Source organism: Streptomyces sp. NPDC005393, assembly GCF_040606675.1.
In the GTDB taxonomy this organism is placed as follows: domain Bacteria; phylum Actinomycetota; class Actinomycetes; order Streptomycetales; family Streptomycetaceae; genus Streptomyces.
This window is the reverse complement of sequence record NZ_JBEXFG010000036.1, coordinates 1-57671: the sequence shown is the minus strand read 5'-3', so window position 1 is coordinate 57671 and position 57671 is coordinate 1. Positions and strand designations below refer to the sequence as shown.

The 57671-nt window shown below is 71.3% G+C and carries 43 protein-coding genes, 1 tRNA gene, 1 pseudogene and 2 CRISPR repeat arrays (1 of these 47 running past the window's edge); of the genes and pseudogenes, 39 read left to right on the top strand and 6 right to left on the bottom strand.

Features of this window, described 5'->3' with window-relative positions; all coding sequences use genetic code 11:
* The 20 genes from eccD to ABZS71_RS25740 all read left to right on the top strand — a co-directional run.
* Positions 1 to 836, top strand: partial view of a type VII secretion integral membrane protein EccD gene (eccD, locus tag ABZS71_RS25835; protein ID WP_356213956.1) — the 3' portion only. Its footprint begins 499 nt before the window's first position; 836 of the gene's 1335 nt are visible here — the last part of the coding sequence; its start codon lies off the left edge, out of view; its stop codon occupies positions 834 to 836.
* 35 nt (positions 837 to 871) lie between these two features.
* Positions 872 to 2089 carry a type VII secretion protein gene (locus tag ABZS71_RS25830; protein ID WP_356213955.1) on the top strand — a complete coding sequence of 406 codons (1218 nt, stop codon included), beginning with the start codon at positions 872 to 874 and terminating at the stop codon, positions 2087 to 2089.
* Positions 2086 to 6111: a type VII secretion protein EccCa gene (gene eccCa / locus ABZS71_RS25825; protein ID WP_356213954.1), complete on the top strand. Its 4026-nt coding sequence runs from the start codon at positions 2086 to 2088 to the stop codon at positions 6109 to 6111. Before ABZS71_RS25830 ends, eccCa begins: the two co-directional genes overlap by 4 nt.
* Positions 6108 to 7532 (top strand): DUF6177 family protein, encoded by a 1425-nt coding sequence (locus tag ABZS71_RS25820; RefSeq protein ID WP_356213952.1) that lies wholly within the window; start codon positions 6108 to 6110, stop codon positions 7530 to 7532. The genes eccCa and ABZS71_RS25820 overlap by 4 nt, the downstream gene beginning before the upstream one ends.
* 164 nt (positions 7533 to 7696) lie before the next feature.
* On the top strand, positions 7697 to 8878 hold the full coding sequence (locus ABZS71_RS25815; RefSeq protein ID WP_356213950.1) for an ROK family transcriptional regulator: 1182 nt from the start codon (positions 7697 to 7699) through the stop codon (positions 8876 to 8878).
* A gap of 1028 nt (positions 8879 to 9906) precedes the next feature.
* Complete coding sequence (locus tag ABZS71_RS25810; protein WP_356213948.1) at positions 9907 to 11436, top strand: sugar ABC transporter ATP-binding protein; 1530 nt, start codon at positions 9907 to 9909, stop codon at positions 11434 to 11436.
* Between the two features lie 86 nt (positions 11437 to 11522).
* A complete protein-coding gene (locus tag ABZS71_RS25805) occupies positions 11523 to 12503 on the top strand; it encodes an ABC transporter permease (RefSeq protein WP_356213985.1) in 981 nt (326 codons plus the stop codon).
* An 8-nt stretch (positions 12504 to 12511) separates the two neighbouring features.
* Positions 12512 to 13543: a substrate-binding domain-containing protein gene (locus ABZS71_RS25800; RefSeq protein ID WP_356213945.1), complete on the top strand. Its 1032-nt coding sequence runs from the start codon at positions 12512 to 12514 to the stop codon at positions 13541 to 13543.
* A 55-nt stretch (positions 13544 to 13598) separates the two neighbouring features.
* Positions 13599 to 14786, top strand: coding sequence for a Gfo/Idh/MocA family oxidoreductase (locus ABZS71_RS25795; RefSeq protein WP_355842939.1), 1188 nt, complete (start codon positions 13599 to 13601; stop codon positions 14784 to 14786).
* An 11-nt stretch (positions 14787 to 14797) separates the two neighbouring features.
* Positions 14798 to 15805, top strand: a complete 1008-nt coding sequence (locus tag ABZS71_RS25790; protein ID WP_356213943.1) for a sugar phosphate isomerase/epimerase family protein — start codon at positions 14798 to 14800, stop codon at positions 15803 to 15805.
* Positions 15806 to 16080: 275 nt separating this feature from the next.
* Positions 16081 to 18540, top strand: a complete 2460-nt coding sequence (locus ABZS71_RS25785; RefSeq protein WP_356213941.1) for a PQQ-dependent sugar dehydrogenase — start codon at positions 16081 to 16083, stop codon at positions 18538 to 18540.
* Between the two features lie 61 nt (positions 18541 to 18601).
* Positions 18602 to 19969, top strand: a complete 1368-nt coding sequence (locus tag ABZS71_RS25780) for a ThuA domain-containing protein (RefSeq protein WP_356213939.1) — start codon at positions 18602 to 18604, stop codon at positions 19967 to 19969.
* A gap of 431 nt (positions 19970 to 20400) precedes the next feature.
* Positions 20401 to 21543, top strand: a complete 1143-nt coding sequence (locus tag ABZS71_RS25775) for an inositol-3-phosphate synthase (protein ID WP_355842928.1) — start codon at positions 20401 to 20403, stop codon at positions 21541 to 21543.
* Positions 21544 to 21764: 221 nt separating this feature from the next.
* On the top strand, positions 21765 to 23153 hold the full coding sequence (locus ABZS71_RS25770) for an SCO3242 family prenyltransferase (RefSeq protein ID WP_356213983.1): 1389 nt from the start codon (positions 21765 to 21767) through the stop codon (positions 23151 to 23153).
* Entirely contained in the window at positions 23150 to 24040 is an 891-nt protein-coding gene (locus ABZS71_RS25765) for a sugar phosphate isomerase/epimerase family protein (protein ID WP_356213937.1), read from the top strand. Before ABZS71_RS25770 ends, ABZS71_RS25765 begins: the two co-directional genes overlap by 4 nt.
* Complete coding sequence (locus tag ABZS71_RS25760; RefSeq protein ID WP_356213935.1) at positions 24034 to 24762, top strand: EboA domain-containing protein; 729 nt, start codon at positions 24034 to 24036, stop codon at positions 24760 to 24762. The genes ABZS71_RS25765 and ABZS71_RS25760 overlap by 7 nt, the downstream gene beginning before the upstream one ends.
* Positions 24762 to 25646: a TatD family hydrolase gene (locus tag ABZS71_RS25755; protein ID WP_355842916.1), complete on the top strand. Its 885-nt coding sequence runs from the start codon at positions 24762 to 24764 to the stop codon at positions 25644 to 25646. The genes ABZS71_RS25760 and ABZS71_RS25755 overlap by 1 nt, the downstream gene beginning before the upstream one ends.
* Before the next feature lie 3 nt (positions 25647 to 25649).
* Entirely contained in the window at positions 25650 to 26828 is a 1179-nt protein-coding gene (gene eboE / locus ABZS71_RS25750; RefSeq protein WP_355842913.1) for a metabolite traffic protein EboE, read from the top strand.
* A complete protein-coding gene (locus tag ABZS71_RS25745) occupies positions 26825 to 28219 on the top strand; it encodes a nucleotide pyrophosphatase/phosphodiesterase family protein (protein WP_356213933.1) in 1395 nt (464 codons plus the stop codon). Before eboE ends, ABZS71_RS25745 begins: the two co-directional genes overlap by 4 nt.
* 13 nt (positions 28220 to 28232) lie before the next feature.
* A complete protein-coding gene (locus ABZS71_RS25740; protein WP_356213931.1) occupies positions 28233 to 29255 on the top strand; it encodes a sugar phosphate isomerase/epimerase in 1023 nt (340 codons plus the stop codon).
* Between the two features lie 10 nt (positions 29256 to 29265).
* Here ABZS71_RS25740 and ABZS71_RS25735 read toward each other — a convergent pair whose 3' ends face one another.
* The 4 genes from ABZS71_RS25735 to ABZS71_RS25720 form a co-directional block, all read right to left on the bottom strand.
* Positions 29266 to 30657, bottom strand: a complete 1392-nt coding sequence (locus tag ABZS71_RS25735; protein ID WP_356213929.1) for an OFA family MFS transporter — start codon at positions 30655 to 30657, stop codon at positions 29266 to 29268.
* A 77-nt stretch (positions 30658 to 30734) separates the two neighbouring features.
* Positions 30735 to 32873, bottom strand: coding sequence for an acetate--CoA ligase family protein (locus ABZS71_RS25730; RefSeq protein WP_356213927.1), 2139 nt, complete (start codon positions 32871 to 32873; stop codon positions 30735 to 30737).
* A 2-nt stretch (positions 32874 to 32875) separates the two neighbouring features.
* A complete protein-coding gene (gene frc, locus ABZS71_RS25725) occupies positions 32876 to 34123 on the bottom strand; it encodes a formyl-CoA transferase (RefSeq protein WP_355842898.1) in 1248 nt (415 codons plus the stop codon).
* Positions 34124 to 34135: 12 nt separating this feature from the next.
* Entirely contained in the window at positions 34136 to 35821 is a 1686-nt protein-coding gene (locus ABZS71_RS25720; protein WP_356213925.1) for a thiamine pyrophosphate-binding protein, read from the bottom strand.
* A 177-nt stretch (positions 35822 to 35998) separates the two neighbouring features.
* Between ABZS71_RS25720 and sucC the strand changes: the two genes are divergently transcribed.
* The 4 genes from sucC to ABZS71_RS25700 all read left to right on the top strand — a co-directional run bounded on the left by sucC (position 35999) and on the right by ABZS71_RS25700 (position 39939).
* Positions 35999 to 37126, top strand: coding sequence for an ADP-forming succinate--CoA ligase subunit beta (sucC, locus tag ABZS71_RS25715; RefSeq protein WP_356213923.1), 1128 nt, complete (start codon positions 35999 to 36001; stop codon positions 37124 to 37126).
* 11 nt (positions 37127 to 37137) lie between these two features.
* Positions 37138 to 38034 (top strand): succinate--CoA ligase subunit alpha, encoded by an 897-nt coding sequence (gene sucD / locus ABZS71_RS25710; protein WP_356213921.1) that lies wholly within the window; start codon positions 37138 to 37140, stop codon positions 38032 to 38034.
* 131 nt (positions 38035 to 38165) lie between these two features.
* Complete coding sequence (locus ABZS71_RS25705; protein ID WP_356213919.1) at positions 38166 to 39710, top strand: aldehyde dehydrogenase family protein; 1545 nt, start codon at positions 38166 to 38168, stop codon at positions 39708 to 39710.
* Between the two features lie 144 nt (positions 39711 to 39854).
* A tRNA-Leu gene (locus tag ABZS71_RS25700) sits at positions 39855 to 39939 on the top strand.
* 45 nt (positions 39940 to 39984) lie between these two features.
* Here ABZS71_RS25700 and ABZS71_RS25695 read toward each other — a convergent pair.
* Positions 39985 to 40995: a recombinase family protein gene (locus ABZS71_RS25695; RefSeq protein WP_356213981.1), complete on the bottom strand. Its 1011-nt coding sequence runs from the start codon at positions 40993 to 40995 to the stop codon at positions 39985 to 39987.
* A 325-nt stretch (positions 40996 to 41320) separates the two neighbouring features.
* On the opposite strand from ABZS71_RS25695, the gene ABZS71_RS25690 reads away from it, so the two are divergent.
* From ABZS71_RS25690 to cas2, 14 genes and pseudogenes are all read left to right on the top strand, one after another.
* Positions 41321 to 41572, top strand: a complete 252-nt coding sequence (locus tag ABZS71_RS25690; protein WP_356213917.1) for a hypothetical protein — start codon at positions 41321 to 41323, stop codon at positions 41570 to 41572.
* 1124 nt (positions 41573 to 42696) lie between these two features.
* Positions 42697 to 42962: direct repeats of the CRISPR family, unit length 37 nt; unit sequence GTTTCTATGCCCTGCGGGCCTTTCGTTCCTGCGGAAC.
* Positions 42963 to 43767: 805 nt separating this feature from the next.
* Entirely contained in the window at positions 43768 to 45828 is a 2061-nt protein-coding gene (locus tag ABZS71_RS25685; RefSeq protein ID WP_356213915.1) for a hypothetical protein, read from the top strand.
* Positions 45825 to 47327 carry a hypothetical protein gene (locus tag ABZS71_RS25680; RefSeq protein ID WP_356213913.1) on the top strand — a complete coding sequence of 501 codons (1503 nt, stop codon included), beginning with the start codon at positions 45825 to 45827 and terminating at the stop codon, positions 47325 to 47327. Before ABZS71_RS25685 ends, ABZS71_RS25680 begins: the two co-directional genes overlap by 4 nt.
* Complete coding sequence (locus ABZS71_RS25675) at positions 47318 to 47884, top strand: RAMP superfamily CRISPR-associated protein (RefSeq protein ID WP_356213910.1); 567 nt, start codon at positions 47318 to 47320, stop codon at positions 47882 to 47884. Before ABZS71_RS25680 ends, ABZS71_RS25675 begins: the two co-directional genes overlap by 10 nt.
* The gene (locus ABZS71_RS25670) at positions 47874 to 49238 is read left to right on the top strand and encodes a type III-B CRISPR module-associated Cmr3 family protein (protein ID WP_356213908.1); all 1365 of its coding nucleotides are present in this window, start codon (positions 47874 to 47876) and stop codon (positions 49236 to 49238) included. The genes ABZS71_RS25675 and ABZS71_RS25670 overlap by 11 nt, the downstream gene beginning before the upstream one ends.
* A complete protein-coding gene (locus ABZS71_RS25665; protein ID WP_356213906.1) occupies positions 49235 to 50653 on the top strand; it encodes an RAMP superfamily CRISPR-associated protein in 1419 nt (472 codons plus the stop codon). Before ABZS71_RS25670 ends, ABZS71_RS25665 begins: the two co-directional genes overlap by 4 nt.
* Entirely contained in the window at positions 50650 to 51093 is a 444-nt protein-coding gene (locus ABZS71_RS25660; protein ID WP_356213904.1) for a hypothetical protein, read from the top strand. Before ABZS71_RS25665 ends, ABZS71_RS25660 begins: the two co-directional genes overlap by 4 nt.
* Positions 51094 to 51137: 44 nt before the next feature.
* Positions 51138 to 52301, top strand: a complete 1164-nt coding sequence (locus tag ABZS71_RS25655; RefSeq protein ID WP_356213902.1) for a hypothetical protein — start codon at positions 51138 to 51140, stop codon at positions 52299 to 52301.
* Positions 52302 to 52471: 170 nt separating this feature from the next.
* Positions 52472 to 52693, top strand: a complete 222-nt coding sequence (locus tag ABZS71_RS25650) for a hypothetical protein (RefSeq protein ID WP_356213900.1) — start codon at positions 52472 to 52474, stop codon at positions 52691 to 52693.
* Complete coding sequence (cas6, locus tag ABZS71_RS25645) at positions 52693 to 53544, top strand: CRISPR system precrRNA processing endoribonuclease RAMP protein Cas6 (RefSeq protein WP_356213898.1); 852 nt, start codon at positions 52693 to 52695, stop codon at positions 53542 to 53544. Before ABZS71_RS25650 ends, cas6 begins: the two co-directional genes overlap by 1 nt.
* Positions 53545 to 53634: 90 nt before the next feature.
* Positions 53635 to 54115: direct repeats of the CRISPR family, unit length 37 nt; unit sequence GTTCCGCAGGAACGAAAGGCCCGCAGGGCATAGAAAC.
* A 219-nt stretch (positions 54116 to 54334) separates the two neighbouring features.
* Positions 54335 to 54595, top strand: a pseudogene (locus ABZS71_RS25640) (reverse transcriptase domain-containing protein); the annotation flags it as partial.
* Entirely contained in the window at positions 54538 to 55155 is a 618-nt protein-coding gene (locus tag ABZS71_RS25635; protein ID WP_356213896.1) for a reverse transcriptase domain-containing protein, read from the top strand. The pseudogene ABZS71_RS25640 and the gene ABZS71_RS25635, both read left to right, overlap by 58 nt.
* A complete protein-coding gene (gene cas1, locus ABZS71_RS25630; RefSeq protein WP_356213894.1) occupies positions 55149 to 56012 on the top strand; it encodes a CRISPR-associated endonuclease Cas1 in 864 nt (287 codons plus the stop codon). The genes ABZS71_RS25635 and cas1 overlap by 7 nt, the downstream gene beginning before the upstream one ends.
* 4 nt (positions 56013 to 56016) lie before the next feature.
* On the top strand, positions 56017 to 56301 hold the full coding sequence (gene cas2, locus ABZS71_RS25625) for a CRISPR-associated endonuclease Cas2 (protein ID WP_356213892.1): 285 nt from the start codon (positions 56017 to 56019) through the stop codon (positions 56299 to 56301).
* Positions 56302 to 56508: 207 nt separating this feature from the next.
* On the opposite strand, the gene ABZS71_RS25620 is transcribed toward cas2, so the two are convergent.
* Positions 56509 to 56727: a hypothetical protein gene (locus tag ABZS71_RS25620; RefSeq protein ID WP_356213890.1), complete on the bottom strand. Its 219-nt coding sequence runs from the start codon at positions 56725 to 56727 to the stop codon at positions 56509 to 56511.
* A gap of 334 nt (positions 56728 to 57061) precedes the next feature.
* Here ABZS71_RS25620 and ABZS71_RS25615 point away from each other — a divergent pair, with 334 nt between their 5' ends.
* On the top strand, positions 57062 to 57457 hold the full coding sequence (locus ABZS71_RS25615) for a hypothetical protein (RefSeq protein WP_356213888.1): 396 nt from the start codon (positions 57062 to 57064) through the stop codon (positions 57455 to 57457).
* The last annotated feature ends 214 nt before the right edge of the window (positions 57458 to 57671 follow it).

Genomic DNA, 57671 nt, shown 5'->3' with positions numbered 1-57671 from the left:
TCGTGCTCACCGGCGGTGCGCTCGGGGTGCTCGCCGCCTGGGCGGCCGCGGACGCCCACGGGTGGGGCGGGGCGGCCCGGCTCGCCGGGGTGGCCGGGGCGGTCGCGGTGACACTGCTGCTGCTCGGAGTCTCCTCGGCGGTCGGGCGAGGCGGGCTCGTCGGAGCCGGGGCCGTCGTCGTCACCGGCGGGGTGTGGGAGCTCGTGGGCGCGTTGCAGGACGGTGCCCATACGGATGGCGGGCAGGCACGGTTGGGCGCGGTGCTCGCCGTGGTCTCCGTCGTCGCGCTCGGGCTGTTGCCCCGGATCGCGCTGACGGCCGCCGGGCTCACCGGGCTCGACGACCGGCGCTCCGGCGGCGCCTCGGTCAGCCGGCACGAGGTCGAGACCGCGCTCGCCGCGACCCATCGGGGGCTGGTGCTCGCCGCGGTCGTCACGGCCGTGTCCGCCACCGCCGCCGGGCTGCTCGCCGTCACCGACCCCTCCCCATGGACCGTGCCGCTCACTGTCGTCCTGGCCGTCGTGCTGCTGTCCCGGTCGCGGGCGTACCCGCTGGCGGCTGAGGTGGTGGCGCTGCTCGCCGCGGCCATGGTGCTGCTGGTCCGCCTGGTGGTCCTGTGGATCGACGCTGTCGACGGAAAGCCGTACGGGCCGCTGGCCGCGCTCGGCGTCGCCGCACTGCTCCCGCTCGGCGTGCTGACCGTACGGCCGCCCGAGCATGTCCGCATCCGGCTCCGCCGGGTCGTGGACCTGGTCGAGGCGGTCGGGGTCGTCGTGCTGTTCCCGCTGGTCGTCGGGGCGTTCGGCGTGTACGAGCGACTGCTCGACGCGTTCTGAGACCGTTGCCCGTTACGAGCCGAGGGAGAACCGCCATGGGTGGAGGTGATTGGCAGGGCGAGCTGCTCCGTCAGCTGCGGGACGCGCCCGCCCCCAAGGCCGGACCGGGAACCCGGGCCGCTCCGGGAGCCGAGGCCGTACCGGGGAACGGGAAGAGCGACGCCGGGATCCGGAGCGCCGCGGGCTCCGACGGCCCCCGGCCCGCCGACCCCCGGCGCTCCGACGCGCCCGGCACGCCCGGCACGCCCGCGAAGCCCACCACACCCCCGAGACCCACCCCCGCTGACCGGAGCCCCCAGCCGCGCCCCCGCCATCTCCCCGCCCCCACCCCGGTACCGCCCATCGACCCCCGCCTCGCCCTCGCCCAGGGCAAGCCCCGCAGCGGCGATCCGGTCAGCCGACGCGCCGGGCGCACCCTGCGCCGGCTCGTCGCCTCGTCCGCCTCCCGTGAGGTGGAGGAGGCCACCCAGGTCGCCCAGGCGTTGCAGCAACCGGTCACCACCGGGCGGCAGATCGCCGTCACCAGCATCCGGGGCGGCGCGGGCAAGACCACCGTCGCCGCCCTCCTCAACCTCACCTTCGCCCACTACCGTCAGGATCCGGTCCTCGTCTTCGAGGCGGACCCCGCGCTCGGCACCCTCCCCGTCCGGCTGGGCGCCGAGTCCGTCCGCTGGACGTGCGGGGACGTGGCCCAAGTCGTCACCCCGGCCATGCAGTTCGCGGAGATCAGCGGCTATCTGGTCCAACTGCCCGAGGGCGGCTGGCTGCTGCCCGGCAGCCAGGGGAAGATCGGCACCCCGCTGGACATCCCCGCCTACCGCAGCGTGACGATGGCGCTGCGCCGCTACTTCGGCATCACCGTGGTCGACTGCGAGACGCTCCCCGGCGAACTCGCCCGTACCGCCCTGGACACCGTCCAGGCCCGGGTGCTGGTGGCGCCCGCCACCGTGGAGGGCGTGGCGAGCACCCGCACGGTCCTGGACTGGATGGCGGCGGTGCCGCGCCCCATGCTGCCCGGGACGGTGGTCGCCCTGACCGAGTCCTCGCCCGACACCGCGATCGACATGGACATCGCCCGGCGACATCTCGGCGAGACCGGGGTACTGGTGATGACCGTCCCCTATGACCGCCACCTGGCGGCCGGCGGCGCGATCCGGACCGAACTGCTGGCCCAGTCCACCCGGCTGGCCGCCGGACGCCTCGCCGCCGAACTGCTGGACCGAGCCGTACGAGACAGGGGAGGACAGCGATGACGATCCGTCTCGTCCATCGGCCCGCCCGGACCACCCGCCCCCTGCCCGAGCCCGAGGCGCGCACCATCGAGGCGCCACCGAACCTCCCGGAGGGCAAGGCGGCCGGCGCTGCCATGTCGCTGCTGCCGATCGCCGGGGTGATGAGCTCGGTCGTCATGATGACCGTGCTGCGCAGCGGCCAGTTCGCGGCCATCGGTGCCCTGGTCCTCGTGGTCACGGTGATCGGGGCCGTCGGTCTGCTGTTCTCTCAGCGCGGACGGGCCCAGCGCACCCGCCGCCAGCAGCGCGAGCGCTATCTGGAGTATCTGGAGGAGCTGCGCGACGAGCTGACCGCCGAGGAGCGTGCCTGGCGCGGCACCGCGCGGGTGCTGGACCCGCCGCCGCAGGCGCTGTACGACATCGCGCGCGACCCGGCCCGGCTGTGGGAGCGGCGCCGCACCGACCCCGACTTCCTGCGGGCCCGGATCGGGACCGGCGAGATGCCGCTGCGCCCGCTGACCGTGAGCCGGCAGGCGGGCAGCGTGCTCACCCCGCCCGACCCGTTCATGCTGAACGAGGCCGGGGCCCTGGTCAGCCGCTACGGCATGGTCACCGATCTGCCGCTGACCGTGCCGCTGGACCGCGCGGGCAATGTCAGTGTCGTGGGGGAGCGGGCCGCGGTGCTGCGGGTCGTTCGCGCCCTGCTCGTCCAGACCGCCGTCGGCCACGCCCCGGACGATGTCGACCTCGCCCTCGCGGCCCCCGGCGACCGGCTGGAGGAGGACTGGGCCTGGCTCAAGTGGCTGCCGCACATCCTCGACCCCGAGGAGCGGGACGGCCCGGTCGCCGCCCGCCGTATCGCCCCCGACCTGGTCCAGCTCGCCCGGCTCCTCGGCCACGACCTGCGGCAGCGCGCCGCGTATGCCGCCGAGGTACGGCGCGGCCTGTCCGGCAAGGACGCCCTCGGGCTCACCGGCCGCCTGCTGGTCATCAGCGACGCGTACGGGGAGGAGGCCGGCGAACTGCCGCGCCCCGACGAGGCCGTGGCCGCCCACGACATGGGCGTCACCGTGCTGCACCTGGTCGCCGAGCGGGTGGCCGAGCCGGGCGAGGTGTCGGTCCGCATCACCGTCCACGACGACGAGGTGACCGTCGAGGATCTGCGGGGCGAGCGGCCCGTCACCGCCCACGGGACCATCGACGACGTCACCGCCGCCGGGGCCGAGGGCCTGGTGCGGATGCTGGCGCCGCTGCGCCTGTCGGCCGAATCCCTGGGGGACGCCCCGCTGTCCGGGCCGGTCGACTTCGCCGAGCTGCTGGGGATCGAGGACCCGGGCGCCATGGACCTGGCCCGCGCCTGGGCGCCGCGCGGCGAGCGCTCCTTCCTGCGGGTGCCGATCGGCATCAGCGACGGGCACGAGCCGGTGCTGCTGGACCTCAAGGAGTCCGCCGAGCTGGGCATGGGCCCGCACGGCCTGTGCGTCGGCGCCACCGGTTCGGGCAAGAGCGAGCTGCTGCGCACCCTCGTCCTCGCCCTGGTGGCCAGTCATCCGCCCGAGGACCTGGCGCTGGTGCTGGTCGACTACAAGGGCGGCGCGACCTTCGCTCCGTTCGACGGACTGCCGCATGTCGCCGGTGTCATCACCAACCTCGAGAACCAGGTCGGCCTCATCGAGCGCGTGCACGCGAGCCTCGCCGGCGAGGTCAAACGCCGTCAGCAGGTGCTCAAGGACGCGGGCAACGTCGCCGACATCTCGCAGTACGCCGCCGTACGCGACTCGTCCAGGCCCGATCTCGAACCGCTGCCGCATCTGTTCGTCGTCATCGACGAGTTCGGCGAACTCATCACCGCCAAGCCCGACTTCATCGACCTGTTCCTGTCCATCGGCCGCATCGGCCGCAGCATCGGCGTCCATCTGCTGCTCTCCAGCCAGCGGATCGAGGGCGGCAAGCTCAAGGGCCTGGACACCTATCTCTCCTACCGCCTGGGCCTGCGCACCTTCTCCGCCGACGAGAGCCGCACGGTCCTCGACACCACCGACGCCTTCTACCTGCCGCCGCTGCCCGGCTTCGGCTATCTCAAGGTCGACACCACCGCGTACGAGCGGTTCAAGGCGAGCTATGTCTCCGGCCCGTACCGGGGGCCCGCCCTGTGCAAGGCCGAGGACACCGGCCCCGCCGCGCTCCCGTACCCCGCCTACAACACCCTCGCCGAGCCGGACGACGCGCTCCCCGCCGGGGACGACACCCCCGGCGTGAGCAAGCGCAAGCGCGACCCCGGGCCGACCGTGATGTCGGTGATGGTTGATCAGCTCCGCGCCGCCGCCCACCCCGTCCGCCGGATCTGGCTGCCGCCGCTGCCCGCCGCGCTCGCGCTGGACAGCGCGGCCGGCCCGATCGAGGTCGACGCGGCCCGCGGCATGCAGCTCGCCCGGCGCCCCGGGATGATGAAGGTGCCGCTCGGCCTGCTCGACGATCCGGGGCGGCAGTGGCAGGGGGAGTGGGTCCTGGACCTGACCACCGCGGGCGGCCACGCCGCCGTCATCGGCGGGCCGCAGTCCGGCAAGACGACCCTGCTGCGTACCCTCGCGCTGTCCCTCGCCCTCACCCACACCCCGCGCGAGGTCGGCATCTACGGCCTCGACCTGGTCGGCGGCGGACTGCAGGCGCTCGCCGCGCTGCCACACGTCGGCGGCGTCGCCGGGCGGGCCGACCGGGAGCGCGCCACGCGCACGGTCGAGGAGGTGCGCGGCATGCTGGACGCCCGCGAGGAGATCTTCCGCGAGCACGGCATCGACTCCGTGGAGCGGCTTCGCGAGCTGCGCGCCACCGGAGCGCTGCCCCAGCTGGCCTCCACCGAGATTGTGCTGCTGATCGACGGATTCGGGGCGCTGCGCGACGACTTCGAGGCCCTCGACGACCCCGTGGGCGATCTGCTCAAGCGCGGCGGCGGCTACGGCATCCATGTCGTGGCCGGGATGCTGCGCTGGAACGACGTCCGCATCGGCCATCAGTCGACCTTCGGCACCCAGGTCGAGCTGCGGCTGAACGACGCGGGCGACAGCGGCATCGACCGCAAGCTCGCCGAGACCCTCACCCCCGACGACGCCGGCCGCGCGCTGACCGACCGCAAGCTCTTCGCACAGATCGCCCTGCCCCGGCTGGACGGCAGCGGCGCCACCGCCGATCTGGGCACGGCCGTCGATCAGGCCGCCAGGTCCATCAGCGCGGCGTGGGCCGGGGAGACGGCCCAGCGGGTGCGGGTGCTGCCCGCGCGGGTGCCCGCCGAGTCGCTGCCCTCGGTGGCCGCCCAGCCGCGCCGGGTGCCGATCGGCGTCGACCAGACGGCGTTGGCGCCGGTGCTGCTCGATCTGTTCGAGCGCGACCAGCATCTGCTGATCCTCGGCGACAACGAGTGCGGCAAGAGCAATCTGCTGCGGCTGATAGCCCAGGGGCTCGCCGAGCGCCACTCCGATGAGGACCTCGTCTTCGGGATCATGGATCCGCGGCGCGGTCTGCGTGAGGTGGTGCCCGAGTCCTACCAGGGCGGATACGCCTACAACTCCCGGATCTGCGAGGGTCTTGCCGCGGGCATCGCCAACGAGCTCGCCAAGCGGATGCCGGACGAGACCACCGGCCACCAGACGCCGGCATCGTCATCGGGCTCGGCATACAGCGGCCCCCGCATCGTCATCCTCGTCGACGACTACGACATCCTCTCCACCGCGGGGCAGCAGCCGCTCGCTCCCTTCCTCCCGTATGTGCCGCACGCCCCCGACATCGGGCTGCACTTCGTCCTCACGCGGCGAGTGGCCGGGACGTCCCGGGCCCTGTACGAGCCGTTCCTGATGAACCTGCGGGAAAGCGGCACCTCGGCGCTGGTGATGACCGGCGACCGGACGGAGGGCCAGCTGTTCCCCGGGGTGTACGCGTCCGCCCAGCCGCCGGGGCGCGGGCTGCTGGTCCGGCGGGGCGAGCCGAACCGCCTGATCCAGACGGCATTCGTACAGCAGGCACAGGAGCCGGAGGACAACGGTCGATGACGAAGGACGTGATCGCGCTCACCGAGCGGATGCCCGATGTGTGGAGCATCCTCGCCGGACTGCTCGCCGGAGGGCCGGACCTGGAGGTGCGCTCGGCCGGAGAGGGCGCGGTGATCCAGCTGTGCGACGAGGCCGGCCGCCCCCTGGTGTCCATCGAGGCACCGCTGCTGGTGCGGGTGGCGGGCGAGACGGCCCGGCTGCTCGGGTCCGAGGCCGCTTGCATCGGGACGCCCGTGTGGTGGACGGAGGCCAGGGCGGCCACGGGGGTGAAGCGCGCCGAGCTGCTGGCCGGATCCTTCGCACGGCGGCTGGCCCATCTGCTCGGCGGCTCGGTCTGGCCGCCGGACGCGGCGGCGCGAGCGGACGACCCGGAGACCGGCGCGGACGCCGCGGCCGTCACCCCCTCCGCGACACCGGCCGCTGCCCAGCCCGCCGTCGACGTCCTCACCCACCGGGCGGCCGTGGTCCTGCAGGACCGGCCGGTCGTGGCCATGACGGCCTGGCTGTCCGACGCCCTGCGGGCGGCCGCCGTCAGCGACCGCGGCCTGCAGATCGTGACCCCCGCGGCCTCCCGGCTGAGCCTCCCCACCCGACTCTCGCTGTCCGGGCTGCCGTCCCGGTGGGTGGTCCAGGACGAGGAGAGCGGCTACTACGACGGGCTGTCCGGCGCGCTGCTGCGCTGGCACGACGGGGCATTCGCCCCCGTCGAGGCGGACCCGGAGCAGACCCCGGTCGCCCGGGCCTTCACCACCGGCGTCGAGGACACCGGAGAGCGCCAGCTGGCCCTCTCCTTCCGCACCCTGCACCCCGCCGACGAGCGGCTGGTGCTCGGCGGAGCGCTGGAGGCCGCGTGGGAGGCGCTCACCGGCGGGCCCCCGGCCGGCTGGAGCACCGCCGAGCCCGTCAACCTGCCGTGGTCCCGGCGCGCGCTGACCGAGCTGGCCCGCGACCGTGCCCCCGAGTCCACCTGGCTGGTCGTGGCGGGCGGCCCCGACCGCCCCGCCGTCGCCACGCTGCGCGTCGACCGGACCGCCCAGGGCGTCGAACAGGATGTGACGCTCGCCGTCGGGTACGCCGCCGACGAGACCCCGCCGCTGGACCTCCTGCCCGAACTCGCCGGCACCCTGGTGGGCGAGCACCGGCTCCAGTCCCTGCTGGCCCAACTCCGCGCCGCCCGCCGGGATCTGAGCCTGCCCGCCCGCTTCGAACCGCCCGCCGTACCGGTCGGCTTCGCGCTCGGCGCGGACGAGGCCCAGGAGATCGGCCTGACCTTCGCCCGGCGTACGCCGCTGCCCGCCGCCCCCGTTCCGCTGGGCACGGCCACCCGCCCCGGATTCTTCTATCCGCTCGGCGACGGCAGCTCGGCCTCCGGCTGGGCGCTTTTCGAACAGCTCATGCGCCATCTGCGCCAGATGGACTGACGGGGGCCCGACTCCTCTTTGTCCTGCCGCAGGAGAAAGTCTGCACGGATTGCGGCGCAACTTCTTCCCACTCCCGACAAGCGCTGCTACGTTCCCCGTGAAAGCCGGTGCGAGAGCCCGACCACAGGGATGCCGATGACGGCGGGAGGGGCAGCGTGAGGCGCATGACGGCACGACCCGCGAACGCGCATCAGGCGCGACTGCTCCGCCTGCTGCGCGACGGCGGCCCCAACTCCCGTGCTCAGCTGGGCGATCAGATCGACCTCTCGCGCTCCAAGCTCGCCGTGGAGATCGACCGGCTGCTGGAAACCGGGCTGGTGATAGCCGACGGGCTCGCCGCCTCGCGGGGCGGCCGCCGCTCACACAACATCCGGCTCGCGCCCGCCCTGCGGCTCCTCGGCGTCGACATCGGCGCCACCTCGGTGGACGTGGCCGTAACCAACGCCGAGCTGGAGGTTCTCGGCCATCTCACCCAGCCGATGGATGTGCGCGAGGGACCGGTCGCGGTCTTCGAACAGGTGCTGGCCATGGCCGCGAAGCTACGCGCCTCCGGCGTGGCGGAGGGGTTCGACGGGGCGGGCATCGGGGTGCCGGGGCCCGTACGGTTCCCCGAGGGCGTCCCCGTCGCGCCGCCGATCATGCCGGGGTGGGACGGCTTCCCCGTACGGGAGGCGCTCAGCCAGGAGCTGGGCTGCCCGGTCATGGTCGACAACGATGTGAACCTCATGGCGATGGGCGAGCAGCACGCGGGCGTCGCCCGCTCCGTCAAGGACTTCCTCTGCGTGAAGATCGGCACCGGGATCGGCTGCGGGATCGTGGTCGGCGGTGAGGTCTACCGGGGTACGACCGGCAGCGCCGGCGACATCGGTCATATCCAGGCCGAACCCGGCGGCCGCCCCTGCGCCTGCGGCAACCACGGCTGTCTGGAGGCGTACTTCGGCGGAGCGGCGCTGGCCCGCGACGCCGAGGCAGCCGCCCGCGACGGCCGCTCCGCCGAGCTCGCCACCCGGCTGGAGGCGGCGGGCCGTCTCGCCGCCACGGATGTCGCGGCGGCGGCGTCGGCGGGCGACGCCGCCGCGCTCGATCTCATCAGGGAGGGCGGCATGCGAACGGGCCAGGTCATCGCCGGGCTCGTCAGCTTCTTCAATCCCGGCCTGGTGGTGATCGGCGGCGGCGTCACCGGGCTCGGCCACACCCTGCTCGCCGCCATCCGCACCCAGGTCTACCGCCAGTCCCTGCCCCTGGCCACCGGCAACCTCCCAATCGTGCTGGGCGAACTGGGCCCGGCCGCCGGGGTGACCGGCGCGGCCCGCCTGATCAGCGACCACCTCTTCTCCCCGGCCTGACCGGGCCCCGGCCCGGCGGCCGGCCTGACCGGGCCCCGACGGTCGGCCACACGCTGGGCCCGGCCCAGACCGCACCACCCGCACCGCCGCACGACAGCGCACTGTCAGCACACCGCACGAGACCACTCGGCCACGGCCGACGCCGCAGGTACGTATCCGCCGCAGGAACAGCGCAGACGAACAGCCAGAACGGCACCGGGACCCGCCGGTGTACGCCAAGTCGATGTACGAGCCGCACCGCGTCCCGCACCCGCAGCACCGAGCCGCACCAAGCAGCGACCCAAGCCACCGAGCCGCACCGCGTCCCGACCCGCAGCACCGAGCCGCACCAGGCAGCGACCCACGCCACCGAGCCGCAACACGTAGCGAACCGCAGCACCGAGCCGCACCGCGTCCCGATCGGCCGAGCCGCACCAAGCCGCGACCCAGCCACCGAGCCGCACCACGTACCGACCCGCAGCAACACCGAGCCGCACCGCGTCCCGACCCGCAGCACCGAGCCGCACCAGACAGCGACCTACGCCACCGAGCCGCAACACGTAGCGAACTGCAGCATCGAGCCGCACCGCGTCCCGATCGGCAGCACCGAGCCGCACCAAGCAGTGACCCACGCCACCGAGCCGCACCACGTACCGACCCGCAGCAATACCGAGCCGCACCGCGTCCCGACCCGCAGCACCGAGCCGCACCAGGCAGCGACCCACGCCACCGAGCCGCACCACGTACCGCACACACATCACCGAGCCGCACCAGGTACCGCACCCGCACCCGCGCCACGCCGCGCAGCGAACCGCACCGCGAAAGCAACACACCGCCAAAACAACCGGCACCGCGAAGGCAACCCGCACCGCGAAAGCAACCCGGGCCACAGCGCCGCAGCCCACCCGCGCCGCACCCCACCCGCACCGCGAAAGCAACCCGCACCGCGAAAGCAACCCGCACCGCGAAAGCAACCCGCACCGCGAAAGCAACCCGCACCGCGTAGCGAACCCGCACACCGCCTAAGCGAACGGCCGAGGAGGCTCGCCATGGCACCACCCGATCCGCGCCCGCTCCTCACCATGTCCGCGATCACCAAGTCCTTCCCCGGCGTACGCGCCCTCGACGGCGTCGATCTCGATGTCGAAGCGGGGGAGGTCCACTGTCTGCTCGGCCAGAACGGGGCGGGCAAGTCCACCCTGATCAAGGTGGTCGCCGGGGCTCATCAGCCCGACAGCGGCGAGATCGTCTGGCGGGGCGCACCGGTCACCCTCAAGTCGCCCGTCACCGCCATGCGCCTCGGCATCGCCACCATCTACCAGGAACTCGACCTGGTGGAGGGGCTGTCCGTCGCCGAGAACGTCTTCCTCGGCCATGAGCTCGCCACCGCCGGTGTCGTACGGGCCCGCGCGGCCCGCGCCGCGACGACCGCCCTCCTCTCCCGGCTGGGGCACCCCGAGATCGGCCCGGGCCGGCTGGTCGGCGAGCTCTCGGCCGCCGGGCAGCAGATCGTGTCGATGGCCCGTGCGCTCTCGCATGACGTACGGCTGATCGTCATGGACGAGCCGTCCGCCGCGCTCGACCCCGACGAGGTGGACAATCTCTTCCGCATCGTGGGCGATCTCACCGCCGCAGGCGTCGCCGTCGTCTATATCTCGCACCGGCTGGAGGAGATCCGCCGCATCGGCGACCGCGTCACCGTCCTCAAGGACGGCCGGGCCGCCGCCCGTGGCTTGCCTGCCCGCACCACCCCGACCCGCGACATCGTGGCCCTGATGACGGGCCGCGACGTCGAGTACGCGTTCCCCCGCCGCACCACCGCTCCGACACCCGCACCCGCGGCCGAGCAACCGGTGCTGCGCCTCGAAGGGCTCACCAGGGCGGGGGAGTTCGCGCCGGTCGACCTCGATCTCGCGCCCGGGGAGATCGTCGGGCTCGCCGGGCTCGTCGGCTCGGGCCGGTCCGAGATCCTGGAGACCGTCTACGGCGCCCGCCGCCCCACCGGGGGCCGCGTCCTGGTCGACGGCCGTCCGCTGCGCCCCGGCAGCGTGATCTCCGCCGTACGGGCGGGGCTCGGCCTCGCGCCCGAGGAGCGCAAGGCGCAGGCGCTGCTGATGCTGGAGTCCGTCACCCGTAATGTCTCCGTCTCTTCCCTGGCCCGCTTCTCGCGGGCCGGCTGGCTGGACCGCGGTGCGGAGCGGGCGGCCGCCCGCCGAAGCGTCCGCGATCTGTCGCTGCACCCCGATGACCCCGAGCGGCCGGTACGCACGCTGTCCGGCGGAAATCAGCAGAAGGCCGTGCTCGCCCGCTGGCTGCTGCGCGGCTGCCGGGTGCTGCTGCTGGACGAGCCGACGCGCGGCGTGGACGTCGGCGCCCGCGCCGAGCTGTACGCCGTGATCCGCCGGCTCGCCGACGACGGCATGGCCGTGCTGCTCGTCTCCAGTGAACTGCCCGAAGTCCTGGGCCTCGCCGACCGGGTGCTGGTGCTCCGTGAGGGCCGCGTCGTCCATACGGCGCCGGCGCGGGAGCTGGACGAGCACCGCGTCCTCGATCTCGTGATGGAAGGGAGCCCGTCGTGACCTCTCCCGGGAGCACCCCGGCGCCCCACAGTCCGGCCGACGTCGCCCCCGTACCCGGTGCGGGAGCCACACTGACCGCCGGGCCCGTGGACAAGCCACCGGCCACCCGTACCGATCCCCTCGGCCGGCTGCGAGGCCTCGCCGACCTGCGCAATCTGTCCCTCGTCGGCGTGCTCGCGGTGCTGGTCGCGGTCGGCGGCTTCACCAAGCCCGCTGAGTTCCTGACCACGGATAACCTCCAACTGGTGCTCACCCAGGCGTCCGTCATCGGCGTCGTCACGGTCGGCATGACCTTCGTCATCACCAGCGGCGGAATCGATCTTTCCGTCGGCGCGATGGTCGCCCTCGCCTCGGTGTGGGCCACCACCCTCGCCACCCAGGACTACGGGCTCGGCGGCATCCTGCTCTGCGCAGTGCTGGTCGGACTGGGCTGCGGGCTGGTCAACGGGGTGCTCATCGCGTACGGCGGCATGGTCCCGTTCATCGCCACCCTCGCCATGCTCGCCTCGGCCCGTGGCCTCGCCCTGCAGATCAGCGACGGCAGGACCCAGGTGGTCACCGTCAAGCCGGTGTTGGATCTGGGGCTCCGGGACGCCTATGTCCTCGGTGTCCCGCCGCTGGTGTTGATCTTCGCCGCCGTCACGGTCCTCGGCTGGCTGGTGCTGGGCCGTACGACCTTCGGCCGGCGCACCGTCGCCATCGGCGGCAACGCGGAGGCCGCCCGGCTCGCGGGCATCGACGTCCGGCGGCAGCGGCTGATGCTGTATCTGCTGTCCGGGCTGTGCTGCGGCATCGCCGCGTTCATGCTGATCGTGCTCACCGGCTCCGGCCAGAACACCAACGGCAATCTCTACGAGCTCGAGGCCATCGCCGCCGCGATCATCGGCGGCACGCTGCTCAGCGGAGGTCGCGGCACCATCACCGGCTCCGTCCTCGGCGTCCTCGTCTTCACCACCATTACCAATCTGTTCGCTCTGAACAACCTTCAGAGCGATGTCCAGCAGATCGCCAATGGCGCGATCATCGTCGCCGCCGTCCTGGTACAGAAGGGTCGTTCGACGCCATGAGGGATGCCATGACCAGTCGCAGAAACCTTCTTTTGGGCACCGCCGCGGCGGGCGCGCTCCTCGCGTCCGGCTGCACCAGCAACGAGAACAACGACAATAAGGACAACGGCAAACAGGCCGCGAACACCGCCGACGACAAGCCCGGCAAGAAGGTCACCGTCGGCTTCGCCGGGCCGCAGGCCGACCACGGCTGGCTCAACGCCATCAACGAGCAGGCCAAACGGCGCGCCAAGGAGTACGAGGACGTCACGCTGGAGACCACCGAGGGCTCCAATGACACCGCCCAGCAGATCGGCCAGATCGAGACCCTCATCAACAAGAAGGTCGACGTCCTGGTCATCCTGCCCGCCGACGGCAAGGCGCTGACCCAGGTCGGGCTCAAGGCCATGAAGGCGGGCATCCCCGTCGTCAACCTGGACCGGATCTTCGCCTCCCCGCAGGCGTACCGCTGCTGGATCGGCGGCGACAACTACGGCATGGGGCTCAACGCCGGCCGCTATATCGGCGAGCAGCTCAAGGGGAAGAAGAACGCCAAGGTCGTCGAGTTGGCCGGACTCGACAATCTGGAGCTGACCCGGCAGCGCACGGCGGGCTTCAACGACGCCCTGAAGAACTACCCCAACATCAAGAAGGTCGGCCGCCAGGCCGCCGAGTTCACCGTCGAATCGGGCCAGTCGAAGATGGCCCAGCTGCTCCAGGCCCACTCCGGCTTCGACGCCCTGTGGAACCACGACGACGACCAGGGTGTCGGCGCCGAGCGCGCCATCCAGCAGGCCGGGCGGGACGACTTCCTGATGGTCGGCGGCGCGGGCGCCAAGCACGCCATGGACGCCATCAAGGCCGACAACACGGTGCTCAAGGCCACCGTGCTCTACCCGCCGACCATGGCCGCCTCCGCGATCGACCTCGCCCGCGCGCTCGGCCAGGGCAAGGGCGTCGGCGGACTGGCCGAGCTGGAGATCCCCGCCTCCCTCACCCTCTACTCGGCCGTCGTCACCAAGGACAACGTCGACGACTACCTCCCCACGGGATTCAGCTAGGCCCCCCACAGGCCCCAGCTCCACCTCGCATCCATCGCGATCTGGAAGGAGTCCCATGGAAAGTCCTGAAGCACAGACCCTCGGCGTCGGCATGGTCGGCTACGCCTTCATGGGCGCCGCCCACTCCCAGGGCTGGCGCACCGCGGGCCGCGTCTTCGACCTCCCCTGCCGCCCCGTCATGTCCGCCGTGTGCGGCCGTGATCCGGACGCCGTACGGGCCGCCGCGGCCAAGCACGGCTGGGCCGCCGCCGAGACCGACTGGCGGGCGCTGATCGCCCGGGACGATGTGCGGCTCGTCGATGTGTGCACCCCCGGCGATAGCCACGCCGAGATCGCGATCGCCGCGCTGGAGGCGGGCAAGCATGTGCTGTGCGAGAAGCCGCTCGCCAACTCGCTCGCCGAGGCGGAGGCGATGGCGGACGCCGCGCGGCAGGCGCGGGAGCGCGGGCAGGTGGCGATGGTCGGCTTCAACTACCGCCGTACGCCCGCGATCGCGCACGCCCGCCGCATGGTGGCCGAGGGCCGGATCGGGGCGCTGCGGCATGTGCGGGTCACCTATCTCCAGGACTGGCTTGTCGACCCGGAGTTTCCGCTGGTGTGGCGGCTGCGGCGGGAGCTCGCGGGCTCCGGGGCGCTCGGCGACCTCGGGGCCCATATCGTCGACCTCGCGCAGTATCTGGCGGGGGAGCGGCTGATCGGCGTCTCGGCGCTGACCGAGACGTTCGTACGGGAGCGGCCACTGCCGGCGGGGGCGGTGGCCGGGCTCGGCGCCGGCCCGGTCTCCCAGGGACGCGGACCGGTGACCGTGGACGACGCCGCGCTCTTCACCGGGCGGCTGGAGTCCGGCGCGCTCGCCTCCTTCGAGGCCAGCCGCTTCGCCGCGGGCCGTAAGAACGCGCTCAGGATCGAGCTCAACGGGGCTCTCGGCTCGCTCGCCTTCGATCTGGAACGGCTCAATGAGCTGTCCTTCCACGATCACACCGAGCCCGCCGCCGACTCGGGCTTCCGCCGGATTCTGGTCACCGAACCCGACCACCCCTACCTCGAGGCGTGGTGGCCGCCCGGCCACGCCCTCGGATACGACCACACCTTCGTCCACCAGGCGCGGGACATGGTGCTCGCCATCGCCGCCGGGACCGACCCGGAGCCGTCCTTCGAGGACGGGCTGCAGGTGCAGCGGGTGCTCGCCGCGGTCGAGGACAGCGCGGAGAAGAACTGCGTTTACACCCCGGTGCCCGCTTAAAGGAGGCCCGCATGCCCAGACCCTTCACGCTCTTCACCGGCCAGTGGGCGGATCTGCCGCTGGAGGAGGTCTGCCGGCTCGCCCGCGACTTCGGCTACGACGGCCTTGAACTCGCCTGCTGGGGCGACCACTTCGAGGTCGACCGGGCCCTCGCCGAACCCGGCTACCTGGACGGACGGCGGCAGCTGCTGGAGAAGTACGGGCTCCAGTGCTGGGCGATCTCCAACCATCTGACGGGCCAGGCCGTCTGCGACGCGCCCATCGACGAACGGCACCGGGCCATCGTGCCCGCGCGGGTGTGGGGCGACGGCGACGCGGAGGGCGTACGGCAGCGGGCCGCCGCCGAGATGGCGGACACCGCCCGCGCGGCGGCCGCCTTCGGCGTCCGTACGGTCATCGGCTTCACCGGCTCGTCCATCTGGCATCTGGTCGCGATGTTCCCGCCGGTCCTGCCGGGCATGATCGAGCGCGGCTACGAGGACTTCGCCGAGCGCTGGAACCCGATCCTGGACGTCTTCGACGCGGAGGGCGTGCGGTTCGCCCATGAGGTCCACCCGAGCGAGATCGCCTACGACTACTGGACCACGCAGCGGGCCCTGGAGGCGGTCGGCCACCGCCCCGCCTTCGGGCTCAACTTCGACCCCAGCCACTTCGTCTGGCAGGACCTCGACCCCGTCGGCTTCCTGTGGGACTTCCGGGACCGGATCTACCACGTCGACTGCAAAGAGGCCCGCCGCCGCCTCGACGGCCGCAACGGCCGTCTCGGCTCGCATCTGCCCTGGGGCGACCCGCGCCGCGGCTGGGACTTCGTCTCGGCGGGCCACGGGGACGTTCCCTGGGAGGACGTCTTCCGGATGCTGCGCTCGATCGGCTACGCGGGCCCGGTGTCGGTGGAATGGGAAGACGCGGGCATGGACCGCCTTACGGGCGCCCCGGAGGCGCTGGCGCGGCTGAAGGCATACGACTTCGACCCGCCGACAGCCTCCTTCGACGCGGCCTTCGGAAGCGGCGGCGACTAGCGGTACCTCTTCCGCCGGACCGGGTGGGGGCGCGCACCGCGCCCCCACCCCGCCCCCGATCCGCTTTGTCCTGCCCGTGGATGAAGCGCAACCCGCTATATGTCAAAGGGGTTTCCGAACCAGACAAACAGAGTTACCGTCCTTGAGATGTACCGGTCACACAAGGGGCCCCTCTCCCCGGATCGGTCACCGAACGGCGCGACGGCGCGCGCCTGTGCCAGTCACGGCGGCCTCTGGCCCACCCGTACACCCCCTCTTTTCCCGGAGGATTCAGCGTGCACAGGAAAAGGTTTCGACTGCGCGGGCCCCTCGCGCTCCTCACGAGCGGACTGCTCGTCGGCGCGGGGCTCGCGTTCACCGCTCCGCCGGCCGGGGCCCATGAACCCGGCCCGACCCCGGCCGCCGAGGAGTTCCAGCAGGTCACCCTCGCCAAGGGCGCGGCGGAGACCGGCGAGCCCATGACGCTCGCCGTGCTCCCCGACCGCTCCGTGCTGCACACCTCGCGCGATGGCACCCTGCGGCTGACCGACGCCGACGGCGACACCATGGTGTCCGGAAAGCTCCCCGTCTACTCGCACGACGAGGAAGGGCTGCAGGGCGTCGGCATCGACCCCGGCTTCGCCGACAACCGGGCCATCTACCTCTACTACGCGCCCCCGCTCAACACCCCCGCCGGTGACGCCCCCACCGACGGCACCGCCGCCGACTTCGCCCCGTTCGACGGCGTCAACCGCCTCTCCCGCTTCACTCTCAAGACGGACGGAACGCTCGACACCGCCGGCGAGAAGAAGATCCTCGACGTCCCCGCCTCACGCGGCATCTGCTGCCATGTCGGCGGGGACATCGACTTCGACGCCGCCGGCAACCTCTATCTCTCGACGGGCGACGACTCCAACCCCTTCGCCTCCGACGGCTTCACCCCCATCGACGAGCGCGCGAACCGCAACCCCGCCTACGACGCCCAGCGCTCCGCCGGAAACACCAATGACCTGCGCGGCAAGATCCTCCGCATCAAGGTGGCCGCCGACGGCTCGTACACCGTCCCGGACGGTAACCTCTTCCCGCCCGGCACCGACAAGGCCCGGCCCGAGATCTACGCGATGGGCTTCCGCAACCCCTTCCGGATGAGCGTCGACAAGCCGACCGGCACGGTCTACGTCGGCGACTACGGTCCGGACGCGGGCGCCGCCGACCCCAAGCGCGGGCCGGGCGGCGCGGTGGAGTTCGCCCGTGTCACCAAGCCGGGCAACTACGGCTGGCCGTACTGCGTCGCCGACAACAAGCCGTACGTCGACTACGACTTCGCCACCGGCACCTCCGGTGCGGCCTTCGACTGCGCCGCGCCCAAGAACACCTCGCCGCACAACACCGGGCTGACCGATCTGCCGCCTGCGCAGCCCGCGTGGATCCCTTACGACAACGACTCCGTGCCCGAGTTCGGCTCCGGCTCCGAGTCGCCGATGGGCGGGCCCGTCTACCGCTACGACGCCTCGCTCGACTCCCCGGTCAAGTTCCCTTCAGGCTATGACGGGGACTTCTTCGCGGGGGAGTTCGGCCGGAAGTGGATCAAGCGGATCGAGCAGGGCCCCGACGGCACCGTAGAGAAGATCAACGACTTCCCGTGGACCGGCACCCAGGTGATGGACTCGGCCTTCGGCCCGGACGGCGCGCTCTACGTCCTCGACTACGGGCTCAGCTGGTTCGGCGGGGACGAGCACTCCGCGCTCTACCGGATCGAGAACGCCACCGACGGCCACTCGCCCATCGCCGAGGTGAGCGCCGACCGCACCTCCGGCAAGGCGCCCATGAGGGTCGCCTTCTCCTCGGCGGGGACCGCCGACGCCGACGGCGACACCCTCACCTACAGCTGGGACTTCGGCGACGGCGCCACCTCCACCGCCCCCCACCCCACCCATCGATACACTAAGAACGGCACCTACACCGCCACCGTCACCGCCAAGGACCCCTCGGGCCGCACCGGCAGCGCCAGCGTGCACCTTACGGTGGGCAACACCGCGCCCACGGTCACCCTGCAACTGCCCGGCGACGGCCAGCTGTTCACCTTCGGTGACGAGGTCCCGTTCAAGGTGAAGGTGACCGATCCCGAAGACGGCGCCGCCGGGACCATCGACTGCGCCAAGGTCAAGGTCACCCATATCCTTGGCCACGACAGCCACGGCCACCCCGTCACCTCGGCGAACGGCTGCTCCGGCACCATCAAGACCAGCGCCGACGGCGAGCACGACCCCAACGCCAATATCTTCGGAGTCTTCGACGCCGAGTACACGGACGGCGGCGGGGGCGGACAGCCGCCGCTGACCACCCATGACCAGCACGTCGCCCAGCCCAAGCACCGGCAGGCCGAGCACTACGGCGACAGCAAGGGCGTCGCCGTCATCGCCCACACCCCGGCGAACGGCGGCAAGACGGTCGGCGACATCGACAACGGCGACTGGATCTCCTTCACCCCCTATCTCCTCGCCAACGCCAAGCAGCTCACCGCGCGCGTCTCCTCGGCGGGCGCGGGCGGCACGCTGGAGATCCGCGCCGGATCCCCCACCGGCCGGCTGCTGGGCAGCGCCACCGTGCCGGTGACCGGGGGCTGGGAGACGTTCCAGGACGTCACGACCGCGCTACGGACGCCCCCGGCCCGTACCACCACGCTCTATCTCGCCTTCAAGGGCGGTGCGGGAGCGCTCTACGACCTGGACGACTTCACCATCAGCACCGGCTGACGACCGGGGCCGGGGGCGGTCCCGCGACCGCCCCCGGCCCGGAGGAAGGAGCACGACGGATATGCACCCGCACCCTTCTGCGCACTCCAGACCCAGGCGCGGAGCGCGCCTGGCCGCCGTGGCGGCCACGCTGCTGCTCGCCGCGGCAGCCCTGCCCGCCGCCGCCTCCGGCGCGCCCCGGTCCTCGGCGCCCGATGACCGCGTCCTCGTCTTCTCCAAGACGGCCGGCTTCCGCCATGACTCGATCCCCGACGGCATCGCCGCCATCGAGGAGCTCGGCGCGCGGGGCGGCTTCGCCGTCGACGCCACCGAGGACGCCGCGGCCTTCACCCCCGACAACCTCGCCCGCTACGACGCCGTCGTCTTCCTCTCCACGACCGGCGATGTCCTCGACGCCGGCCAGCAGTCCGCCTTCGAGGGCTATGTGGGCGCGGGCGGCGGCTACGTCGGCGTCCACGCGGCCGCCGACACCGAATACGACTGGCCCTTCTACGGCGGACTCGTCGGCGCCTACTTCCAGTCCCATCCCGCCATCCAGCCGGCCACGGTCGCCGTCGAGGACCGCGCCCATCCCGCGACCGCGCATCTGGGGCCGGTGTGGGAGCGGACGGACGAGTGGTACAACTACCGCACCAACCCGCGCGACCGGGCGCGCGTCCTCGCCACGCTCGACGAGTCCTCGTACCAGGGCGGCACGATGGGCGAGGACCACCCCATCGCCTGGTGCCAGACCTACCGCGGCGGCCGCGCCTTCTACACCGGCGGCGGCCACACCAAGGAGTCCTACGCCGACCCCGCCTTCCGGCAGCATCTGCTGGGCGGCATCCGCTACGCCACGGGCGCGGCCCAGGCCGACTGCCGCCCGGAGCGGGGCTACCGGCCGCTGTTCGACGGCACGTCGGTGAAGGGCTGGAAGCAGGCGGGCCCGGGTGGGTTCACGCTCGATCCGGCGTCCGGCACCCTCACCTCGACGGGCGGCATGGGCATGCTCTGGTACGGGGCGCGCGAGCTGCGCTCGTACTCGCTCAAGCTCGACTGGAGGGTCAGCGGTGACGACAACTCCGGCGTCTTCGTCGGCTTCCCCGCCTCCGACGACCCCTGGTCGGCGGTCGACCACGGCTACGAGATCCAGATCGACGCGACGGACACCCCCGATCGCACCACCGGGGCGGTGTACGGCTTCCAATCCGCCGACCTCGCCCAGCGGGACGCCGCGCTGAACCCGCCGGGGGAGTGGAACACCTACGAGATCCGGGTCCAGGGCGAGCGGCTCCGGGTCTGGCTCAACGGCGTGCGGATCAACGACTTCACCAACCGGGACCCGGCGCGAAGCCTGCGGAGGGGCTACGTCGGCATCCAGAACCACGGGGAGGGGGACGAGGTCTCCTTCCGCGACATCCGCCTCAAAGACCTCCCGCCGAGGGGCTAGTCCGGTCGGCCGCCCCAACGGCCCGAGGGGAGCCGTTGGGGCGGCGCGGGCGGCGGGGAGGAGTACGCCGCCTCCTCCCCGCCGCCGTTCCCTCGGGCGCGGCCCGGTCCCGGGGCCTCCGGCCCCTGACCCCGGGCACGGGACCCGACCAGCCGCCAACCCCACACCACCGCCAGGCCCGCACCACCGCTAAGCCCGCGCCACCGCCGGCCCCACACCACCGCCAACCCCGCGCCACCTCCGGCCCCGCGCCACCTCCGGCCCCGCGCCACCTCCGGCCCCGCGCCACCTCCGGCCCCGCGCCACCGCCAGCCCGCGCCACCGCCAAGCCGCACGACCCCCGTCACCACGCACCCCCATCGCCGCGCTCCGCCACCGCGTATCGGCGCTCCGCCACCGCGTAACGGCCCCACCCCACCGGGAGGCAGCCCGTGACCACCCGCCCCGACGACATCACTCACCCCCGCGTCGCACCCCGTACGGGAGTCTGGCTCATCGGTGCCCGCGGTTCCGTTGCCACCACCGCCGTCGTCGGCTGTGCCGCCGTCGCGGCGGGGTTGCGTCCGGCGACCGGCATGGTGACCGAGACCGCGCCGTTCGCGGGCAGTGGCCTTCCCGCCCTCGCCGACCTCGTTTTCGGCGGGCATGACACCGCCACCACCCCGCTCCCCAAGCGAGCCGAGGCGCTGGCCGCCGACGGGGTGGTCCCGCATGGGCTGCCCGACGCCGTACGTGCCGAACTCGCCGCCGCCGACGCCGCGATCCGCCCCGGTGGGCCGCAACCCGGGGACAATCGGCGCGAGGAGGAGCTGATCGCGGCCTTCGCCGCCGACCTCGCCGACTTCATCCGCACGCACCGCCTTGCCCGCGCCGTCGTCGTCAACGTCGCCTCCACCGAACCGGCTCCGCCGGACCCGGACGCCCTGCAGCCCAGCTCCCTCTACGCCGCGGCCGCGCTCCGCGCCGGCTGCCCGTACGTCAACTTCACCCCCTCCACCGGCCTCCACCACCCCCGCCTGCGCGAGGCCGCCGCTCGCTCCGGACTGCCGTACGCCGGCCGCGACGGCAAGACCGGACAGACCCTCCTGCGGTCCGTTCTCGCGCCGATGTTCGCGCAGCGGGCGCTGGCCGTACGGGCCTGGTCCGGTACGAACCTGCTGGGCGGCGGCGACGGCGCCGCGCTCGCCGACCCGGGCGCCGCGGCCGCGAAGAACGCCGGCAAGGCGCGCGTCCTCGCCGACACCCTCGGCGAACTCCCCGACGGCGAGCTGCACATCGACAACGTGCCCGCGCTCGGCGACTGGAAGACCGCCTGGGACCACGTCGCCTTCGACGGCTTCCTCGGCTCCCGGATGGTCCTGCAGACCATCTGGCAGGGCTGTGACTCGGCCCTCGCCGCGCCCCTCGTCCTCGACCTGGCCCGGCTCACGGCCCGCGCCCACGAGGTCGGCCTCGCGGGGCCGATCGGGGAGCTCGGCTTCTACTTCAAGGACCCGGACGGGGGCCCGTCCGCGCTGGCCGACCAGTACACGGCGCTGGCCGGCTTCGCCGCCCGCCTGCGGGGCCGGGGATGACGGCGGGGCGCGGGCGGGATGGTGCCCCTGGCCGCACGGCGGGGCCGCGCCCCGGCACGAACGCCGGCTTCGGCGCGGGTCATGGCTTCGCCCCCGGCTCGGGCCCGGACGGTGGCGCGCGCCTCCACTCCGGCACCGGCACCCACCGCTCGGCCGGTACGGACCCACACCCCCGTCCCGGCGCGGTCGGCGTCGGCCGCCGCGCGGCGCCGTGGGCCGAACTGCTGCGGGTCTCGGCCCTGTTCACCGTGCCGGGTGACGCCTTCGCGGGCGCGGCGGCGGCGCGGTGCGGGCCCAACCGGGGGACGGCGCTCGCCGCCTGCGCGTCGCTGTGCCTGTACGAGGCGGGGATGGCGCTCAACGACTGGGCGGACCGCGACATCGACGCCGTCGAGCGGCCCGGACGCCCGCTCCCGTCGGGCCGTATCGCCCCGGCCGCCGCCCTTGCCGCCGCGACGGGGCTGACGGCCGCCGGGCTGCTCTGCGCGGCGGCGGCCGGCCGCCCGGCCCTCACCACGGCGACGGTGCTCGCGGGCACGGTGTGGGCGTACGACCTCGCGCTGAAGAACACCCCGGCGGGCCCGCCCGCCATGGCCGCGGCCCGCGCCCTGGACCTCCTCCTCGGCGCCACGGCCTCCGCCGTGGCCTCCGGCGGGAGCGTACGCTGCGCCCTCCCCTCGGCCGCCCTGCTCGGCGCCCACACGCTCGCCGTGACCACGGTCTCCCGCCGGGAGGCGGTGGGGGGTTCCTCGGCGGCGCCACTGGCGGCGCTCGCCACCGGTGCGGCGATCGCGTGGTCCCTCGCGAGGCGCCCCACCTCGCCCCCGTCCCCACAGAACCCGCCGGGCGGTCGGGGGGCCGCCCGGCGTCCGGCCCCATGGCCGGTCACGGGCGGGGCGCGCGCCGGGGCGGCGGCCACCGCCGTAGCCGCCGCCGCGCCGCCGGCTCGCGGCTTCGGGATCATCCGACGGCCCACGACCGGCCATGGACCCATGGCACTCCCCACCGCCGTGGGCGGAGGCCGTCGCCAAGCCGCTCCGGCCCGCACCTCACCGGCCCGTGGCCTGCGTGTGGGTCGAGGTGCCGTGATCGCGGCAGCCGTAGCGGCCGTCCGCCCGGCCGCGGGGGACCGGGCCGTGGCCGGGCCGGGCCGTACGCTTGCCGTCGGACGAGGTGTCGCGACCGCCGTGACCACCGCCGCGAGGGACCGGGCCGCACCAACCCGCACCTCACCGGCCCGTGGCCTGCGTGTGGGTCGAGGTGCCGTGATCGCGGCAGCCGTAGCGGCCGTCCGCCCGGCCGCGGGGGGCCGGGCCGCACCAACCCGCACCCCACCGGCCCGCCACCTCGCCGTCGTCCGACGCACGGCCGCGGCGGCCACCGGCGCCCTCGCCGCCGCCTATATGGCGACCGCCGCCCGCCCCCTGGCTCATGCCGCGCTCAACCCCTCCCCGTACCTCCTCCAGCGCGCCGTCGGCGGGGGCATTCGCGCCATGATCCCGCTTCAGGCCGCGCTGGCCTCGCGCGCGGGCGCGCAGCGGACCGCGCTGTCGTTGCTCGCGCTCGTACCCGTCGCTCGCCGACTGTCCCGAAAGGTCAGCCCGACATGACCACCAAGACACCGGCCTCGGCCCCCCTCCGGTTCGCCTACGGCACCAACGGTCTGACCGACCTGCGTCTGACCGATGCCCTCGCCCTCCTCGCCGACCTCGGCTACGACGGCGTCTCGCTCACCCTCGACCACATGCATCTCGACCCCCTCGCCCCGGACCTCGCCGCCCGTACCCGCCTGGTCGCGCGGCGCCTGGAGGGGCTCGGCCTCGCCGTCGCCGTCGAGACCGGCGCCCGGTACGTCCTGGACGCGCGGCGCAAGCACCACCCCACGCTCCTGGACCCCGACCCACAGGCCCGGCACGCCCGGGTCGACCTGTTGCTGCGCGCCGTGCGGGTGGCCGCCGAGCTCGGGGCGGGGGCCGTGCACTGCTTCAGCGGTACGGCACCACCCGGCGAGTCCGAGGAGACCGCGTGGCGCCGGCTGGCCGATGCCATCGGGCCCGTACTCGTCGCCGCCGCGTCGGCGGGCGTGGCCCTGGCGATCGAGCCGGAGCCGGGGCACCTCCTCGCCGACCTCGCCGGATTCCACCGGCTCCGCACGGCGCTCGGTGATCCGTCGGCCCTCGGACTCACCCTCGACATCGGCCACTGCCAGTGCCTCGAACCGGCCCCGCCCGCCGAGTGTGTGCGGGCGGCGGCGCGGTGGGTGCGGCATGTGCAGATCGAGGACATGCGGCGCGGGATGCATGAGCATCTGCCCTTCGGCGAGGGCGAGATCGACTTCCCGCCGGTGCTGGAGGCGCTGCGCGCGACGGATTACCGGGGGCTGGTCGGGGTGGAGCTGCCGCGCCACTCGCACGCCGGCCCCGAACTGGCCCGTACGTCCCTCCGCTTCCTCCAGGACGCCGAGCGCGCCGCGATCGAGGGAGCAGTCCGGTGCTGACCCCGACCGCCCTGCGTGCGGCTCTGTACGAGCGACTGGACGAGGCCACGCGAGCGTGGCTGGACAAGGCCCTGGCCGAGGCGGCCCAGAGGGAACCGGGTGGTTCCGGCCCGGCTCGATGGGAGCTGGCCTTCGCCTCCGCCGGCCGCCACTGCCGCCGCGCCACACCCCCTTACCCGGCGCCGGGCACCGGCCAAAGCCACGCCACCGGCCAAAGCCACGCCACCGGCCAAAGCCACGCCACCGACCACCCCGCCGACGCCGGCCAAACCCCCGCCCCCCACCACCCCGCCGACGCCGCCCGCATGCTGCTTCTTCACGCCGCCAAAACGGACGCCCGCACAGCCGCGAGGCTGTACGCGCAGGGGGCGGGCGCCGAGCGGCGCGCCGTGTTGCTCGCGCTGCCGTATCTCCGCCTCGGCGCGGACGCCGTGCCGCTGGTCGAGGACGCTCTGCGGACCAACGACACCCGGTTGGTGGCCGCCGCCGTCGGCCCGTACGCGGCCCGTCACCTGGCGCCCCACAGCTGGCGGCAGGCCGTGCTGAAGTGCCTGTTCACCGGGGTTCCCGTGGCCGCCGTCGCCGAGTGGGAACGCCGGGCGCGGGGCGACGGCGAGCTGGCCCGCATGCTCACCGACTACGCCCACGAGCGCACCGCCGCCGGCCGATCCGTGCCGGCTGATCTCGTCCGCGTACTGGCCCTGACCCGCGAGGAGTCCTGATGCGCATCTTCGACCCCCACATCCATATGACCTCGCGCACCACCGATGACTACGAGGCCATGTACGCCGCGGGCGTGCGCGCCGTCGTGGAGCCCTCCTTCTGGCTCGGGCAGCCCCGCACGTCGCCCGCGAGCTTCTACGACTACTTCGACTCCCTCCTCGGCTGGGAGCCCTTCCGCGCCGCCCAGCACGGCATCGCCCACCACTGCACGCTCGCCCTCAACCCCAAGGAGGCCAACGACCCGCGCTGTGTGCCCGTCCTGGACGAGCTGCCGCGCTATCTCGTCAAGGACGGCGTCGTCGCCGTCGGGGAGATCGGCTACGACTCGATGACCCCCGCCGAGGACGCGGCCCTCGCCGCCCAGCTGCGACTGGCCGCCGACCACGGTCTGCCCGCCCTCGTGCACACCCCGCACCGGGACAAGGCCGCGGGCCTGGCCCGTACGCTCGACGTCGTCCGCGAATCCGACCTCCCCACCCGCCACGTCCTGCTCGACCATCTCAACGAGACCACGGTACGAGTGGCCGCCGACAGCGGCTGCTGGCTCGGGTTCTCGATCTATCCCGACACCAAGATGGACGAGACGCGCATGGTGCGGGTGTTGCGCGAGTACGGGGCCGAGCGGGACCGGATCCTGGTGAACTCCGCGGCCGACTGGGGGCGCAGCGATCCGCTGAAGACGCGGCGGGTCGGCGAGGCGATGCTGCACGCCGGTTTCAGCGAGGAGGACGTGGAGCAGGTGCTGTGGCGCAACCCGGTCGCGTTCTACGGGCTGAGCGGGCGCCTCGACCTCGGCCTCCCGGAGACGGGGCCCACCGCCACGCACGAGGGCAACTCCATCCTCCGCGGCGCCCCCGTCACCCGGAACACCGGGAGGCGGTGACCCGTGCGCTTCCGCCACCCCGACGGCTCCACCGTCCACCTCGCCTACTGCACCAACGTCCACCCCGCCGAAGACCTCGACGGCGTGGTCGACCAACTGCGGCTGTACTGCGAACCGGTGCGCCGCCGCCTCGGCCGCGACCGGCTCGGCATCGGCCTGTGGCTGGCCCGCGACGCCGCCCGTACCCTGATCGCCGACCCGGCCGAGCTGCGCCGCCTCCGCACGGCCCTGGACACCCGCGGTCTGGAGGTCGTGACGCTCAACGGCTTTCCGTACGAGGGGTTCGGCGCCCAAGAGGTCAAGTACCGCGTCTACAAGCCGGACTGGACCGACCCCGAGCGGCTCGACCACACCACCCACCTGGCCCGGCTGCTGGCCGCCCTGCTCCCCGACGACATCACCGACGGATCCATCTCCACGCTGCCCCTGGCCTGGCGGACCCCCTTCGACGCCGACCACGCCCAGGCCGCCCGCCGCCACCTCAACGTCCTCTCCCAGCGGCTCGACGCCATCCAGGAGCTCACCGGCCGCTCGATCCGCATCGGCCTGGAACCGGAGCCCGGCTGCACCGTCGAGACGACGGCGCAGGCCGTCGAGGCGCTCACCGCGCCCGGCGGCCCGCCCCTGGAGCGCATCGGGGTATGCGTCGACACCTGCCATCTCGCGACGCAGTTCGAGGAGCCGGACGCCGCCGTGGACGCGCTCACCGCCGCCGGTGTGCCCGTCGTCAAGGCCCAGCTGTCCGCCGCGCTGCACGCCGAGGATCCGCGGCTGCCCGCCGTACGCACAGCCCTCGCGGCCTTCGCCGAGCCGCGCTTCCTCCACCAGACCCGCACCCGCGCCCCGGAGGGGGACGTCCACGGCACGGACGACCTCGACGCGGCGCTCGCGGGCGGGCTCGGTGACACCGCGCCCTGGCGGTCGCACTTCCACGTACCGCTGCACGCCCCGCCCGAGCCCCCGCTCACCTCCACGCTCCCCGTGCTCACCGACACCCTCACCCGGCTCGTGGGCGGCGCCGCGCCGCTGACCCGCCATCTCGAAGTCGAGACCTACACCTGGCAGGCGCTCCCGCCCGAGCTGCGCCCCCGCAGCCGCGACCGGCTGGCCGACGGGATCGCCGCCGAACTGGCCCTCGCCCGCGATCTGCTGACCGACCTCGGACTCAAGGAGCTGCCATGAGCCCCGGGACCGGCCCGACGCCTCTCCTCGTCCTCGACGTCGTCGGCCTCACCCCGCGCCTGCTCGATCACATGCCGCGGCTGCGCGCCCTGGGCCGCTCCGGCTCGTACGCCCCGCTGGGCACCGTGCTGCCCGCCGTCACCTGCGCCGCCCAGTCGACGTTCCTCACCGGCACCACCCCCGCCGAGCACGGGATCGTCGGCAACGGCTGGTACTTCCGCGAGCTGGGCGAGGTGCTGCTGTGGCGGCAGCACAACGGGCTGGTCGGCGGCGACAAGCTGTGGGACGCGGCCCGCCGCGCCCACCCCGGCTACACCGTCGCCAACATCTGCTGGTGGTACGCGATGGGCTCGGACACCGACATCACGGTCACCCCGCGCCCCGTCTACTACGCCGACGGCCGTAAGGAGCCGGACTGCTACACCCGGCCCACCGCCCTCCACGACGAGCTCACCGCGGAATTCGGCACCTTCCCGCTCTTCCACTTCTGGGGGCCCGGCGCCGACCTGGTCTCCTCCCAGTGGATCATCGACGCCACCCGCCACATCCTCCGCACCCGCCCCACCGATCTCGTCCTCGCCTACCTCCCGCATCTGGACTACGACCTCCAGCGCTACGGCCCCGACGACCCCCGCGCCCACGCCGCCGCGGCCGGGCTCGACGCCGCCCTCGGCCCGCTGCTGGACGACGCGACGGCCCGGGGCCGCACCGTCGTCGCGCTGTCCGAGTACGGCATCACCCGGGTCTCCCGGCCCGTGGACATCAACCGGGCGCTGCGCCGCGCCGGGCTGCTGGAGGTGCACACCCAGGACGGCATGGAGTATCTGGACCCCGGCGCCTCCCGTGCGTTCGCCGTCGCCGATCACCAGCTCGCCCATGTCTACGTACGCCGCGCCGAGGATCTGGACGCCACGCGCGCCGCGCTGGCCGGCCTGCCGGGCATCGCCGAGCTGCTGGACGACGAGGGGAAGAAGGCGCACGGCCTGGACCATCCCCGCTCCGGGGAGCTGGTCGCGGTCGCCGCGCCGGACGCCTGGTTCACGTACTACTACTGGCTCGACGACGCCCGCGCCCCCGACTTCGCCCAGCTGGTCGAGATCCACCGCAAGCCCGGCTACGACCCGGCCGAGCTGTTTCTGGACCCCGTCGATCCATATGTGCGGGTGCGGGCCGCGACGGCGCTCGCCCGGAAGAAGCTCGGGATGCGCTACCGCATGGCCGTCGTCCCGCTCGACCCGTCCCCCGTGCGCGGCAGCCACGGCCGCCTCCCCGACCGCGACGAGGACGGGCCCGTCCTCATCTGCTCCCAGCCGGACGCCGTACGTGGCCGTGTGGCCGCCACCGACGTCAAGTCCCTGCTCCTCCGCCTCGCCGGCCTGCACCACAACTGACAGGAGACGCACCGTGAAGAGCGCCCGCAGCGCCCACCCCGAACTCGCCGAGACCCTCCGCCGCCGCAGATTCCTCGGCGTCGCCGCGGGGGCCACGGCGGCCACCCTGCTCGGCACCACCACCGCCACTGCGGCCGGCACGGGCAAGGGCGGCCCCCTGGTGCCGCGCGGCCACCTCGGCATCCAGCTCTACACCCTCCGCGACCAGGTCCAGTCCATCGGCTTCGCCCGGGTCTTCGAGGAGCTGGCCCGCTACGGCTACGACCAGGTCGAGTTCGCCGGATACACCCAAGGTTCGGCGGGCGCCATCACCCTCGCGCAGCTCAAGCGGCTGCTGCGGGACAACGGGCTGCGCGGCATCGGCAGCCACGTCGGCTACTACTCCGACGACCCGAACGCGTACACCTTCGCCACCAACCTCACCAAGGTGCTCGACGACGCCGAGGCCCTGGGGCTGCCGCATGTGGGCACCGCCTCGGGACCCTGGCGCTACGGCACCACGGTCGACGGCTGGAAGCGCTGCGCCGAGGACTTCAACACCTACGGCGCGGCGGCGAAGAAGCGCGGGCTGAAGTTCTACCAGCACAACCACGCCGAGGAGTTCTCCTTCGCCACCGACCGGCCGGACGTGCGCCTCTACGACGTCCTGCTCGCCGAGACCGACCCGGATCTGGTCCATCTGGAGATGGACATCTACTGGGCGTATGTGGCCCAGTACCGCTTCGGCAAGAGGGCCGACGGCACCCCCGCCCCCTTCGAACCGCTCGACTACGTCCTGGCCGCCCCGCACCGCTATCCGCTCTTCCATGTCAAGGACGGCGAACACGACGAGACCGCCACCGACGGCTACCGCATGGTGGACGTCGGGGACGGTGACATCGACTACCGGCGCTTCCTGAGCGCCGTCGGCAGGACCCAGGGCGGCCGCCGTGACCACCACTGGCTGGTGGAGCACGACAACCCGGCCGACTCGCTCACCACCGCCCGCCGCTCCGCCCGCTATCTGCGGTCACTGCGGTGCGGCGGACGGCGCTGAGCGAGAGTCCCTACACCGCCTCGCGGCTGATCGGCTGCGGGTTCGGGGTGATGTCCCGGATCCGTGGCCGGCCCGGTTGGCGCAGCAGCAGGGCGACCCCGGCGGCCACCATGGAGATGCCTCCCGCGAGTGCGTACGCCCCGTCGTAGCCCCAGTCGTCGACCACCATCGATCCAAGGCCCCCGCCGAACAGCCCGCTGACGAGCTTTCCGCTGTAGACCAGGCCGTAGTTGGTGGCGTTGTAGTTCTCCCCGAAATAGTCCGGGGTCAGGGCCGCGAACATCGGGTAGAAGGCGCCGCCGCCGAATCCGGAGAGGAAGGCGAAGAACAGGAACAGCACCTCGTTGTGGATATTGCCCGCCCAGATCACCCCGAACTGCGCGAGACCCAGCACCACGATGACGAACACCAGGGTGTTCTTGCGTCCCCAGGAGTCCGAAAGCCAGCCGACGACACCGCGTCCGACGCCGTTGATGACGGACATGACGCCCATGGACGAGGCGGCGACCAGCGGGCCGAAGCCCACCTCCTTGGCGTAGTCGACCTGGAAGGAGATTCCGAAGATCGACACCCCGGCGGTCAGCACCAGCGAGAGCCACATCAGTGGCAGCACGCCGGTCCTGATGGCCTCCTTGGGGGTGTACTGCCGCACCGCGGGCGGGTTCTTGGACAGACTCGCCGCGCTCTTGGCGTTACCGCTGTAGCCGATCGGATCGATATCGGCCGGCCACCAGTTCTTGGGCGGGTCCTTGAAGAACCAGGCGCACACCGCCACGACGATCAGGACATAGACGCCGATCAGGTCGAGCACCTCGTCGTAGTTCCCGGTGTCGAACCAGTAGTTGAAGATGAAGATGAACGGCAGTGCGCCATAAGCGAAGCCGCCGTTGACGAACCCCGTCCTCGCGCCGCGCCGCTCCGGGAACCACTTGCCCACCATGTTGATGCAGGTGGCGTAGACGAGCCCGGAGCCGAGCCCGCCGACGACGCCGAAGCCGCAGATCGCCGCCAGGACATTGTCCAGATGCGACAGCGCGAGAAAGCCGACCAGACACAGCGCCGACCCCAGCAACATGGCCTTACGGGCGGTCAGGATCCCCTTCTCCCGCAGCCAGCCGGCCGGGAAGGCGATTCCCGCCTGGAAGAAGACCCATACGCTGAGAATCCAGAAGGTGTTGCTCTGGGTCCAGCCGTGGGCCTCGGAGAGCGTGTCCTCCGCCGAGCCGTACGCGTACTCGGACACGCTGATGGCCATCATCGCGATCCACGGCAGATAGACCATCAGTTTCCGGCTGTGGCCGAGGATGTCCCGGTCCGTCTCGCCGACTCGATAGATACGTCCCTTGCCGTCCTGCACTTCCCGGAATGGGACTGCCCCACCCGGTCGTTCTTCTGTGCTCATGTCGTCCCCTTGGCTTCGAAGGAACCCGGCCAGCGCCCCCTGTCCAAACTCTTCGTGCTCCGGGAAACGGAGGTGTTCTAGGTGGTGAGCAGCCCCGCGGACCGGGCCCAGCGATATTTCGCGCCCAGGACGGCCACCGGCTTCTCGGTGGTGTACGGATAGGCCACGACGCCGTGCTCGAAGAGGTACTGGCACGCCTCCTCGACCTCGGTGTCACCCGCGAGCGAGGCCACCACCGGTTTGGCGATGCCGCGCGCCCGGAATTCCGCCACCACCCGCGCGGTCAGCTCGGCGAAGACCATCGGCGGAGTGACGATGGTGTGCCAGTAGCCGAGGACGAGCGCGTGGATCCGCGGATCCTCCAGGCCCAGCCGGATGGTCGCCTCGTAGGTGGACGGCGGCTCGCCACCCGTGATGTCCACCGGATTCCCGGCCGCTCCGAACGGCGGGATGAACCGGCGGAAGGCGGCGTCCAGATCCGGCGGGATCTCCATCAGTGAGAGTCCGTTGTCGACGATCGCGTCCGACAGCAGCACCCCCGAGCCCCCGGCGCCGGTGATGACGACGACGTTGTCGCCCTGCGGGGTGGGCAGCACGGGCAGCGCCCGCGCGTACTCCAGCATCTCGTTCAGCCCCGGGGCCCTGATCACCCCGGCCTGCCGCAGGATGTCGTCGTACACGGCGTCGTCCCCGGCCAGCGCGCCCGTATGCGAGCCGGCGGCCTTCGCGCCCGCTGCCGTACGGCCCGCCTTCAGCACCACGACCGGCTTACGGGGCACGGTCGCCCGCGCCGCCTCGACAAAGGCGCGGCCGTCCTTGAGGTCCTCCAGATGCATCGCGATGCACTGGGTGTTGGGGTCCTCGGCGAACCAGGTGAGCAGATCGTCCTCGTCCACGTCCGACTTGTTACCCAGGCCGACGATCGCCGAGACACCGGTCTTCGTCGTCCGCGCGAAGCCGAGGATCGCCATGCCGATGCCCCCGGACTGCGAGGTGAGCGCCACCGGGCCCTTCACGTCGTAGGGGGTGCAGAACGTGGCGCACAGGTTCTGCCAGGTGGAGTAGTAGCCGTAGATGTTGGGCCCCAGCAGCCGGATGCCGTGCTCCTCGGCGATGGCCACGATCCGGTCCTGCAGCTCGTGCTCACCGGTCTCGGCGAAGCCGGACGGGATCAGCACGGCGTTCGGAATGCCCTTGCGGCCGACCTCCTCCAGCGCGGCGGGGACGAATTTCGCGGGGATCGCGAAGACCGCCACATCCACCTCGCCCGGCACATCCGTCACCGACGTATAGGCCTTGCGGCCCAGGATGTCGTCGGCCTTCGGATTCACCGGATGGATCTCGCCGGGGAAGCCGCCGTCGATGAGATTGCGCATCACCGAATTGCCGATCTTCCCCTGCTCATTGGAGGCGCCCACCACCGCGACCGAGCCCGGCTGCATCAGCCGGCGCATCGCGCCCAGGATCTCCTCGCGGGAGTAGCGGCGGCGCGGCGGCGGGGGAGCGGCGCCGATCAGCAGCCGCACATCGGCGGCGAGCACCCCGCTCGCGGTAGCGAACACCGGGTTGAGATCCACCTCGGCGATCTCCGGGAAGTCCGCGACCAGCCGCGAGACCCGGACGATCAGATCGGCGAGCGCCTCCCGGTCGACCGGCTTTCCGCCCCGTACGCCGCGCAGTACCTCGGCGGCGCGGATGGAGTCCAGCATCGACAGCGCGTCGTCCCCGCTCGCCGGGGCCAGCCGGAAGGTGATGTCCTTCAACACCTCCACCAGCACCCCGCCGAGCCCAAAAGCCACGACCTTCCCGAAGGTCGGGTCGGTGACCGCGCCGATGATGACCTCCTGCCCGCCGGCCGGGATCATCTGCTGCACCTGGACGCCCAGGATCCTGGCCGCCGGGTCGTACGAGCGCGCGTTGCCGACGATCGCCGTGAACGCGCCCCGCACCTCGGCGCACGACGCCAGCCCCACCCGGACCCCGCCCGCGTCCGTCTTGTGCAGGATGTCCGGGGAGACGATCTTGAGAACGACCGGAAAGCCGATCCGGTCGGCGAGCGCCACCGCGTCATCGGCGGACTCGGCGAGCCCCTCGGCGGGGGTCGGGATGCCGTACGCGTCGGTGACGCGCTTGCCCTCGGGCGCGGTCAGGGCGGTGCGGCCCTCGGCGCGGGCGGCCTCCAGCACCGCGCGTACGGCGTCCTTGTCGTACGTCACCGTCAGATCACTCCGTCCGTCTTGAGCAGCCGCACTTCCTCGTCGCCGAGCCCGAGCTCCCCGACGTACACCTCTTCGTTGTGCTCGCCCAGCAGCGGGGAGCGGTCGACCCGGACCGGGGAGTCGGAGAGCTTGAGCGGTGAGCCGACCGTGGTGAAGGTGCCGCGCTCGGGGTGGTCGACCCGGACGACCATCTCGTTGGCCGCCAGCGAGGCGTCCTCGACGATCTCCTTGGTCGACAGGATCGGCCCGCAGGGGATGTTGTGGGCGTTCAGCGCCTCCAGCACCTCCCACTTCGGCAGCGTGCTGGACCACTCCTCGATCAGCTGGAACATCTTCGCCAGCTTCGGCAGCCGCGCCTCGGGCGTCGCCCACTCCGGGTCCTCGGCCAGCTCGGGGCGGCCGATGAGCTGAGTGAGCGGCTCCCAGCCGACGGGCTGGACGATCACATAGACGTAGTCATTCGGCCCGCCGGGCGCGCACTTGACCGCCCAGCCGGGCTGGCCGCCGCCGCTCGCGTTCCCCGAGCGCGGCACCTCGTCGCCGAAGTCCTCATTGGGGTATTCGGCGAGCGGGCCGTGCGCCAGCCGCTGCTGATCGCGCAGCTTGACCCGGCACAGGTTCAGCACCGCGTGCTGCATCGCCACATTGACCCGCTGGCCGCGCCCGGTGCGGGTGCGCTGGTAGAGCGCGGCGAGGATGCCCGCCACGCAGTGCACCCCGGTGCCCGAGTCGCCGATCTGGGCGCCGGTCGCCAGCGGCGGTCCGTCCTCGAAGCCGGTCGTGGACATCGATCCGCCCATGGCCTGCGCGACCACCTCGTAGGCCTTGAACTTGGTGTACGGGCCGTCGCCGAACCCCTTGATCGAGGCGTAGACGATCCGCGGGTTGATCTCCTGGATGCGCTCCCAGGTGAAGCCCATCCGGTCCACCGCGCCCGGACCGAAGTTCTCCACGAGGACATCGCTGCGCCGGATCAGCTCGGTCAGGAGCTCCTTGCCGCGCTCGCTCTTGGTGTTGAGGGTGATGCTCCGCTTGTTGCAGTTGAGCATCGTGAAGTAGAGCGAGTCGACGCCCGGGATGTCCCGCAGCTGCTTGCGCGTGATGTCGCCGGTGGTGTTCTCCAGCTTGATGACGTCCGCGCCGAGCCAGGCGAGCAGCTGGGTGGCGGAGGGACCGGACTGTACGTGGGTCATATCGAGGACGCGGCAGCCCGTCAGAGCTTGATTGGCCTCAAGAGCCTTGGACATGGCGGTGGCTCCCTACTTGTACATCGTCTGGTTCATCGTTCCGGGGGCGTACGCGTCCGGGTCCACCCAGACGTTGATCAGCGACGGCTTCCCGGACTCGCGGGCCCGCCGCAGCGCCGGGCCGATGTCCGCCGGGTCGCGGACCTCCTCGCCGTAGCCGCCGAGCATCCGGGCGAACTGGTCGTAGGGCACATCGCCGAGGGTGTTGCCGACCCGCTCGCGCTCATCGCCGTACTTGGCCTTCTGGCCGTAACGGATCTGGTTCATCGAGGAGTTGTTGCCGACGATGCCGACGAACGGCAGGTCGAAGCGGACCAGCGTCTCGAAGTCCCAGCCGGTCAGGGAGAACGCGCCGTCTCCGAAGAGCGCCACCACCTCCTTGTCGGGGCGGGCCTTCTTGGCGGCCATCACGAACGGAACGCCGACACCGAGCGTCCCCAGCGGGCCCGGGTCCATCCAGTGGCCGGGGGACTTGGGCTGGACGACCTGGCCGGAGAAGGTGACGATGTCGCCGCCGTCGCCGATGTAGATCGAGTCCTCGGTGAGGAAGTCGTTGATCTCGCTGACCAGCCGGTACGGATGGATGGGGGAGGCGTCGGACCTGAGGCTGGGCAGCCGCTTCTCGATGGCCGTCTGTTCGGCGGCGCGCAGCTCGTCCAGCCACTCCTTGCGCTTGCCCGCGCCTCCATTGATGCGGCCTGACGCCGCTTGGGTGACGGCTGACAGAATCTGATGACTGTCACCGACTATCCCGAGATCGATATCGCGATTCCTGCCGACCGTGCGGTAGTCGAGGTCGATCTGAACCACCGTCGCGTCGGGGGAGAGCCGCTTGCCGTAGCCCATCCGGAAGTCGAAGGGCGTGCCGACGATGACGATGAGATCGGCCTTGGAGAAGGCGTAGCGGCGCGAGAGCTGGAAGTGGTGCGGATCGCCGGGCGGCAGGGTGCCGCGCCCCGCGCCGTTCATGTACGCGGGCACATTGAGCGTCCGTACCAGCTCGGTGGCGGCGTCGGTCGCCCGGCAGGTCCACACCTGACTGCCCAGCAGAATCGCCGGCCTCTCGGCCTGGACCAGCAGATCGGCCAGCTTCTGGACGGCCTCGGGGTCCCCGGCGCTACGGGTGGAGGCCCGGTACTGCCCGGCCTTGGGGACGCGCGCCTTGTCCACGGGGACCTTGGCGTCCAGCACATCGCGCGGGATCTCCAGGAAGGAGGGGCCCGGCGCGCCGTGGTAGCACTCGCGGAAGGCCATGGAGACCATGTCGGCCGCGCGGGCGGTGTCCGGGACGGTGGCGGCGAACTTGGTAATCGGCGTCATCATGTCGACGTGCGGGAGGTCCTGGAGGGATCCCATCTTGTGCTGGCTGTGGGCGCCCTGACCCCCGATGAGCAGCATGGGCGACTCGGCGCGGAAGGCGTTGGCGACGCCGGTGACCGCGTCGGTGGTGCCGGGGCCGGCCGTGACGACGGCGCAGCCGGGCTTGCCGGTGATCCGGGCATGGCCGTCGGCGGCGTGGGCGGCGACCTGTTCATGGCGTACATCGATGACGTCGATGCCCTCGTCGACGCAGCCGTCGTAGATGTCGATGATGTGGCCGCCGCAGAGGGTGTAGATGACGTCGACGCCTTCTGCTTTGAGTGCTTTGGCGACCAGGTGCCCGCCGGAGATGAGGTCCTGGTGGCTGTCGTCGGGCATGGCGAATCGCGTCCCTTCGTAGGGGTCGGAGCTGCCTCGCGGTAGATTGCATACAGTCGACGAATACTGTATGAACCTTGTTATCCCGCATCGGCCGATCGATGTCCAGGGGGCGCGCGCCACTCGTTCGACCAAGCGCTCGACGCAGCGCTGTTGACCGGAACCCAAGGAGCGGGCATGGACCTGTTCGAACATCAGGCACGGGAACTCTTCCAAGAACACGGCGTACTGGTGCCGCGAGCGGAGGTCGTGGACTCGCCGCGGGCCGCACGCGCCGCGGCCGAGCGGCTCGGTGGCCGCGTCGTCGTCAAGGCCCAGGTGAAGACCGGCGGCCGGGGCAAAGCGGGCGGCGTGAAGCTCGCGGCGGACCCGGCCGCAACGGAACTGACGGCCCGGCAGCTCCTCGGCATGGACATCAAGGGCCACACCGTCCACCGGGTGATGGTCGCCGAACCGGTCGCGGTGGAGCACGAGTTCTACGTCGGCTACGTACTGGACCGGGCCGCCGGGCGCTTTATGGCCATCGTCTCCGCCGAGGGCGGTATGGACATCGAGGACGTCGCGGCGCGCCGCCCCGAGGCGGTCGCCCGGATCGCGGTGGACCCGGCGGAGGGAGTGACGGAGGCCAAGGCCGCCGAGATCGCCGCGGCGGGTGGGCTGCCGCCCGAGACCGCGGCGACGATCCATCGGCTGTGGACCGTGCTCGTCGCCGAGGACGCCCTGCTCGTCGAGGTCAATCCGCTGGTGCTGACGAGCGACGGCGCGATCGTCGCCCTCGACGGAAAGGTGACCCTCGACGACAACGCCCGCTTCCGGCAGCCCGCGCGGGGCGACGCCGACGACGACGTGGCCCGCGACCCGTTGGAGGCGCGGGCGGCGGCCGCCGGGCTGAACTACGTCAAGCTGGACGGCCACGTCGGCGTCATCGGCAACGGCGCGGGCCTGGTCATGTCCACCCTGGACGTCGTCGCGGGCTGCGGTGCCCGCCCCGCCGACTTCCTCGACATCGGCGGCGGCGCCTCGGCGCAGGTGATGGCCGACGGCCTGTCCGTCGTCCTCGGCGACCCGGACGTCCGCTCCGTCCTGGTCAATGTCTTCGGCGGCATCACCGCCTGCGACGCGGTGGCCGACGGCATCGTCCGCGCCCTGGACACCGTCACCCTCACCAAACCGCTGGTCGTCCGGCTCGACGGCAACAGCGCCGCACGCGGCCGGGCGATCCTCGCCGAGCTCGCCCATCCGCTCGTCCACCAGGCCGACACCATGGACGGCGCCGCCGCGCGGGCCGCCGAACTCGCCGCTTGAAGGGGCCCATCATGGCGATCTTCCTCACCAAGGACAGCAAGGTCCTCGTCCAGGGCATGACCGGAGCGGAGGGCATGAAGCACACCCGCCGGATGCTCGCCGCCGGCACCGATGTCGTCGGCGGCGTCAATCCGCGCAAGGCCGGGGCCGAGGCCGGCTTCGACGGCCGTACGGTGCCCGTCTTCGGCTCCGTACGCACGGCCATGGATGCCACCGGCGCCGATGTGACCGTCCTCTTCGTACCGCCGCCCTTCGCTCGGGCCGCGGTCATCGAGGCGGCCGACGCCGGGATCCCGCTCGCCGTCGTCATCACCGAGGGCATCCCGGTGCACGACGCGGTGGCCTTCCAGGCGTACGCGCGACAGCGCGGCACCCGCGTCATCGGCCCCAACTGCCCGGGGCTGATCTCCCCGGGCCAGTCCAACGCGGGCATCATCCCCGCCGACATCACCAAGCCCGGCCGGATCGGACTGGTCTCCAAGTCCGGCACCCTCACCTACCAGTTGATGTACGAACTGCGCGACATCGGCTTCTCGACCTGCGTCGGCATAGGCGGCGACCCGGTCATCGGCACCACCCACATCGACGCGCTCGCCGCCTTCGAGGCCGACCCCGACACCGATGTGATCGTGATGATCGGCGAGATCGGCGGCGACGCCGAGGAACGCGCCGCGCGGTTCATCGCCGACCAGGTCACCAAGCCGGTCGTCGGCTATATCGCGGGCTTCACCGCCCCCGAGGGCAAGACCATGGGCCACGCGGGCGCGATCGTCTCCGGCTCCTCGGGCACCGCCGAGGCCAAGCGGGCGGCGCTGGAGGCGGCGGGCGTACGGGTCGGGGCGACCCCGACGGAGACCGCCGGTCAGGTCCTGGCCCTTCTGGCCGACCCGGCTGGCCGAAGCGCGTGATGTAAGCCATACCTGATCGGGAATCGAGACCACATCACGCCCCGACCGCTACCTTCCTCCCCGTACGAACACCACGCGTGACGTACGAACGCCACCCCGCCCCGCTGTGCGAACGAGAGCGGAGACACCCGATGGCACCCACCCTCACCCTCAAGCCCGGAACCGCCTGGGACGACGCCTGGCAGCGCTGCCTGGCCCTGGCCCCCGAGGCGTTCCAGGGCGACAGAGTCCTCAACCTCTGGGACGGCACCTGGCACGCCGACGGCCGTGCCCTCCCCGCCACCACCCCCATCGACGGCAGCCCCATCGCGGGCCCGCCGCGCCTCGACGCGGACACCGCCCACCAGGCCGTACGCGCCTCACTCGACCAGCACCGCCGCTGGCGGCACATCGCCCTCCCGGAGCGCCGGGCCCGGGTCGCCGCCACCCTCGACGCGCTCACCGAACACCGCGAGCTGCTCGCCCTCCTCCTCGTCTGGGAGATCGGCAAGCCCTGGCGGCTCGCCCAGGCCGATGTGGACCGGGCCATCGACGGCGTCCGCTGGTACGTGGAGGAGATCGACCGCATGGTCGAGGGCCGCGCCCCGCTCCCGGGCCCGGTCTCCAACATCGCCAGCTGGAACTACCCGATGAGCGTCCTCGCCCACGCCATGCTCGTCCAGGCGCTGGCCGGCAACGCCGTCATCGCCAAGACCCCCACCGACGGCGGCCTCGCCTGCCTCACCCTCGCCTCCGCGCTCGCCGCCCGCGAGGGCATCCCCGTCACGCTCCTCAGCGGCAGCGGCGGCGAGCTCTCCGAGGCCCTGGTCCGCTCGCCCGAGATCGGCTGCGTCTCCTTCGTCGGCGGCCGCGACACCGGCGCAAGCGTCGCCACCGCCGTCGCCGACCTCGGCAAGCGCCACATCCTGGAACAGGAGGGGCTCAACGCCTGGGGCATCTGGAACTTCACCGACTGGGACGCGCTGGCCCCCCAGATCCGCAAGACCTTCGACTACGCGAAGCAGCGCTGCACCGCCTACCCGCGCTTCGTCGTCCAGCGCTCGGCCTTCGACGCGTTCCTCTCCGTCTACCTGCCCGCGGTGCGCGCGATCCGCGTAGGCCACCCCCTCGCGGTCGCTTCACCCTCCGACGATCTCCCCAACCTGGACTTCGGCCCCCTGATCAACGCCGCCAAGGCCAAGGAGCTCGCCGACCAGGTCGCCGAGGCCATCGACCGCGGCGCCGTCCCCCTCCACCGCGGCGACCTCGCCGACGGCGACTTCCTCCCCGGCCAGGACCTCTCCGCCTATGTGGCCCCCGTCACCCTCCTGAACCCGCCCTCCACCTCCCCTCTCCACCACGCCGAACCCTTCGGCCCCGTCGACACCATCGTCCTCGTCGACACCGAGGCCGAACTGCTCGCCGCCATGAACGCCAGCAACGGCGCCCTCGTCGCCACCCTCTCCTGTGACGACCCCGACACCTACACTCGCCTCGCCCCCCAGATCCGCGCCTTCAAGGTCGGCCACGGCAAGCCCCGCTCCCGCGGCGACCGCGACGAGCTCTTCGGCGGCTTCGGCGCCTCCTGGCGCGGCGCCTTCGTCGGCGGCGACCTCCTGGTCCGCGCGGTCACCGAGGGCCCCGAGCCCGAGCGCCTCCCCGGCAACTTTCCCGACTACCATCTGATGCCCGACTGATCACCCACCGTGACCAGGCCCCGCCCCGAGCCCCCGTCCCCGCAGGTCGGCACGGCTCGGGGCGGCACCTGTACGCAGGCGAAACGCACTCCGAATCCTTGGTATCGTTGTGCGTGTCGCCGCGGGGGCCCCGCGGCACACCTGGTCCGGGTGGCGGAATGGCAGACGCGCTAGCTTGAGGTGCTAGTGCCCTTTATCGGGCGTGGGGGTTCAAGTCCCCCCTCGGACACTCGACTCGACTCGCGATAACGATACGGAAGCGAGGGCCTCGACCTTACGGTCGCGGTCCTCGTTGCGTTTTCGTAGGTGATCGTGATGCCCAGGGCCTCGTAGAGCGGGCCTTTCTTGTCGGGGTCGGCTGCTTGGATGCGTTGTGTGATGTCTCCGAGTCTCTCAGTGATCTCCCGGATCTGGTCGGGGGTGAGGGGTGGTTCCTTCTTCCGAGTGGCGGATGGCAGGGCATCGAGCTTCCTCTGTGCCGCTTTCTTGTCGCGTTGCGCCTCATTGATCCACTGGGTGACGACGGCTGGGTCGGCTCCGGCGTCGAGGGTCGCCTGGTAGCGGGCGAGGCGCCGCTCGCATTCCTTGATCGCCTGGCGGGCTTGGACCTGCTCGGGGCTCTGGGGCTGTGCCGCACTCGCGGCGTGACTGGCCTGGCTGAGCGCGGTGGGAGTGGCGGTGAGCCGGTCCGGGGCGAAGGTTCGGGTGATCCAGGTGTCCAGTGGGCTGGCAGACGATCTTCGCGCAGGTTGATGGTCCGCGGGTGGTCGAGGTCGGGGTAGAGGGCTGTTTCCTGTTGCTTGAACTCGCAGCGGTAGTAGACGCGGTCGCGGATCCCGGAAGGCTGCATCTTCCGTCCGCACAGTGCGCACCGCACGCGCCCCCGCAGAACGTAGGCCCGTCGGCGGCTTTGCCGGCCTGGGCGCTCCTGCTGTCGGCCTGCGTGGGCTCGCTGTCTGCGGGCCGTCTGGGCGGCCTCGAAGAGTTCCTTGTTGACGAGCGCGTCGTGTGCGGGCTCGTTGGACCAGATCCACTCGTCGCAGGGATTGTGCGTCATGTGGGTGCGATGGCCGAGGGTGACGTCGTCGACGTCGATGAGGCGTTCTTCCTTGCGTTGTTTGTTCCAGACCTCGTAACCGGTGTAGCGGGGGTTGCCGAGGATCGCTCTGACCGCACCGGCCTGCCATGCGATCTTCGTGCGGTGCGGGTTGCGGGCCGCGTCGTGGGCGGAGGGGCAGGGGATGCCGTCGCGGTTGAGTCGACGGGCGATGGCTTCGTCGCTCATGCCGTCGACGTACTGGGTGAACATGCGCAGTACGACGAGCGCGGTGGTGGGGTCGGGTTCGAGTTTGTGCAGGCGCTGTCCCTGCGGCCGCCCTGGCGGGGTTGGGGTGGGGTCCGGCGTCGGTGATCCGGTAGCCGTAGGGCGGTCGGCCGCCGAAGTAGCGGCCCTGGAGCTTGGCCTGGGAGCTCATGGCCGTGCGCACCCGGATCTTGATGCGGTTGCGTTCACCCTTGCTCATACCGCCGAAGACGGACATGACCAGGTCGTGGGCCTCGTTGTCCGGGTCGATGGGACCACCGACCACCGGTACCCAGAGCATGCGGAAGTGGACGAAGACGGGGAAGGTGTTGCCGAACTGGTTGCCGTAGAAGGTGCGCTGCGGCTCCCCGATCACCACCGCGTCGAACCCGCGGAGCGGGTCGCGGAGCGCTTGAAGGAGTTCGTTGGCGTGTGGGCGGCGCTGCCAGGGCAGGGACCGGCTGTGGCCGATGTCGAAGTACTCGGTGACGATCTGGCCGCCGGCGGGTTCGATCAGGGCTCGGGCGCGGGTGAGCTGCCGGATGCCGCGGGCCGTTGAAGGTGGTGTCGGGGCCCCGGTGCGCGTGTGCGCTTGACTGGGGCCCGTCGCAGGATGGTTGTCGGACAGGGAAGCGCCACAATGGCACTGGGCGCAGATTCGAGTCCGTGGTGGGAGCCGTCGAACATGGGAAGTGGAACCGTCGCGGATGCGGGCGAGACGTTGGTTGCGAAGGCCCCCTCTCGGCCTGAACCCGGCGTACAGCCCGACTCGTCCGCCGCTCCCTGCGCCTTTGCCTGGTAAAAGGCCTCTGACCTGCAGCGGAGGCTCTTTCCGATCTTTCAGGGGCTTGCCGCGCTAGGCGGCGGAAAGTCGCTCGGAAGTCCCTCGGACAGCACTGAAAGTCCCTGAAAAGTCCCAGGGCAGAGAGGTGGGCGAGACGCCGGTACGGAGTTGCTGCCCTGTCCGTCACCTGGTCGACAATGGCACGGTTATGGCGGCCACCGGCCACCGGCCACCGGCCACCGGCCACCGGCCACCGGCCACCGGCCACCGGCCACCGGCCACCGGCCACCGGCCACCGGCCACCGGCCAGGGGCGACCGGCTGTGGTGGCGCCCGTCTCCCCGTCACGAACACACCGGGTGACCAATGCCCCAGCGACTGCTGGCAGCGCGGTCACTGCGCTCCAGAGTACCGATGTGCGTTAGCCAGGCGCCCTGCAGCGGCGGGGGTGTCGTGCGCGGCCGACACACGCGCAGCAGCGGGTCGCGCTCGCCCTACAGCAGGCAGGGTCGGGACGGTCGGCCCGGACGTAAATGCAGACCCGAGCCGGGCCGGGCCGCGTTCCGGCCTGAGGCGGTGGGTCCCTACGGGCGGATCGTCCGCCCGGCGCCGCACCCGCGCGCCAGTTGAGGGAGCAGTGCTTGGCTGCTCTTGACTCACCGGCCACCTGCGATGGGTGCGCAAGGGATCGGGGACGCCGAGTCGTCCGCGTCCGCGTGCCCGTGTCGCTGGCCGACGGATTGGCGTCGTGCGCGGCAGACCGGTATGTGTGCGAACGCCTGACATCTCGAGGGCTCGGCGTGGTCTACCGGGACGGATTGCTCGTCCGTCTGGCCGCCGTGCCCGGTCTCACGCCACCGCAGGGCCGTCAGTTTGCCGGGGCCGTGGGCTCGCAATCGCGTTTCTATGCCCTGCGGGCCTTTCGTTCCTGCGGAACCCGGAATCCTGAAGAAGATAAATGCCTTCTGGCAGAAGAGTTTCTATGCCCTGCGGGCCTTTCGTTCCTGCGGAACGCAGTGTCGTGGTAGACAACTCCCAGCCGCACGACTGTTTCTATGCCCTGCGGGCCTTTCGTTCCTGCGGAACCACCGTCCCCAGCAAAGTGCCGGGTGCCTGCTTCGGCTCCGTGTTTCTATGCCCTGCGGGCCTTTCGTTCCTGCGGAACCCTTCAGCACGGGAGGGGCCCGTGACCTGTGACGATTGTGCCCGTTGCGCGGGACTCCCCGCCAGCGACTTGTTTGATCTGTGATGCCCGTCACAAGATCCGCTTCCGGGTTCGCGACCTGCGGGTTTGGCCCGCGCGGAAATCGGCCTTGAGGGCGCTCGGCGAGGTGGGACGGTTACGGTCTGGCGGCGCGGCGGCGGGGCGTGGCCTCGCCAGCGGGTGCGGCAATGGGCGCACGATTCTTCCATGAGGGGATCGCTCAAAGTGACGAGCTCGTTCAGGAGGTGACTGCTCGAGTCGGGGCCGTTCCTGGCGTGCGGTGAGGCCGTTGCTCTGCCCGTGAGAGTCGCCGGCTGCCGGTGCGTCAGCGGTCGTATGACGAGCTGGAGACCGCGATGCTCGACCTTGAGCGGCTGTTCGCCGCACTGCCGGAGGAGAGTGCTGAGCTCGCGCCTGCGTTTGCCGTCGAAGCAACGGCAGTAGTGGCTGCTGGGCTCACGCCGACGCGTCGGATGTTCTCCGAGGCGGACATTTTGAGGTACGTGGCTTCGAGGGGGGTGCGGGTCTCGGGGCGTGCGCTGCGCGCACCAGCTCGGCGCGCAGACGATCCCTTCGTGAGCCCCCTTCTGGCCTGGCATTCTGGTCGGTGTCGGACCTCCGCTCCGTGGGGTGATGCCTCACGTGACGTCGACTTGTGGATGTTTCATGGATCGGCTTGCACTGACGACCCGTCATACCGTTAAGTTCCCACAACGTCGGGTGTTGTCACGGTAGCGCGCTTGGCTGGGGATTCGGGGGGGCGTAGTGTGAGCGAGTACGAGTTCGTCAATCCGTACACCTTCGTGCAGTTGCCGAAGGAGGTGTCCCCTGACTGGCGTTCGGCGCCGCCCGGGCACGGGCGACTGCAGCCGGACCGGTTCAGCGGTGTGCTGGAGGTGACCCTGACGGCGCGTAGTCCGTTGATGCTGCGGAACGTCTATGACGGTGACGACTCCGCGTTCCCCATGCGTCACTTCTCTGGTTTCGACAAGCCTGTGCCGTTCGTGCCGGGGTCGTCGCTGGCCGGTGCCGTGCGGTCGCTGCATGAGACGCTCGCCGGTGGCTGCCTGCGGGTGTTCGACTCCGGGTTCCGGCCCGGCTACCGCGATGAGGCACAGGTCAAGACGGGTTCCTGGCGGTTGGCGCTGGTCGAGAAGGTTGACGAGCGGGGGGTCCCGTCGCGGTTGCGGTTGTGCGGGGAGACGGTGTGGGTGGAGTACGCCGCGCTGCACAAGGCTCTCGGCGGGGCCTCGAAGTTGACGACCGGGGCGCGGGTCACGCTGCTGAGTGGAAGCGTCCGGTCGTCGCTGGGGCGGCTGGAGTTGGGGGAGCCGTTCGAGGTCAAGGAGGGCGGGGAGTCGGTGGTGCTGGTGACCGACTCCGGGGCTCGGCATGACACGCGGAAGAACCCGGACGGCGGGGGGGATCTGCCTGGCAGGCACTTCTGCGCGACCGGCGAGCTGGAGCCCGGCTCGTTGGAGGTTGTTCTACCCGACGAGGTGTGGCAGGAGTACCTCGACGCCGTGGACGGCACGCGGGATGTCCAGGAATACCGGCAGCCGTCGACGGGCGGCTCGTCTCCCCGGAAGGACGGGCCGGTGCCCGTGTTTCACCGGGACAAGCGGCTCGGACTGGTCGGCTACCGGGATCCGGCACGGCGGGAGCTGCGTCCGGGGCAGGTGGTGTGGGTGGATCCGGAGCAGGCGGGGCAGTCGGTGCGTCTTCGCGGGATCTCCTTGTCGGTGATCTGGCGGCATCCCGGTGGACGTATCAAGTCAGGCGGGCGGGTCCACGCGTACGCCCGCGCCTGCCGGGACCCGCGGGAGCTGTGTCCGAGCTGCCGGCTGTTCGGTTCGGTGGACGCGGAGGGCGGCGACGGCAAGGGGGGCGGTGCCCGTCAGAGGGCGTACCGGGGACACCTGCGCTTCGGTGACGCCGTACCGGCCGAGGCCTATGAGCTGGAGGAGGAGTTCCTGCCGCCGCTGGGCGCTCCGAAGCCGGGTGCGGGGCAGTTCTACCTGACCCGGGACAACAGCCTGCAAGGGAAGAGTGCCACGTCCGCCCCGGACAAGGCGCTGCGGGAGTGGGGTTCGGAGGCGGACAGCGGCGATGGGCGCCGGTTGCGGGGCCGCAAGCACTACTGGCTCACCGGGAATGCTGGCAAGCGGCCGTACTTCCGGGCGCGCGGCGGCAGCCGGGAGGATTTCCACGACCTGTACGGTTCGGAGAACAAGCTGCTCTCCAAGGCGCAGTCGGTGCCAGAGGGCGCGCAGTTCACCGCGGAGGTCCGGTTCGAGAACCTCGACGCGGTCGCTCTGGGCGGGCTGCTGTGCTCGCTGGACCCGGGTCTGCTTCTGCACCACTTCGACCCGAAGGACGAGGAGCGCCCCCGGTACGGCTGGGCTCTGGGCGGTGGCCGACCGCTCGGGTTCGGCACGTGCACCGCGGAGGTGAGGATCCGGGAACTGGACTCCGCGGAGAGTCGCTATCTGGGCGCCGAGGCGCCAGACCTGCACGTCGAGAAGGCGGTGGCGGCGTTCCGCAAGTCGGCGGGGGATGACATGCGGGACGTCTGGAAGCGCCAGCTGACGAAGGTCCTACGGCTGGACTGGGCACCGGCCGACCGCGTGTGGTATCCGCCGGCGCAGCCGATTCCCGACCCGGAGCGACCACTCAATCCCGAGGTGCTGAAGGCGAGCTTCACGTTCTGGAAGGAGACGTCCGGCTCGCGGACGAATCCTTACGTGCAATTGCCGTCCTCGGCGGCGCAGCGCTCGGATATGACGATGAAGGTGATCCCCCAGAAGAAGGGGAAGGGCGGGAAGTGACCGCGACCCACACCGGCGAAACCCCTGTGTACGTGGACTTCGGCGCCATCCGGATCCAGTCGTATCTGACGCGCACGCCCGGTCTACGCGGGCACCGCGCCGCCAGCGACAGCCTCGCCCGCGCCACCGCTCCCGGAGCCATCGAGAAGGTGGTCGGAAACCTCGCGGAGGTGAACGTCGAGGCCGGCGAGGCGGACGGGGTCGTCAGTCTCTGCTTCACCCCGGTCCCAGGTGAAGACCTCGAAGCGCAAGTTGGGCGCCTGCAGGACCGGGTGTTCGCGCATTTGCGCACAGCACTGCCGGGGGCGGAGTTCCACTCGGTCTGGGGCCGGGGCGAGTACTACCTCAACGCCTACGACAAGGAGATCCATCCGAAGACCGAGGCGGGTGATGTCCGCTTCGACCTGCCGGCGCCCGCGGAGTTCCCGCTCGCCGTCCCCTGCGCGATGTGCCACATGGACCCTGCGGCCACCTGGGAGACGGTCACCGGAAAGAAGCAGCGGCTGTGCCCGGACTGCTCGATGCGGAACGTGCCGCGCAGTCGATCGGCGGGTGACGAGCGCAGTCCGGAAGGTCGGCTGGCTGACAGCCTGCCGGTGACCCACCCCGCCCCGGAGGACTTCGCGGCGCTGGCCGCTCTGGGCCGCGCAGAGTCGGGCCGCAACCACCTGGCAACCGTGTCCATTGACGGGAACGCCTTCGGGGAGTTCTTCAAGGCGCTCGCCCAGGAGGGCAGTGACGATCCCCGCATGAGGGACTGGAAGAGGAGCATCTCCCAGTCCCTCTCCGCGGCCACACGGGATGCGCTGACAGAGGCGACGGTGAGCCTGCCCCTGACGGACGAACGCGACCAGGTGGTGGTCGTCCCGCACGTCGTCGGTGGTGACGATGTGCTGGTGAGCCTGCCCGCCGACCAGGCATGGGCCTTCACGCTCGCCTTCCTGCACGAGTTCGGCGAAGCCGTCCGTACGGCGACCGCCGACCTCCTGGAGGTGCTCAACAGGCGTCGCGCCGGACGCTCGGAGGGGGAACCGCCGTTGGAGGCTCCGACTGCGTCGGCGGGCATCGTCTTCGCCCACTCCGGTTATCCGCTGAACCTGCTCGCGGAATCCGCCGGCCAGCGCCTGCGCGAGGCCAAGCGGGCCGTGCGTGGCAAGGCGGCCTCCGTGCAGTGGCTGGACATCACGGCCGACGGCACCGAGGCGCCCCGGCACGAGCCGCTCCTCCTGTCCACCCTGCGCGCCCCCGCCGGTGATCCCACTCCCGAGGCGAGGGCGCTGTCCGCACTGGCCTCCGTCCACGCCAGCCATCGGGCCCGTCTCACGGAGGCGGTGCGCTCCGATGGTGAGATCACCGCTGCCGTGATCGCGCACCGGGTCGGCCATCTCGAAGCGGTGCAGCCCTTCCTCTCCCCCTTCGACCAGCAAGAGGCGCCGCCGCCCACCAGGATCCGGCTCGGTGCGGCCCTCAACATCGCCAGGTGGTGGCCATGCGCGTGACGATGGTGTTCCATGGCCCGTTCCGAGTCGCCACGGGTGTACCCCGGCCGGGGATCGACGCGGCCGTCGACCGAAGCGAGCTGCTGCCGGCGTCCTCACTGAAGGGCCTCATGCGGGACTCCGCCGAAAGGCTCCTGCCCGGCCTGCCGGACCTGGTGGAGCACGTGTTCGGCGGGCCCCGGAAGCCCACCGTGTGGGCCTGGTCCTCGGCCCGTTTCCCCTACGAGCCCCAGGTGAGGACGCGGGCCCGTGTGTCCCTGGACGCGAAGACAGGTGCGGCCAAGCGCGATCACCTCCTGTATGGCGAGGAGGTCTGGGCCCGCAGCGCCGAGTTCGACGTCACGCGGCACGCGCTGCTGCCGCAGTCGCCGCTGAGCGAGGACGACCACCTGGCCGTCCTGGCGTGCGCGGCAGCCGGGGTGCACAGCATCGGATCCGACCGGCGGCGCGGGCTGGGCTGGGTGGAGTGCATGACCGCCGATCCGGTCGTGGACGCGGCCCTCGTCGACCGCTTCCGTGCGCTCGCCGCGAACTGGGGCCAGCAGCATGCTTCTTGACGTCCAGGTGACCGCACACCAGCCCCTCGCGCTCGGTGTCCGCCCCGCGGGCACCGCGCCGGTGCAGACCCAGCACCATATTCCCGGGTCCGTCCTGCGCGGTGCGCTCGCCGCGGCGTGGATCCGGGACCACGGACTGCCGAACAAGGTCCCCCCGCAGCTGCGGCAGGAGTTCGTCGCCCTCTTCGAATCCGAGACCGTCTACGGGCCGCTGTTCGCCACTGGGTCGCAGATCGTGCCGCTGTCGGTGCGGCGCTGCAAGTACCAGCGATGCGCAGGCATCCACCCCGACGATGCGTTCGACGACAGTTCCTTCCCGTACTGCGGAAGTTGCGGAGGCCCACTGACCCCCGGGCGGGGGGAGGTGGAGTTCTTCGGTGGTGCCGCGGGCGGTCTCGTCGTCCAGCGAACCCATCTGGAGATCCACGACGAACGGCAGGTCGCCTCCGAAGGCGACCTGTTCACCCGCCGGGCCCTCACCCACCAGGACAGCAACGGCGACGAGCGGCAGTTCCACGGCCGCATCGCGACCGCCGACGATCTCCCCGAGGCGGCGGCAAGCTGGCTGAACCGGTGCCGGGGCCTGCGGCTGGGTGGTCGGCGCGGAACGAGCGGCGGCGTCACCTACAGCGCCGCCACCGCCTCCCCGCGCCTTCCGGAGACGGGTGAGCGAGTGGCGCTGAGACTCACCGCCCCGGCGATCCTCACCGACGCCAGCGGTCTCCCTCTCGACCTGGCCGACCGCGACCGGCTGGGCGAGGCACTCGGCGCCGAACTGTCCTCCGTGCTCGCCACGCGCATCGTGCGGGTGGAGCGGGTGTGGGCCCGGCGGGAGCGGGTCGGCGGCTGGCATGCCGCGTCGAACCTGCCCAAGCCCGTCGAGCTGGCGGTGAGCGCCGGGACGGTGCTGCTCCTCACCTTCGAGAAACCGCCCGCGCCCGAGGCCCTGCTGGCGCTCGCGGGGCGCGGGATCGGGCTGCGCCGCAACGAGGGGTTCGGCGCCCTCGAGACCGCCACCAGCGCCTGGGCCCCACCCGGCGGCTCCGTGACGGAGGAGGCGCCGACCGGGCATGAGGCCGTGGATCCGGCGGAGTCGTACGCGCGGATGCTGTACCGGTCGGGCCACAGCGCCTGGTTCATCGACCAGCTCCGCCCCTACGTCGAGGAACGCGCCGCCGGCAACCCGCCCCACGACGCCCTCCTCGAACGCTCCCGACTGCGCAACCTGCCCGGTGAACTCCGACGGGACGTCCAGGACCTGCTGCTGCGCACCACGCCCGACACCCTGGACCGCACCCTGGCCCGCCTGGCCGCACTGCACCGCCTGAACACCGATGAGGAGCAGTCGTCATGAGCGTGGTGCACATCCTGCGCGCCGAACTGGAACTGGCCACCGCCGGAGCGGTCACGGCTCCCGAGAGCCTCACCATCGGCTCCGTCCTCCGCCCCGACCTGCCCGTGGCCCGCGACGCGTGGGACCGCCCCTACCTGCCCGGCACCTCCCCCGCCGGCTCCCTGCGCCAACAAGCACATCGCACAGGACGCGAGGAAGCGCTCTTCGGCAACGTCCGCCCGGGCAACGGCACAGACGCGCCGCCGTCCGAGACGGTCGCTATCGCCTCTCCGATCCGCCTGCTCGGCACACGACTGGACCTCCCTCAGCCGCTCGAGCCCGCTCAGCAACTGGAGATCCGGCGCCGAACGGCGATCGACCGGCACCGGGCCGCAGCCCAGCCGAAGACCCTCCACAGCCGCGAACTCCTGCCCCCGGAAACGAAGATCCTGCTCTGGCTGCGCCTGGACACCCCGAGCCTCGAATCACCGCTCCTCGACGAACTCGTCGACCTCCTCGCCACCTGGCGGCCCGTTGTCGGCCGCGGGCGCACGACCGGCCACGGACAGGCCCTCCTCACCCGCGTCCTCAAACGGTCGATCGACCTCGACACCGCCGACGGCATGCGGCACTGGCTCATGACCGGCGGTCCCGCACTCGTCGACGACCACGCCACCGTCGTCTACGACCACGAGAAGGACGCAGTCCCAAGCCTCCTGCCCGAGCTCTTCGGACAGCCGCTGCAGTTCCGTATCACCGACGCCCTCCACATCGGCAGCGGCAACGTCCTCGACCGCCCCGGCCACCGGACCGGGGTCTCCGCCATCCTGCGCGACCACGACAACCTCCCGATCGTGCCGGGCAGCACCTGGAAGGGCGTGCTGCGCGCCCGTTGCGAGTTCATCCTGCGCTCCGTCGGCCTGAACGCCTGTTCCTCCGTCGGCGAGAACGCCGGCCCGTGCGGAGACTGCGTGCTCTGTGAGGCGTTCGGCTGGACGGAACGCACCGGCGCCCACAAACAGGCCCCGCCCGACGCCGAACCCCCGCCGAGCGTCGGAGCCCGAGGCCGCCTCGTCTTCGCCGACACCGTGGTCCGCGAGAGCACCGTGCGGATCCGCAACCACGTCGCCCTGGACCGTGTCTTCGGCGGCGCCCGCGACGCGGCCCTCTACACCGAGGAGACCATCGAGAACGGCACCGTGACCGTCAGCATCCGCCACGACCGCGACATCCCCGAGCTCGCCCGCGCCGCCCTTCTCCTCGCTCTTGACGACCTCGCCGCCGGCCGTTTCGGCATCGGCGCCGGTACCACCCGCGGCCAGGGCACGCTCACCGCCCTGTCCGCCACCGGCCACCTGCTGGGGCGGGAACGCACGAGGGCCGTCGAGACGCTACGACTGCACCACGCCGCGCTCACCGAGGAGGCCCCGGCATGACGACAGCAACATCCCCCAGCCCTCGCTATGAGGCGACCCCAACCGCGGCCCGCCTGCACCGCCACGGACGCATGCCGTGGCCCGAGGCACGGACCCTGCTGACGGGGACGGTGTGCGCTTGGTCGGACCTCGACGGCTTCCACGTCGCACCAGCCGACGACCTCCCGCAGGACGTCCCGCAGACGACGCACCTGTGGGCATGGGACACGCACCGATGCGTCAGGCTCCGCATCGACGTCCACCACGCCCTGGTCGCCGCACTCCACCCCGGCGAGAGTGGCGACGGCCAACCGGTCACTGCCCACGTCCGCCGCGGAACCCCCTGGGGCCCGGACGACAAACAGGCCGGCCCGCTCCCCGACGCCGCCCACGCCCTGTCCTTCGAACTCCTGGAACTTCCCGGCCCCACTCCCGTGACGTTCGTACGCGCCACGACCTGATCCGACCCGTCCCGACATCTCATCGAGAGGGCAGTGACTTCGTCATGCAGCAGGCCTGGTACCGCCAGTTCTGGCGATTCCTGCGCAGCCGCGAGGCCGTCGGCGTCATTCTGGTGGCCGGGGCATCAGCGATCGCCATGGGTGTCATCCCCAACCTGCTGGAGAAGTGGTGGGACTCGGCCTGGTTCTACGGCCTGGTCTTCTTCGGGATGCTCCTGGTCGTCGTCCTCGGCTGGGCACTCGTCCGCGAACGAGGCGTGGGAGTCGTCCTTTCCCTCTACCCGAACCCGCAGGGCAATCGGGTCTCCGACCTGACCGAGGCATCGAAGAAGAACCACAGCAGCACCCTCGTCATCGACCGGGAACTACTGCGCCCCGGGGGCCGGGAGCTCTCCCTGGACGCGCGCATGGATCTCCTCGCGAAACTCATCGACGCCCGCGTCGAAGAGATCAAGACCAGCGGCGCCGACGGTTCCGTCACGCTCTACCCGCTCGCCCACTTGTACGACGGCTTCCACCTCGGGCGCCGGCTCGCCCGGGACACCTACTCCTCCCTGTCCGTCATGCACCTCTCCAGCACCGATCAGCAGACCGTCGTCCCCGGCCTGACACTCGGCAACCACCTCAGGGACCCCCTCACCTCCGACCAGGAGCCCCTTCTCACCGCCCACCTCAAACAACCCCCCGGCACGGGCGGCCCCACTCTCGTCGCCAACCCTGAATGTCCGGCCGAGCACCAGCACCGGCTCGCGTTCATCGTCCGGCTGTCCTTCGCACCCTCCATGACCGCGGACGCGACCGGAGTCGCCGAGACAGGCCGCGTGCGCCGCCCCAGCGATGCCACCCACACCGGCTACGTCTTCACCCCCGACAACCACGAAGCAAGCGGAAACCCCTGCGGCGCCCACGCCGTCCTGGAAGCGGCCTCGGCACGGCTACCAGAGACGAAAGACGCCGAAGTCTTTGAAGCCGTGGCGAACTACACCTACCGATGCTGCATCGCCGCCAAGCAGGCCTGGGCCGAGCAGTCCGGCCACACAAACATCGAAGTACAGCTCTTCATCAACGCGCCCCTGCCGATCACCATCGCCGTCGGCTGGCTCATGAAGAACGACCACGTCACCGTCATCCGCCACGAAAGCAGCCTCCTCAACGCAGCCGCGCCCACGGGCGCACCTCCGGCCGCCCCCGCAGGACAGCTGCCGTGAAGGCGCCACAGCGGCTCGTGAACCGCACCCCGCATGCCATCAGACTCCTCCACCAGGACGGCACACCACTGTGCGACCTTCCGCCGGCAACCGTCCCGGCCCGCTGCCGCGAAATCCGTCATGCGGCGGGAACGCTGGCACTGGGCGACGGCGCACCAGGTGACGGCGAGGTGGCAGTCCCTCTCGTCCGCGTCGGCTTCGCAGACGTCACAGGCCTCCCCGGGCCGTCCCCGAACACCTGGCACATCGTCTCCCGTCTCGTGGCCGACGCCCTCCCTCACCGCACCGACCTCCTCGTCCCCCACGACGTCACCCGTGACGCCGACGGCCAGATCACCGGCTGCCGCGCGCTCGCGATCGGAGCCGCCCTCCGCCCCGACGAGGAGCACTGATGCCCCGACGCTGGCACCTCCTTCTCCGCCCGGACGACGGCACCCGCCCCTCCCGTATCACCCCAGCCCAACTGCACGGCCTGGCCTGCGCCCTCCTGGAGGGCGCAGGCGCCGACCACCACGGCCAGACCAAACCGTTCTCGATCACCCCCCTCCTCCAGGCCCCGCAGGCCCCCGGGTACGCGCTCCTCACCCTGGGCTGGCTCGACGACCAAACCGTGCCGGCACTGGAGAAACGGGTCGGCGAACAGGTCCGCTTCGGCGGCCAGTTCTTCACTATCGAGGACATCAACGCCGAGGGAGCCGCCTACGCCACCCTGCTCGCCCTCCCCCCTGTCGAGCGCGTGACCATGGACTTCCTGTCCGTCACCCACTTCACACGGAGCGGCCGCTGGATCCCCCTCCCGGACGCCGAACTCCTCTACACGAGCCTCGCCCGCCGTTGGAACGCCTACGCCGAGACCCCGCTGCCGAACCCGCTGATCACCGAACTCCGGGAGACGGTCCTCCTCACCGCCCACGACGTGAAGAGCGCCCCCGTCGAGATCGCCCAAGGCCACCGCATCGGCTTCCTTGGCCAAGCGACCTTCACCCTGCCACGCTCGGTCCACCCCGAAGTGGCGTCGGCCTTCACGGCGCTCTCCCACTTCGCCGAACTCGCCGGCACCGGCGCCCAGACCACCCACGGCCTTGGCTGGACGACGATCACCATGCCACAGCACCACGCGCGGAAGACGGACGGAGAGGCGGCGCGAAGGACCCGTAACCGCCCTCACCGTCAAGAGCCATCGGAGGCTGATTCTCGCGCGAGCCAAACCCGCAGGTCGCAGCCACAGAAGCGGATCTTGTGACGCACGCCACAGATCAAACAAGCTACTGGCGAGCAGTCCCGCGCAACGGGCACAATCATCGCAGGCCACGGGCCTCGCCCGAGCCGAAGGGTTCCGCAGGAACGAAAGGCCCGCAGGGCATAGAAACGGCCGGAGTTGGTCGTCGCGTAGACGTGGTAGGCGAGGTTCCGCAGGAACGAAAGGCCCGCAGGGCATAGAAACTGGTCTTGTTCCTGTTCGTCCTGTTGTCAGGGTCCGTTCCGCAGGAACGAAAGGCCCGCAGGGCATAGAAACACTTCATCTCCGCGACAGCCAGCTCAGTGCAGAGTGAGTTCCGCAGGAACGAAAGGCCCGCAGGGCATAGAAACTATGCGGTCGCTGAGGCCGTCGATGCGGTTGTCGAAGGTTCCGCAGGAACGAAAGGCCCGCAGGGCATAGAAACGGCACCGGATTCGCGGTGCTCTTGAAATCGCGGTTGCGCTGTTCCGCAGGAACGAAAGGCCCGCAGGGCATAGAAACCGTACCTGAAGCCGTTGGTTTGGAACTCGAAGGTCTGTTCCGCAGGAACGAAAGGCCCGCAAGGCATAACTCTGTTATTCACCCCGAAGGGAGCCCCGTGGCCGAACTGCTCCACCGTGCCGCTTCCGAGTCCGCCTTGCTCTCCGCGTGGCGCGAGGTGCAGGAGAACGACCTCGCAGACGGCAAGGTCAACCAGCAGGTCGCCGACTACGCCAAGGGCGTGCTCGGCCGTCTGGCGGTGCTCAGTCAGGCTCTTCGTACCGGCACGTGGACGCCGTCGCCCGTCTACGCGATGGAGATCGACAAGCGGTCAGGCGGCAAGCGCCTCCTTACCGTGCCCGCCGTCGAGGACCGCATCGTTGAGCGTGCCCTCATGGAGGTGGTCGATGACCACATCGACGCCGTTCTCCTCCCCTGGAGCTACGCCTACCGCAAGGGCCTCTCTGTGGCTGACGCCCTGCACGATCTTGCCGCAGCGCGCGATGAGGGTGCCCGGTGGGTCGTCCGTGCCGATATCAAGGACTGCTTCGAGCAGGTGCCCCGCTGGCCCGCGTTGACCCGGTTACGCGAGATCGTCCCCGACGCCGAGCTGTGCCACCTGATCGGCCGGCTCGTCAATCGTCACGGCGTCGGTCCGGCGGCGCGTCGCATCCGGCCGGGCGCGGTTTGCATCAGGGCGGTTCGCTCTCACCATCCCTCACGAACCTGTATCTCGACGCCTTCGACCGCGATTTGCTCCGCGTGGGTCACCGAGTCCTGCGCTACAGCGACGACTTCGCCGTCCCTGTGGCGACCCACTCCGAAGGCGAAAAGGTCCTGGAGCTGGCAAGAGAGGCCCTCAAGCGCCTTGACCTTGAACTCAACGACAGCAAGTCCCGCATCGAGCGCTTTGACGAGGGCGTCGACTTCCTGGGCAAGATCACCACATCCCGGTCCGGCACCCACACGCCTACGCGCGTCTCCCCGCTGGAGTCGACGGTCTACATCACCGAGCCCGGCTCATCTCTGCGTACCAAGGGCTCCCGCCTCCGCGTCATGCGCCGCGACAAGCAACTCCTCGCAGCCCGCTCAACCGTGTCCACCAGGTGGTCTGCGCCGCGCCTGCCATGCTGACCACTCCGTTCCTCCGCAAGGCGCTGGTGCACGGTATCGAGGTCGTCCTCACCGAGGAGGACGGGGAGTTCCTCGGCCGCCTTACCGGACCGGACGGGCCGGATGTCGAACTCCGCCACGCTCAGCACCGTCTTGCCGACAGGAACGCGGCGAAGCTGGACCTGGCGACAGCCTTCGTCGCAGGAAAGATCGCCAACATGCGCACGTGTCTCTTGCGCGCCGCACGAGCCGGCCACCTTGAGCCGACCGAGCCCACAGCAGCCCGACTCCTCGAGGCCCGCAAGAACGCGCTGCTGGCCACGTCCCCTGCGGCGCTCATGGGCGTCGAAGGCGCGGCATCCCGTGACCACTTCGTCACCTTGGGTAAAATCCTCGGCCCTACGTGGTCCTTCGTCCAACGGCGTCGGCGCCCGCCTCCGGACCCGGTCAACGCGCTGCTGTCCTTCGGATACACACTCCTGACCCGCGAGGCCGCTGCCGCGGTCGAACTTGCGGGCCTCGACCCCGGCGTGGGCTTCCTCCACGAGATGCGCCGCGGGCGCCCGTCGCTCGCGCTCGATCTGATGGAAGAGTTCCGCCCGCTGATCGTGGATCACCTGGTCATCGGGCTGTGTACGTCCGGCAAGCTCAGCCCGAGCGGCTTCACCACGCAGGACGAGGGCAAGGGCTGCCGTATGGACCGCGAGGCTCTCTACACGTTCCTCGCGGCATACGAGCGCCGCATGCTGACCGTGGCCAACCATCCGACCGCGGGCCGACGCGTCTCCTACCGCACCGCCCTGACCGTCCAGGCCCGCCACCTCGCGGATGTCATCGCTGACCGCGTCCCCGCCTACATACCCATCAGTTGGCGGTGACCTCGTGCCCTACACTCTCCTGATCAGCTACGACATCGCCGACGACGACCGGCGCAGCGAAATCTCCGACACCCTGGCCGCGCACGGCGCACGCGTCCAGTACAGCGTCTTCGAAGTCACGCTGCCGACGAAGAAGGCGGTCCAGCAGCTGCGCGGCACCCTGCGCAAACTGATCGACCGCGATGAGGACCAGATTCGGCTCTACCTTCTCCCGGCGACCGTGCTGAACGAACTTGTCATCCTCGGCGACCGGCGTCTGGAAGAACGCGCCGACTTCTGGATCGTATGACCACCGCTGTGCGGTCGACATGCATTCTCTGTGTGTCCTGGGCATCCGTGAACCGCTCTGGCTCGAATGGAGACTCGATTCCATGTAATCGGCGACCACCTGTAGAACGCCGGATCCAACTGAGCCTTACGCGCCCGCTCGACTTTGGGGACCCCCCAAATAGCACGGCGCCGACCCACAGGGGTGGGACGGCGCTGGGTCCCAGCCTCAGACGTCGATGCGGGCTACCTTGCGACCCACCTTGAGGTACAGCTCGGCACGGTCGAGCGCCCCGACCTCGCTCACCACCGCGCCGAGCGTGTGCTGCACGGAAGCCTCCGTGAGCTGGGTGGTCTGCTGGTCTCCGTCTGACTCGCGGATCAGCCTGAGGCCCTTCTGCTGGGCCACGCGGCGCACGGCCGAGATGCTGGGGGCGAAGTCCAGCATGCGGCTGATCAGCGCGCCGAGCGTCTCCTCGGCGTGATCCGTCAGGGAGACGACGGGGAGGTTCTGCGTGTCACTGGACGCTGCTGAAGGACGAGCAGGCGCTCGTGTCCGGTAAGCGTGGTGCGACGCGGCTGGGCCTCGCCGCCATTTGATCGCCCCACGGCGGACGGAGAGCGACACGAGGCGACATGGCCGACACGGACCTTGATCTGGGACTACGGGGCGTGACCGGTAAGATCGAAATAAGAGGAACGCAACCTTCCAGCGCTTCGGTCGCTCTTACATGACGTGTGCCCACGGCAAAGAGCCGCGGGGTAAGGGGAGGGGATCAGACATGCGAGCAATACAACGGGCGAGGCTGGCAGCACTGGCGGTGGCGGCGCTTGCCGTCCCGACCGGGCTGGTGGCCGCCACGGCAGGACCGGCGCAGGCGGCCGCCACGGCAGGACCGGCGCAGGCGGCGCTCTTCGGATGCTCGACCGGCTACGCCTGCATTTATCCCACGACAGCGTGGACCACCCCGGAGCACACGTACTACAACTACGGGACGTACAAGCTCTACAACGAGTACGGAACACACAGGGTGTTCAACAACCAGACTGGTAGCGCCATCATGTGGCTCTGCACGGACAGCTACGGAAACAGCTGCCCCCACTACATCCCCCCCACGTACTACTACGACGTGGACCTGACACCGTACAACTCGATCAAACTGACTTCTGGCCTCTGAGGCTGGAGGGCTATAGCCCGGTGCGGGCACTGGCCCCGACCGCCCCGCCCCCGGTCAGTTTGTGGGGTCTTCGAAGTTGAGCGGTGTGCCCTTTGCGTGTACTGACTGGCAGTCACTGTGCGTGATGGGTAGGGCTGTTGGTGGCCCTGGACGCAGGACGCCCGTGGTCCTGGGTGATCATTTCTGTTCTCTACGCAGAATGATCGTCTGGGAG

Excerpts from the sequence above, each read along its gene's own strand:
- ABZS71_RS25615 (WP_356213888.1), top strand. The coding sequence starts at position 57,062 with ATGCGAGCAATACAACGGGCGAGGCTGGCAGCACTGGCGGTGGCGGCG.
- ABZS71_RS25830 (WP_356213955.1), top strand. The coding sequence starts at position 872 with ATGGGTGGAGGTGATTGGCAGGGCGAGCTGCTCCGTCAGCTGCGGGAC.
- cas1 (WP_356213894.1), top strand. The coding sequence starts at position 55,149 with ATGCTGACCACTCCGTTCCTCCGCAAGGCGCTGGTGCACGGTATCGAG.
- ABZS71_RS25810 (WP_356213948.1), top strand. The coding sequence starts at position 9,907 with ATGGCACCACCCGATCCGCGCCCGCTCCTCACCATGTCCGCGATCACC.
- ABZS71_RS25720 (WP_356213925.1), bottom strand. The coding sequence starts at position 35,821 with ATGCCCGACGACAGCCACCAGGACCTCATCTCCGGCGGGCACCTGGTC.
- ABZS71_RS25745 (WP_356213933.1), top strand. The coding sequence starts at position 26,825 with ATGAGCCCCGGGACCGGCCCGACGCCTCTCCTCGTCCTCGACGTCGTC.
- ABZS71_RS25765 (WP_356213937.1), top strand. The coding sequence starts at position 23,150 with ATGACCACCAAGACACCGGCCTCGGCCCCCCTCCGGTTCGCCTACGGC.
- ABZS71_RS25670 (WP_356213908.1), top strand. The coding sequence starts at position 47,874 with ATGCTTCTTGACGTCCAGGTGACCGCACACCAGCCCCTCGCGCTCGGT.
- ABZS71_RS25705 (WP_356213919.1), top strand. The coding sequence starts at position 38,166 with ATGGCACCCACCCTCACCCTCAAGCCCGGAACCGCCTGGGACGACGCC.
- ABZS71_RS25800 (WP_356213945.1), top strand. The coding sequence starts at position 12,512 with ATGACCAGTCGCAGAAACCTTCTTTTGGGCACCGCCGCGGCGGGCGCG.
- ABZS71_RS25820 (WP_356213952.1), top strand. The coding sequence starts at position 6,108 with ATGACGAAGGACGTGATCGCGCTCACCGAGCGGATGCCCGATGTGTGG.
- ABZS71_RS25795 (WP_355842939.1), top strand. The coding sequence starts at position 13,599 with ATGGAAAGTCCTGAAGCACAGACCCTCGGCGTCGGCATGGTCGGCTAC.
- ABZS71_RS25620 (WP_356213890.1), bottom strand. The coding sequence starts at position 56,727 with ATGCTGGACTTCGCCCCCAGCATCTCGGCCGTGCGCCGCGTGGCCCAG.
- ABZS71_RS25660 (WP_356213904.1), top strand. The coding sequence starts at position 50,650 with ATGACGACAGCAACATCCCCCAGCCCTCGCTATGAGGCGACCCCAACC.
- sucD (WP_356213921.1), top strand. The coding sequence starts at position 37,138 with ATGGCGATCTTCCTCACCAAGGACAGCAAGGTCCTCGTCCAGGGCATG.
- ABZS71_RS25780 (WP_356213939.1), top strand. The coding sequence starts at position 18,602 with ATGCACCCGCACCCTTCTGCGCACTCCAGACCCAGGCGCGGAGCGCGC.
- sucC (WP_356213923.1), top strand. The coding sequence starts at position 35,999 with ATGGACCTGTTCGAACATCAGGCACGGGAACTCTTCCAAGAACACGGC.
- ABZS71_RS25735 (WP_356213929.1), bottom strand. The coding sequence starts at position 30,657 with ATGAGCACAGAAGAACGACCGGGTGGGGCAGTCCCATTCCGGGAAGTG.
- ABZS71_RS25675 (WP_356213910.1), top strand. The coding sequence starts at position 47,318 with ATGCGCGTGACGATGGTGTTCCATGGCCCGTTCCGAGTCGCCACGGGT.
- cas6 (WP_356213898.1), top strand. The coding sequence starts at position 52,693 with ATGCCCCGACGCTGGCACCTCCTTCTCCGCCCGGACGACGGCACCCGC.
- ABZS71_RS25790 (WP_356213943.1), top strand. The coding sequence starts at position 14,798 with ATGCCCAGACCCTTCACGCTCTTCACCGGCCAGTGGGCGGATCTGCCG.
- ABZS71_RS25695 (WP_356213981.1), bottom strand. The coding sequence starts at position 40,995 with ATGAGCGACGAAGCCATCGCCCGTCGACTCAACCGCGACGGCATCCCC.
- ABZS71_RS25655 (WP_356213902.1), top strand. The coding sequence starts at position 51,138 with ATGCAGCAGGCCTGGTACCGCCAGTTCTGGCGATTCCTGCGCAGCCGC.
- ABZS71_RS25815 (WP_356213950.1), top strand. The coding sequence starts at position 7,697 with ATGACGGCACGACCCGCGAACGCGCATCAGGCGCGACTGCTCCGCCTG.
- frc (WP_355842898.1), bottom strand. The coding sequence starts at position 34,123 with ATGTCCAAGGCTCTTGAGGCCAATCAAGCTCTGACGGGCTGCCGCGTC.
- eccCa (WP_356213954.1), top strand. The coding sequence starts at position 2,086 with ATGACGATCCGTCTCGTCCATCGGCCCGCCCGGACCACCCGCCCCCTG.
- ABZS71_RS25755 (WP_355842916.1), top strand. The coding sequence starts at position 24,762 with ATGCGCATCTTCGACCCCCACATCCATATGACCTCGCGCACCACCGAT.
- ABZS71_RS25665 (WP_356213906.1), top strand. The coding sequence starts at position 49,235 with ATGAGCGTGGTGCACATCCTGCGCGCCGAACTGGAACTGGCCACCGCC.